We start from the raw sequence: 57,671 nt of genomic DNA, 5'->3' as shown, positions 1-57,671 counted from the left end.
TCCGCCCTGGCGGTGAAGGTTGGCTCCCCGGACGCGTAGTTTTAGCGACAACACGCGTCGGTAGGAGCAGCCTTGGCACGGAAGATCGGCAGCCGGTACACCGCCCACCAGATCCTGGGGCGGGGCAGCGCCGGCACGGTGTGGCTGGGTGAGGGACCCGAAGGCCCCGTCGCCATCAAGCTGCTGCGCGAGGACCTCGCGTCCGACCAGGAACTGGTCGGGCGCTTCGTGCAGGAGCGCACGGCGCTGCTCGGCCTGGAGCACCCGCACGTGGTGTCGGTGCGCGACCTGGTCGTCGACGGCAACGACCTGGCCCTCGTCATGGACCTGGTGCGCGGCACGGACCTGCGCACCCGGCTGGAGCGGGACCGGCGCCTGGCCCCCGAGGCGGCCGTCGCGATCGCCGCGGACATCGCCGACGGGCTCGCGGCCGCGCACGCCGCCGGAGTCGTGCACCGGGACGTCAAGCCCGAGAACGTCCTGCTGGACATGCAGGGCCCGCTCGGCCCCGGCGGCTCCCACCGCGCGCTGCTCACCGACTTCGGCGTCGCGAAGCTCATCGACACCCCGCGCCGCACCAAGGCCACGAAGATCATCGGCACGCCCGACTATCTCGCCCCGGAGATCGTCGAGGGCCTGCCCCCGCGGGCCTCCGTCGACATCTACGCGCTCGCCACCGTCCTGTACGAGCTGCTCGCGGGCTTCACCCCGTTCGGCGGCGGCCACCCGGGCGCGGTCCTGCGCCGGCACGTCACCGAGACGGTCGTCCCGCTGCCCGGCATCCCCGACGAGCTGTGGCAGCTGCTCGTGCAGTGCCTGGCCAAGGCCCCGGCCTCCCGGCTGCGCGCCTCCGAGCTCGGGGCCCGGCTGCGCGAGCTGCTGCCCATGCTGGCGGGCATGCCGCCGCTGGAGGTGGACGAGCCGGACACCGAGTCCACGCAGGAGTCCGACCGCGAGGAGCAGCCCGCCGGACCGGCGCCGGCCGGGGAGCGGGTGCGGCGCCGGGGCGCGGTCCCGCTGGTGCCGGGCGCGAAGCCGGCCGACTCCAACCGGGACACCCACACCTCGATGCGGGTCCCGGCCCCCGACGAGCTGGCCGGCGGCGCCCACGGCACGGCCCGGGCCCCCCGCGCCCCCGGCGCCCCCCGCCCGGGCTCGGCCCGCAACCGCGCCGTCGCCCGCCGCCGCCGGGTGGCCCTCGGCGCGGGCGCGGTCGCCCTGGCGGCGGCGGTCGGCGTGGGCGCCTGGCTGTCCTCCTCGGGCGACGACACGGCCCCCCCGCCCCAGGACACGAAGAACTCGGCCCCTCAGAGGCCCTGACCACAGGAGCCCGCCCTGACCACGGGAGCCGCCCTGACCAAGGGAGCCGCCCTGACCAAGGGCCCTGGCGCGCCCGGGCCCCCTGCGGCAGCCCGGGCGGACCTCGCCCGCCCCGACGGGTGCGGTGCAGCGGCCCTGCGGCGGCAGTCCGGCGGACCCCGCCCGCCCCTGCCGACGAGTGCCGGGCAGCGGCCCTGCGGCCGGACCGGCTGAGCGGCGCGCACCACGGCGGCGCTCGGACCCGCACGGGGCGCCGCACCCCCGGGTCCCGACCGGGCCGTGTGTCCCCGCCGGTCCTCCGGCAGGCTCCTGCCCCGCCCGCGCCGCCCGCGCCGCCCGCGCCGCGCTCCCCAACCGCCCGGCCACGGCTGCCCCGCCGTACCGGTCGGTCCGGCGCCCCGCCCGCGCCCTGCTTCCGGACCGCCTGGCCACGGCTGCTCCGCCGTACCGGTCGATCCGGCGCCCTGCCCGCGCCGCGCTCCCCAACCGCCCGGCCACGGCGGCCCCGCCGTACCAGTCGATCCGGCGCCCCGCCCGCGCCGCGCTCCCGGACCGCCCCGGCCCCGGCGGCCCTGCCGTGCCGGTCGATTCGGCGGCCCGGTCCGTGCGGTCGCCGCAGCGAGCCGCAGCGGTTCGCCCCGGGGTGCGCCCTCCGGCCCCGTCGGAGGGCGCACCCCGGGGGCGTCACGCCGACCCAGAGGCCGGCTCAGCCGCTCGGCGTCCGCCGGTCAGGCCGGTCAGGTCGGTGAGACCGCGCGCTCGGACGCGGACCGTGAGGGGCCACGCCCGCGGGCGTGGCCCGGGCCCCCGCGGTGGCCGCCCGGACATGGTCGCCGGGCGGAGCCGTTACGCTGGAGGGCGTGGCAGTCGTCGACGTATCCGAAGAGCTCAAGTCCCTCTCCTCGACCATGGAGTCGATCGAGGCCGTTCTGGACCTCGGGAAGATGAGGGCAGACATCGCCGTGCTCGAGGAGCAGGCGGCCGCGCCGTCCCTGTGGGACAACCCCGATGAGGCGCAGAAGATCACCAGCAAGCTGTCCCACCTCCAGGCGGAGGTGCGCAAGGCCGAGGCCCTGCGCGGTCGCATCGACGACCTCAGCGTCCTCTTCGAGATGGCCGAGGAGGAGGACGACCCGGACACCCGCGCCGAGGCCGAGTCCGAGCTGGCCGCCGTCAGGAAGGCGCTGGACGAGATGGAGGTCCGCACCCTCCTGTCCGGCGAGTACGACTCCCGTGAGGCCCTGGTCAACATCCGCGCCGAGGCCGGTGGCGTCGACGCCGCCGACTTCGCCGAGAAGCTCCAGCGCATGTACCTGCGGTGGGCCGAGCAGCGCGGCTACAAGACGGAGCTCATCGAGACGTCGTACGCCGAAGAGGCCGGCATCAAGTCGACCACCTTCGCCGTCCAGGCGCCCTACGCCTACGGCACGCTCTCCGTCGAGCAGGGCACACACCGGCTCGTGCGCATCTCCCCCTTCGACAACCAGGGCCGTCGGCAGACGTCCTTCGCGGGCGTCGAGGTGCTGCCCGTGGTCGAGCAGTCCGACCACGTCGACATCGACGAGAGCGAGCTGCGCATCGACGTGTACCGCTCCTCGGGCCCCGGCGGCCAGGGCGTGAACACCACGGACTCCGCGGTGCGCATCACCCACCTGCCCACCGGCATCGTCGTCTCCTGCCAGAACGAGCGCTCGCAGATCCAGAACAAGGCCACGGCGATGAACGTCCTCCAGGCCAAGCTGCTGGAGCGGCGCCGCCAGGAGGAACAGGCCAAGATGGACGCCCTCAAGGGCGACGGCGGCAACTCCTGGGGCAACCAGATGCGTTCGTACGTCCTGCACCCCTACCAGATGGTCAAGGACCTGCGCACCGAGTTCGAGGTCGGCAACCCCGAGGCCGTGTTCAACGGCGAGATCGACGGGTTCCTCGAGGCCGGAATTCGCTGGCGCAAGCAGCAGGAGAAGTAAGTTTGTCGACAAGGCAACTGCCGCCCGCGGGGCGGTAGTTGCCTTTTCTGTGCCCGCATGTCTGGGTTTTACATCACACTCACAGGCTCAGACTTGCGGCATAGCCCCCGTAGTTGGACATGGCACCCGCAAACGGCCTTGACGTGTCTTTGAAAAGTGGGAAGGGTGAAGCGCGGCATGCGTGTCTCTGGGGCGCATGTGAACCGGGGGCCCTTCACCGCAGCTGCCCCCGTCGAGCACAGCCCCGAACGCTGCCTAATGACGATGAGCTACTGGGGGTAGCAACCACATGACCAAGAAGACGCGGATCCGTGTCGCGCGGATCGCCGCCGGTGCCGTGATCGCCGCCGGTGCCTCGCTGACCGCCGCCGGTGCCGCATCCGCCGCCGAGGGCGAGGACTGCCTGCTCGGCGTCCTGTGCGCCGAGGAGTCGCCGGCCCCGTCGCCGACGCCCACGCCGACGGAGGAGCCGACCGGCATTCCCACCGCCCTCCCGACGGACCCGCCGTCCACCGAGGAGCCCCCGGCCGAGCCCACGGACGAGCCCACCGAGCCGACCGAGGACCCGACGGACGAGCCGAGCAGCCCGGGCAACGGGAACGGCAACGGCGGCGGCAACGGTGGCGGGAACGGCAACGGCAACGGCGGGGGCAACGGCGGCGGCAACAACGCCGACCCCGACGGTGGCGCCTCCACCCAGGAGCAGGGCTCCTCGGCCCTCACCGACACCGGCTCGGACAACACCCCGGCCCCGCAGGCCCAGGCCGGCGGCCCCGAGCTCGCCGAGACCGGTGCCGCGCAGACCACCTTCCTGGTGATCGGCGCCGCCACGATGATCGCCGGCGGTGTCGGCTTCCGCGTCCTGCCGCGCCTGATGGGCGGCCGGGGCGGCGCTGCCGCCTGACGGTAGCCACGTCCGCACGGACCGTGCGCCCGGTACGAAGCCGAGGGCCCGGAGCAGTACGCTCCGGGCCCTCGGTCATGTCCTGGTCGCCGTGGCATCCACGCCTGGGAAGGGCGCGCGACTACGCCCTCACGCCGTCTGGTGCGCCAGCAGCGCCACGGCCGCGATCAGCACCGTCAGCAGGGCGATCAGCGCCATCGGGCTCATACCCGCGAGAAAGTTGTCCTGCTGCAGGCGCTCGCGGTTCGCGCGGCACACAGGGCAGCGGCCCTCGCTCACGGGGGCCGCACAGTTCGCGCACACCAGCCGGTCGTACGTCATGCGCTTGCCCTCCTTGCGACGGTTCCACGGTTCCAACGTCCGCGGGGGTGGGAATGTTCCCCCTCCACTGTGCCAGGTTCCTCCGGAGGGTGCGCGCCGCTCGTCCAGTTCCCCGCCGCGCGCGGGGGGCGTACAAAACGGCACATCCGATGCGCAACCGCGACCGGTGCCTGCGGTGCCGTGCCCGGGTCGCGTAAGGTCACGCTCATCTACCCCCGGCGACCCGTGGTGCATCCGTGATCCGATTCGACAATGTCTCCAAGGTCTACCCCAAGCAGACCCGCCCCGCCCTCAGGGATGTCTCCCTGGAGGTCGAGAAGGGCGAGTTCGTGTTCCTCGTGGGGTCCTCCGGCTCCGGAAAGTCCACCTTCCTGCGGCTGATCCTCCGCGAGGAGCGGTGCAGCCACGGGCAGGTGCACGTCCTGGGCAAGGACCTCGCGCGCCTCTCCAACTGGAAGGTCCCGCAGATGCGGCGCCAGCTGGGGACGGTCTTCCAGGACTTCCGGCTGCTGCCGAACAAGACGGTCGGCGAGAACGTCGCCTTCGCGCAGGAGGTCATCGGCAAGTCGCGCGGCGAGATCCGCAAGTCCGTGCCGCAGGTGCTCGACCTCGTCGGGCTCGGCGGCAAGGAGGACCGGATGCCCGGCGAGCTGTCCGGTGGTGAGCAGCAGCGCGTCGCCATCGCGCGGGCGTTCGTCAACCGGCCCAAGCTGCTCATCGCCGACGAGCCCACCGGCAACCTCGACCCGCAGACCTCCGTCGGCATCATGAAGCTGCTCGACCGCATCAACCGGACGGGCACGACCGTGGTGATGGCCACGCACGACCAGAACATCGTGGACCAGATGCGCAAGCGCGTCATCGAGCTGGAGAAGGGCCGCCTCGTCCGCGACCAGGCCCGCGGCGTCTACGGCTACCAGCACTGAGACCGCTTCCCGAGATCCACGGAAAGGCATAACCAGCCGCCATGCGCGCCCAGTTCGTCCTGTCGGAGATCGGCGTCGGTCTCCGCCGCAACCTGACGATGACCTTCGCCGTCATCGTCTCCGTCGCCCTGTCGCTGGCCCTGTTCGGCGGGTCGCTCCTGATGAGCGACCAGGTCAACACCATGAAGGGCTACTGGTACGACAAGGTCAACGTCTCGATCTTCCTCTGCAACAAGTCCGACGCCGAGTCCGACCCCAACTGCGCCAAGGGCGCGGTGACCGAGGACCAGAAGAAGCAGATCAAGACCGACCTCGACAAGATGGACGTCGTCCAGAAGGTCACGTACGAGTCGCAGGACCAGGCGTACAAGCACTACAAGGAGCAGTTCGGCGACTCCCCGCTGGCCGCCTCCCTCACGCCGGACCAGATGCAGGAGTCGTACCGCATCAAGCTGAAGGACCCGGAGAAGTACCAGGTGGTCGCCACCGCCTTCAACGGCCGGGACGGCGTGCAGTCCGTGCAGGACCAGAAGGAGACCCTGGACAACCTGTTCAAGCTGCTGGAGGGCATGAACTGGGCCGCCCGCGCGGTGATGGCGCTGATGCTGGTCGTCGCGCTGATGCTGATCGTCAACACGGTGCGCGTCTCGGCGTTCAGCCGGCGGCGCGAGACGGGCATCATGCGCCTGGTCGGCGCCTCGGGCTTCTACATCCAGGCGCCGTTCATCATGGAGGCCGCGGTCGCCGGCCTCATCGGCGGCACCCTCGCGTGCGCCTTCCTGCTGGTGGCGCGGTACTTCATCATCGACCACGGACTGGCCCTGGCCGATCAGCTCACTCTGATCAACTTCATCGGCTGGGACGCCGTGCTCACCAAGCTGCCGCTCATCCTCGCCACGAGCCTGCTGATGCCCGCGTTGGCCGCGTTCTTCGCGCTGCGCAAGTACTTGAAGGTGTGACGCATGCCAAGAGGGGCCGTGCGGTCAACAGGCCGTGCGGCCCTTCCCCTTGTCCTAGACTCACCGGCATGTCAGGTCGTGACCCGTTCTGTCAGCCCCGCCGAGTTCGCCGCGGGGCCGCCCTGACCTTGGTCTTCGCGAGTGTGCTCGCCGCCGGCGCGGCCACCGGCGCACTGCCGCAGGCGGACCGGAAGTCGCCCCCGTACGAGGCCCGTTCGGCGAGTCCGGCCGCGCGCCACACCGAGGTCAGCAGGGCGGCCGAGGAGGCCATGGCCGACGGCAAGTCCCCCGTCGAGGCCGCGCAGCGCGCCGTCAGCCGCAGCGGCGACCGCTGGGGCGCCGTCTACTCCGAGGGCGAGTACGAGGAGTTCGAGGACGCCCTCGACGGCCAGTACACCGGCGTCGGCCTGTGGGCGCGCAGCGAGCGCGACGGCCGTATCGAGGTGACGAAGGTGCGCGCCGGCTCGCCCGCCGCCACCGCCGGGATCCGCCCGGGCGACCTGCTGCGCAGCGTCGACGGCCGCAGGACCGACGGACGGCCGGTCACCGAGGTCGTCTCCTTACTGCGCGGGGACGCCACCGACGCCCCCGCCGGCACCACCGTCCGCCTCGGCCTGGAGCGCGGCACCCGCGCGTGGACCGAGACGCTGCGCCGGGCCCAGCTGTCCACGGACTCGGTCACCGTCCGGGAAGCCGCGGGACCCGTCACCGTCATCAAGGTCGCCACGTTCACCAAGGAGTCCGGGCGGCAGGTCCGCGCGGCCGTCCGGCAGGCCCCGCCCGGCGGCATCGTCCTCGACCTGCGCGGCAACTCCGGCGGGCTGGTCGGCGAGGCCGTCATCGCCGCCTCCGCCTTCCTCGACGGCGGCCTGGTCGCCACCTACGACGTCGACGGCGCCCAGCGCGCCCTGCACGCCGAGCCCGGCGGTGACACCACCCGCCCCCTGGTCACCCTCGTCGACGGCGGGACGATGAGCGCCGCCGAGCTCCTCACCGGCGCCCTGCAGGACCGCGGGCGCGCGCTGGTCGTGGGCTCCCGCACCTTCGGCAAGGGCTCGGTCCAGATGCCGACCCGGCTGCCCGACGGCTCCGTCGCGGAGCTGACCGTGGGCCACTACCGCACGCCGTCCGGCCGCGGCGTCGACGGCCGGGGCATCACGCCCGACCTGGAGGCCGACGAAGGAGCCCTCCAGCGGGCCGAGAGCGTACTGCGCGGCCTGGCGCCCCCCTCGTAATCCGCTTCCCGCCGACCCCCACCTTGGTGCGAAAATGGGCGGCACTATGGCTAAGGAAAAAGGGCGCAAGCTGATCGCGCAGAACAAGAAGGCGCGGCACGACTACCTCATCATCGACACCTACGAGGCCGGTCTGGTCCTCACCGGGACCGAGGTGAAGTCCCTGCGCCAAGGTCGGGCGTCGCTGGTCGACGGCTTCGTGCAGCTCGACGGGAACGAGGCGTGGCTGTACAACGTGCACGTGCCGGAGTACGCCCAGGGCACCTGGACCAACCACAGCGCCCGCCGCAAGCGGAAGCTGCTGCTGCACCGTGCCGAGATCGACAAGCTGGAGTCGAAGTCGGGCGAGACGGGCCACACCATCGTGCCGCTCGCCCTGTACTTCAAGGACGGCCGGGCCAAGGTCGAGATCGCGCTGGCGAAGGGCAAGAAGGAGTACGACAAGCGGCAGGCGCTGCGGGAGAAGCAGGACCGCCGGGAGACCGACCGCGTGATCGCGGCGGTGAAGCGGAGGCAGCGCGGGGCGTAGGGAATACGCTGGCACCGACCTGCGTTGGTCACGTACGATGGGGCTCGCACCCCACAGCGGGTACGCACCCCTCTCCGGAGGGGATTGTCAACACAACATGGGGATGATCGGTTTCGACAGCGGTTGTCGAAGCAGGGGAAGCGTGTCGAGGAAGCGGCAATGATCTCGTAAACCATATGTCGCAAAAAATAATCGCCAACACCAAGCGCGATTCCCAGTCCTTCGCCCTCGCTGCCTGATAAGCAGTGACTGAAGGACCCTAATGGGTGTCAGCCCGGGAGTGTTCCCGACCCGGATCCTGGCATAAGCTAGGGAACTAAACCATCGAGCCCGGTCACGGGGTTCGATGGGAAATCAAACAGTGACTGGGCCCGTCGGCGACTTGTTCGCGTGATCGCCGGGGCCGAGAAAATCGCAGCGAACTGCACACGGAGAAGCCCTGGTTCTGCACCGTTGGACGCGGGTTCGATTCCCGCCATCTCCACTCATCCCATGTGGGCGAAGGCCCCGTCGCTTCCGAGCGGCGGGGCCTTCGTCATGCCCGGGCCGTGCTGCCCCGTTCCGTCAGCCGCGGCGGCAGCAGGGTCGTCCCCGGTGGGCGCGGGCCGGTCCGCTCCCGCATCAGCAACTGCACGCCGAGGGTGCCCAGCTCCGCCGACGGCACGGTGACGGCCGAGACGGTCTCGGGCACGTCGGTGCCGACGGCCAGGACCGACAGGTCCTGCGGGATGCGCCGGCCGCGCTGCCTGAAGGCCGTGAGCAGGGGAACCAGCAGGGCGTCGTTCTGCACGACCACGGCCGTCGGGGCGGGGTGCGCGCCCAGCAGCCGGTCCGCGAGGGCGTGGGCCCCGGACGGCTCGGCCGGATGCACCGACGACGCCAGCCGGTACCGGTCGGCCGCGGCCGTGAAGCCCTCGACCAGGCGGCGGGCCGAGGCGGTCTCGCGCAGGTAGGCCTCCGGCGGCGGCCCCGCCAGCGCCACGGCGCGGTGGCCGAGACGGGCCAGGTGGTGCACGCACGCCTCGCCTGCCGCGCGGTAGTCCAGGTCGACGCAGGTCAGACCGCGGGGATCGGCCGGGAGCCCGATCAGGGCGGTGGGACGGCCCAGGGAGCGCAGCGGGGGCAGGCGCGGGTCGTGCAGACCGACGTCCACGACCAGCACCGCGTCCGCCCGGGCCGGTCCCCCGAGGCGGGTCAGACCCTCCTCGTGGGTGAGCAGCAGCACGTCGTGGTCGTACCCGCGCGCCGCCGTCACCACCGCCTGCGTCAGCCGCATCAGCGCCGGGAGGTGGACGCCGCCGCGCAGCGGTGCCGCCACGGCCAGGACGTCGCAGCCTCCGGGCGCGGACGGACCCGACTGCGGGCGGTAGCCCAGCTCCCGGGCGGCCTCCTGCACGCGCCGCCGGGTCTCCGCCGAGATCGGGCGCTTGCCGCTCAGCGCGTACGACACGGTGCTCGGGGAGACCCCGGCCCGGCGCGCCACGTCCGTGATCCTGACCATCAGGCCTGCTCCGGCCCGGCCGGCCGCCGTCCGCCCGCGGGGTGCGCCGGGGGCGGGCCGGCGAGGTCGCGGGCCTCGGCCGGGTGTGCCCCGGTGACCTCGGCCGGGTGTGCCCCGGCGACGCCGTCACACGGCAACCGGTGCCCGTCGGTGCACTTCATGGGGGTCCCTCGCTGTCCCGGCGGTTCGGTGTTGAAGCGCTTCGACGGACGAACGTAAGGGCGGGACGGGAGAGCGTCAATGGGGCGTGCGCGGATCAGTGAAGCGGTTCGACACACCGACCAGGGCGAGGAGGAGAGCCATCGCTGCGGCCGCCGGCGGAACCGCGTACCCCGCCGTCGCCGACGCGTGCTCCACCGTCCAGCCGCCCAGCGCGCTGCCGGTGGCGATGCCGCCCAGCAGGCCGGTCACCGCGAGGGTCATGCCCTCGTTGAGCCGGCCCTCGGGGGTGTGCTGCTGGACCAGCGTCATGGTCGTCACCATCGTCGGGGCCGTCGCCATCCCGGCCACCAGCAGGGCTGCCGCCAGCAGCGCGAGCGACCCGGTGAGGGCGGCCGCGAGCAGCGGCAGGAGCAGCAGCGCCGTCATCGCGGCCACGCACGGGGCGAGCCGCCGCGCGGCCGGCCCGGCCGGTCGCACCGCCCCGTAGAGCAGGCCCGCCGCGCAGGAACCCGCCGCCTGCAGGGCCAGCACGGCACCGGCCGCCGTCCGGTGCCCCGCGGCGTCCGCGAAGGCGAGCGTGACGACCTCCGTCGCGCCGAAGACGCCGCCCATCGCCAGGCAGACCGCGAGCAGCGGGGGCATGCCGGGGGAGCGCAGCGGGGCCTTCCCGGGTATGTGCCGCCGCACCGGCGGCTCCGTCGCGCGCCGGCTGGTGAACAGCGCCATGCCGGCCAGCAGCAGCACCGCTCCGACCAGCGTGCCCGCCTCCGGGAACAGTGCCCCGCACAGGAAGGCCGCGAGCACCGGGCCCAGCATGAAGCACAGTTCGTCCGCTGCCTGCTCGAAGGAGTTGGCGGTGTGCAGGCCCTTGGGGTCGCCGGCCAGCAGATGGGCCCAGCGGGCGCGGGACATGCCGCCGGTGTTGGGGGTGGTGGCGGTCGCGGCGTAGGAGGCGAACAGGGTCCAGTCGGGGGCGTCGTGGCGGACGCACAGCAGCAGGGTGAGGGAGCCGAGCACGGCGATCACCGTGGCGGGCAGGGCCACCCGGGCCTGACCGTGGCGGTCCACGAGCCGGGCGATCCACGGCGCCACCACCGCGGTCGCCGCCAGCCCCGTCGCCGTGACGGCACCGGCCAGGGCGTACGAGCCCCGCGTCCCGGCGATCATGACGACCGCGCTGACGCTGAACATGCCCATCGGCAGCCGGGCGATCAGGTTCCCGGCGGTGAAGGCACGGGTGCCGGGCAGGCGGAACAGGCGGCGGTACGGGGCGAGATGCGGCATGCGCACACCGTCGCCCGGCGGTGATCACGCCGTCCAACACCTGTTCCACGCGGACTCACGCACCCGGGTTGTGAATCCGCCGGACGGGCCCGCCGGGCAGGCCGAAAAGGCCGTGGCGCAAAATGTTCGCTCCCTGTTCTCCCTGCTCTTCGCGTTCTTCATGTTCTTCATACAGCGATATGGAGATTCCTGATGCTCCTCATCGCGCATGTAAAAGATGCTCATTCGCGAAAATCCTTCACTCGTTTGCCGCGCATCCGCCGATGTGGGCCGACGGTTAGTCGGTACATGACCGAGGCGACCAGGAAAGACGGCTGGGCGGTAACGCTCGGCCCGTACACCTACATTCCGGCACCGGCGCACTCGTCCGCCACCGTCAACGGCACGCTCACCAGAGGTGGTTGCCCGGTCACGCTCCAGGTGACCGAACCGGTGCTGCGCGATTTCATCGACGCCATGAGCGACCTGGAAAAGGATCTCGCCCGACGGTGGATCAGTGCCACGGAATGGCCCGCTTTCGCGCTCGCGGAATAGCGGGCCGCGTCATGTACGAGAACGGAAGCGAGGGCACCGGGCGACACCGGGCGCCGACCAGGGACTTCGTCACACCGCTGACTCCGCCGGACCCCACCTGGGATCCGGCCGAGGAACTGGCCTTCATCCTCGAAGAAGCCCTCCAGGAACAGGAAGCCCGCCAGGAACCGGCGACGCGCATCCCCGGCCCCCGCGACGAACCACCCCACGCGACCGCCGAACCGGTCCCCGCACCCGGCGGCGAGCGGATGCGACGGCTCCAGGACATCACCGAGGAACTGCCGCCCGTCCGGGACGTCCCCCGGCGCCACCGCAAGGTCCGCACCCGCAAGACCCCGCGCCTGCTGCGCACCACCAGCTTCCTGGTCGCCGCCCTGGCGGCCGTCATCGCCACCGCCGTGAGCCTCCTGAGCGGCATGGTCGCCTACGACCCCCTGCGCCTGGTCGCCGCGTCCCCGGCCGAGCGCGGCCTGCGCACCTGGTGGCCCCTGCTGGTCTACGGGCCCTGGCTGGTGGCCTCGCTGTCCGTCCTGCGGGCCGCGCTGCACCAGCGCCGGGCCGCGCACTCCTGGTGCGTCGTGATCGTCTTCTCCTGCGTCGCCGTGCTGCTCTGCGTCGCCCAGGCGCCCAGGACCGTGCTCGGCACCGCGGCGGCGGCCCTGCCCGGGGTCGCGGCACTGGCCTGCTTCCAGCAGGCCATCCGGCAGATCACCCTGACCCGCCCGCCCGTACGGTCGGCGCCCCGGCACCGGGTGGGCCGGACGGCGGCCGCCGGCGCGGACGCACCCAAGGGCGAGACCGGAGCCCGGGGGCAGCTCACCGACCCCTGAGCCCCAGGGCCGCCGCCCGCTGTAGGTTCACGGCATGCCCGCCCACCTCGACCCGCGTCTGCTGCGCGCCTTCGTCACCGTCGCCGAGGAGCTGCACTTCACCCGAGCCGCGCTCCGTCTCCACCTGGCGCAGCAGGCGCTCAGCCGGGACGTGCGGCGGCTGGAGCGGGAACTGGGCGCCGACCTGTTCGTGCGCACCACCCGGCAGGTGACGCTCACACCCGACGGGGAGCGGCTGCTGCCGTACGCCCGGCGCGTGCTGCGGGCGCAGGACGACCTGCTCGCCGCCTTCGGCCAGGCCCGGCCGCTGCTGGTCGACCTCAACTCCCCGGGCCTGGTCACACCGCGCCGCGTGCTGCACCGGGCCCGTGAACTCGACCCCGGCCACGAGCTGATGGCCCGTTACGAGAGCGGCCTGACCTGGGCCGCCGGTGAGCTGCTCGCGGGCCGGCTCGACGCGTCGTTCGGACGGTTCGCCGGGCTGGACCCGGCGCTGCGCTCCGGACTCGACCACCAGCCGGTGCGGTACGAGCCGATGGCGGTCGTGCTGCCCGAGGACCACCGGCTCGCCGGGGCGGCGGAGGTGCCGCTCGCCGAACTGGCCGGCGAGACCGTCTACGCGGGCGCCGGCAACCCGCGCACCCCGGAGTGGACGGGCCTCGCCCGGCTGCTCTTCGAGGGGCGGGGCATCGCACTCGCTCCCCCCGCGCCGCTGGCCGTCGGGGAGGAGGAGTTCCAGCGGCTCATGGCCAGGACGCGCCACCCGGTCCTGGCCGTGGTGGGGTTCCCGGCCCTGCCGTCGACCGTGCTGCGGCCGCTGGTCGATCCCGTGCCGCTGTCGCCCGTGTCGCTGGTGTGGCGCAGGGGCCTGACCCACCCGGCGCTCGACGCGCTGCGGGGGGCGGCGGCCCGGCTCGCGGCGGAGGAGGGGTGGCTGCGGCGGCCCGCAGAGGGATGGATTCCGGCCGCCGATCATGTCCTCATGGCGTCTCACGACTGACACGATTCGACACGGCGCACACACAGAACCTGCGCGTGCGCTACATTCGACGCCTGAGCACGGTGTGGTAATAGGGGGCGCTCGGACGGGTGGGGGCCCGGTCCGACGGCGGGTGCTCAGGTCGAAAGCGCACCTGAACCATCCCGTGGGGGGAAGTGCGTGCGCGTGACAAAGTGGCGAGAAGACGCCCAACCCGAATGGCCCGAAGCCGCTACGGCGACCGGTGAACTCACCGCGGACGGCCGAGGCCCGGACCGCAGAGCCACGCAGGTCTTCGCCGAGGGCGACGTCCGGGTGACCGGCACGCGCCTGCCCGCCGGGACCGAGATACTGCGCGGCATTCCCCGGCAGAGCGAGGGCGAGGCCGACTCGCTCTCCTCGTCGCCGGGGTCCCGGACGACCCGGCCCGCCGTGCGCGACCCCTGGCAGGAACCGGAAGAGGCCGGTCCGGGCACCTCCGGACCCGCATCCGCTCCCGACTCCGGTGCCGGGGCCGCTCCCGACTCCGGTGCCGGATCCGTTGCCGGGGAGCACACCCACGACCCGCACGAGGTCACGGTCCAGCTCGACGCCGTACAGCTCGGCGACGGTTTCGTCCGGCAGGTGAAGGAGGGCCCCGGCGTCGCCCCCGCCGCCGACCGGCCCGTCTTCGTCGACGAGTCCGGCCGCCGCAGCCGCCGCTTCCGCCGCATCGGCATGGCCGTCGCACTGGCCTGCGGCATCTACGCCGTCGTCATCGTGGCCACGCTGATGTCGGGCAACTCCAACGCGCCCTGGCTGCCCGTGCCGGGTCAGAAGGAGAACCCGCCGGCCGGACAGGTCGACAGTCCGCCGCTGCCGGCGGAGTCGGCCCCGGCCACGGGCACCGGGGCCACCGTCCCGAGCGGCACGCCGACCGCGGGCGAGACCGCGCCGCCCACCTCCGGCCCCAGCGCCCTGCAGCCGGTGGCCACCGCAGGCACCGGCCGTTCCGACACGTCCGCCAAGCCCACGCCGACCCCGACCCGGACCAGTGCGGCCCCGGGCAGCGGCGCGACCGACCCGGCCCCGACCAAACCGGCGGACCCGCCGACCACACCGGCCACCGACCCGACACCCACGGGCGGTACCACGCCGGAGCCGACCACGACCACGGGCACCGGTGACGACGGCGACACCGGCACGGTGGCCGAGGGCCCCGTGGAGCCCCAGCCCGTCACCGGGACCCCGGCGCTCTAGCCCGTCCGCCGACGGCGTTGCCGCCCGCGCGGCCCCCGGCACACCGGGGTGCGGGCGGGCGGCGACACCGATGAGGGCTCCGGCGCGGCCGCGCACCCCACGCGCGGGCGCCGCGGCCGCAGGACGAGGGCCGTGCCACCGCCGCGGCCCCCGGAACCGGTGAAGGGCACCGCCGCACACGGCCGGTGCAGACCCGGGACCCGGGCTTCGTGCCGTTCCACCCGGGACCCGGGACCGAGGCCCCGTCCCGTTCCACCCGAGACCCGAGACCCGGGACCCAGGCCCCGCACCACGGCCCACCCTCCCCGCCGCACCACTCGTCCCCGCACCACCCGTCCCCGCACCACCGTCCCCGCAGCACCCGTTCCGCACCACCCGAGGTACCACCACCCATGGCATCCCCAGTCCGCCGTTCCGGGCCCGCGTCAGGAGCCCGTGGGGGCTCCAGGCGCCGTCGCCTCCCCATGCGCCTGCTGTTGCCCCTGCTCGTGCTCGTCGCGCTGATGGCGATGCTCATGCTGCGCGGCTACGTGCACAGCGAGATCCTGGCCGACCACCGCGTCGGCGCGCCCGCCGCCAACGACCGTGTCCCGAAGGACATCCTCAAGGGCGGTCCCGTCATCGACACCCGGGACGGGAAGCCCACCAGCCTGCAACTCCCCGACCGCGAGCTGGTCCTGACCTTCGACGACGGTCCCGACCCCGAGTGGACGCCCAAGGTGCTCGACGTGCTGAAGAAGCACGACGCCCGGGCCGTCTTCTTCATCACCGGCACCATGGCCTCCCGTTACCCGGACCTCGTCCAGCGCATGGTCGACGAGGGCCACGAGATCGGCCTGCACACCTTCAACCACCCGGACCTGTCGCTGCAGAGCAAGAGCCGCGTCGACTGGGAGCTGTCCCAGAACCAGCTCGCGCTGGCCGGGGCGGCCGGCATCCGCACCTCGCTGTTCCGCCCGCCCTACTCGTCGTACGCCCGGAACATGGACAACAACTCCTGGCCGGTCACCGAGTACATCGGCAGCAAGGGCTACATCACCATCGTCAACGACACCGACAGCGAGGACTGGCGCAAGCCCGGGGTCGAGAAGATCATCAGCAACGCCACGCCGAAGGGCGGCAAAGGCGCCATCGTGCTGATGCACGACTCCGGTGGCGACCGCTCCCAGACCGTGGCCGCGCTCGACCGGTACATCTCCGGACTGCAGGCCGAGGGCTACCGCTTCCACACCCTCACCGGCGCCCTGGACGCGCCCAGCGCGCACAGCCCGGTCGCCGGTCTCGAGGCGCTGAAGGGCGACGCCTGGGTGTTCCTGGTGCAGGCATCGGAGAAGACGACCGAGGTGCTCGTCGCCGGTCTCGCGGTCGTCGGCGTGCTGGTCTTCGGGCGGCTGGGGCTGATGCTGATCCTCTCCATCGCGCACGCCCGCCGGGTCAGGCGCCGCACCTTCCGCTGGGGAGAGCCGATCACCGAACCGGTGTCCGTGCTCGTGCCCGCCTACAACGAGGCCAAGTGCATCGAGCAGACGGTCCGCTCCCTGGTCGCCAGCGACCACCCCATCGAGGTGCTGGTCATCGACGACGGCTCCAGCGACGGCACCGCGCGCATCGTGGAGAACCTCGATCTGCCCGGCGTGCGCGTGGTGCGCCAGCTCAACGCGGGCAAGCCGGCCGCCCTCAACCGGGGCATCGCCAACGCCCGCCACGACATCATCGTCATGATGGACGGCGACACCGTCTTCGAGCCGACCACCGTCCGTGAACTCGTGCAGCCCTTCGGCGACCCGCGCGTGGGCGCCGTCGCCGGCAACGCCAAGGTCGGCAACCGCGACTCGCTCATCGGCGCCTGGCAGCACATCGAGTACGTGATGGGCTTCAACCTCGACCGCCGCATGTACGACGTGCTGCGCTGCATGCCCACCATCCCCGGCGCGGTCGGCGCGTTCCGGCGCAGCGCCCTGGAACGGGTCGGCGGCATGAGCGACGACACGCTCGCCGAGGACACCGACATCACGATGGCCCTGCACCGCGACGGCTGGCACGTCGTCTATGCGGAGAAGGCCATCGCCTGGACCGAGGCGCCCGAGTCCGTGCAGCAGCTGTGGTCCCAGCGCTACCGCTGGTCGTACGGCACGATGCAGGCCATCTGGAAGCACCGCCGGGCCCTGGTCGACCGCGGGCCCTCGGGCCGCTTCGGCCGGGTCGGCCTGCCGCTGGTGTCGATGTTCATGGTCGTGGCGCCGCTGCTCGCCCCGCTGATCGACGTGTTCCTGCTGTACGGCCTGGTGTTCGGCCCGACCGAGAAGACCATCGGTGCCTGGCTGGGCGTCCTCGCCGTGCAAGGGGTGTGCGCGGCCTACGCGTTCCACCTGGACAAGGAACGCATGACCCACCTCATCTCGCTGCCGCTCCAGCAACTGCTCTACCGGCAGCTCATGTACGTCGTCCTGCTGCAGTCCTGGATCACCGCCCTCACCGGCGGCCGGCTGCGCTGGCAGAAACTGCGGCGCACGGGGGCCGTGGGGTTGCCCGGGGGCGGAACCGCCGCACCGCAGCAGCAGATGGACGGGAGGCCGGTCGCGTGACCACGGCACCCGTCACCGCCGCCCCGCCGCAGGAGCAGACCCCTGCGCGCAAGCCCGGCCGCGACCGCTACTTCGACCTGCTGCGCGCCCTCGCGCTGTTCCGCGTCGTGCTCTACCACCTGACCGGCTGGGCCTGGCTGCCGCTGGTGTTCCCCTCCATGGGCGTGATGTTCGCGCTCGCCGGCAACCTCATGGCCCGCTCGCTCAAGCGCCCGCCCGTCCAGGTGATCCGCGGCCGGCTGCGCCGGCTGCTGCCCCCGCTGTGGCTGCTGGGCGTCGTCGGCGTGACCGGCATGGTCCTGCAGGGCTGGGGACCCGGCGCGGACGGGCACCCCGGCTGGTGGTGGCTCCACCTCACCTTCTGGATCGTGCCGTTCAGCGATCCGCCGTACGGCGAGGGACTGCCCGGCGTGCCCGGCGTCATCGGCGAGAACTGGGCGGCGGACTTCGCCGGCCCGCTGTGGTACATCCGGGCCTACCTCTGGTACGTCCTGCTGTCGCCGCTGCTGCTGAAGGCCCTGCGCGCCCTGCCGGCCGTCACGCTGTCCGTGCCGATCGTCCTGGCCGTCGCCTTCGAGCAGGGCTGGCTGACGCTGCCCGGCGAGCGGATCCCCTCCGCCCTCACGGACTTCTCCACCTTCGGCGCCTGCTGGATCCTCGGCATGGCCCACCAGGAGGGCATCCTGCGGCGGCTGCCGCGCTACATCGTCCCGTCCGTGGCACCCGTCGTCGCCCTGACCGGCCTCTGGTACGCCGTGCACCACGACTTCGGCACCGGCAACGACCTGGACAGCATGCCGCTGGCCCAGGCCCTGTGGTCCGTCGGCACGGTGGCGCTGCTGCTGCACGTCAGCCCGTCCTGGTCCGACTGGCCGCGCCGGCTGCGCCCGTTCGCCGGCACGATCACCCTGCTCAACTCCCGGGCCGTCACGATCTACCTCTGGCACAACGTCTGCATCCTGATCGCGGCGACCCTCTGGGACCACCTGTGGGCCTTCCCCCTCCTGGAACAGAACGTCCCAGGCCTCCTGGAAAGCCCCTGGCCGGTTCTGGCCCTGACCTGGTTCCTCATCGGCACCTGCATCCTGGCCTTCGGCTGGGCGGAGGACCTGGCGGCGAAGCAACGGCCTCGGGTGTGGCCGACGGGTGAGCCTCGGGGAAGGGGACGGCGAATGGAGCGGCGGCGACCGGTGGCCGCCGGCTGAGCCGGGCCGGGGCATCGCCGCCCTCCGGCCCGCCGGATTCCACCCTGTGGTCATCTGCCCCGGTCGCGCCGGTGAACCGAGGTCACCGGTTCGATGGCGTCCGTGAAGAAGCTGCCCCCCCGCAACCGACGCCCGGTTCGCGGTCCGGCCGCAGGTGGCCGGTGCATGCTCGTGGGGCTGACCGGCAGGGCACCCGTCGGACCTCTCATCCCGCCCCGGCGCGGGGTGAGAGCAAAGTTCCCTCGCGGTCACCCGCTGGCACAGGCAGGAAACGCGTCCTCCCTACCTTCGGGACCAGTCACTCGAATCACCACCGAGTCCCGGAGCACAGTGGAGGCGTCATGACAGGCCCCGGCACGGCACCCGCACCCCCGAGCAGGGGCGGCCGCTGGATCCAGCACTGGGATCCCGAGAACGAGACGTTCTGGAAGGAGACCGGCGAGAAGGTGGCCCGCCGGAACCTCTACTTCTCCGTGCTGTCCGAGCACATCGGCTTCTCCGTCTGGACGATGTGGTCCGTGCTGGTGCTGTTCATGGGCCCGGAGTACGGGCTGACCCCCGCCGACAAGTTCCTGCTGACCTCGATGGTCACGCTGGTCGGCGCCGTCGTCCGCGTCCCCTACACCTTCGCCGTCGCCGTCTTCGGCGGGCGGAACTGGACGATCATCTCGGCCGGCATGCTGCTGATCCCGACCGTCGCCGCGTTCACCGTGATGGAACCGGGCACCTCCTTCTCCACCTTCCTGCTGGTCGGCCTGCTCGCCGGGGTCGGCGGCGGCAACTTCGCCTCCTCCATGACCAACATCAACGCCTTCTTCCCGCTGCGGAAGAAGGGCTGGGCCCTCGGCCTGAACGCGGGCGGCGGCAACATCGGCGTACCGGTGATCCAGCTGGCCGCGCTGGCGATCATCGGCGCCGGCGGCGGGCCGCGCGTGCTGCTCGGCGTCTACATCCCGCTGATCGTCGTGGCCGCCGTCATGGCCGCGCTGTTCATGGACAACCTGGAGAACGTCAAGAACGACACCGGTGCCGCCAAGGACGCCTGCCGGGACGCCCACACCTGGATCATGGCCGTCCTCTACATCGGCACCTTCGGCTCCTTCATCGGCTACAGCTTCGCCTTCGGCCAGGTGCTGCAGAACCAGTTCGGCCGTACGCCGCTGGAGGCCGCGTACGTCACCTTCATCGGCCCGCTGCTCGGCTCGCTGATCCGCCCGCTCGGCGGCTGGCTCGCCGACCGCTACGGCGGCGCGAAGATCAGCCTGTGGAACTACGTGGCGATGGGCGTCGCGACCGCGGTCCTGATCGGCGCCTCCATGGAGAAGTCGCTGGCGCTGTTCACCGGGGCGTTCGTGGTGCTGTTCGTGCTCAGCGGCCTCGGCAACGGCTCGACGTTCAAGATGATCCCGGGCATCTTCCAGAACAAGGCCCTCGCCAAGGGGCTGAAGGGCGAGGCGGCCGCGGCCTACGGGCGCCGGCTCTCCGGGGCCTCCATGGGGCTCATCGGCGCCGTCGGGGCGCTCGGCGGCGTCGGCATCAACCTCGCCTTCCGCCAGTCCTTCCTCTCCTACGGCTCCGGCACGGGCGCCTTCGTCGCCTTCCTCGCCTTCTACGCGGTGTGCTTCGTGGTCACGTGGGCCGTATACCTTCGGCGTACGGCGCCCCGGGCACCTGCCGCCTCGGCGACCTCGGAGTCGAAGCCGCAGCTCAGCTACGCCGAGGTGTGACGTAACACCAGCGACATCAAGTCGATCCGGGCCTGTCACGAGCCGTTGACAGGCTCGATCGGCATGTAGGTACGCCGTACCCACGCAGTACGACGACTCGAGTGCGGGACGAGAGCCATGTACGAGGAAGAACGACGACCGGACCACGGACCGCTGGCGGGCTTCACCGTCGGTGTGACGGCCGCGCGCCGGGCCGATGAGCTCGGGGCGCTGCTGCAGCGGCGCGGTGCCGCCGTCCTGCACGCCCCCGCCCTGCGGATCGTGCCGCTCGCCGACGACAGCGAACTGCTGGCCGCGACGAAGGACATCATCCAGCAGGCACCGGACATCGCGGTGGCCACGACCGCGATCGGCTTCCGGGGCTGGGTCGAGGCCGCCGACGGCTGGGGCCTGGGCGAGGACCTGCTCTCCCGGCTGGGCGGCGTGCGGATCCTGGCGCGCGGGCCCAAGGTGAAGGGCGCGGTCCGGGCCGCCGGGCTGACCGAGGAGTGGTCGCCGTCCTCGGAGTCCATGGCCGAGGTCCTCGACCGGTTGCTGGAGGAGGGCGTCGAGGGGCAGCGCATCGCGATCCAGCTGCACGGCGAGCCGCTGCCGGGGTTCGTGGAGGCGCTGCGGGCGGGCGGGGCCGAGGTGGTCGGGGTGCCGGTGTACCGGTGGATGCCGCCGGAGGACCTCGGCCCGGTCGACCGGCTCCTCGACGCGACGGTCTCCCGGGGTCTGGACGCGATCACCTTCACCAGCGCACCGGCGGCGGCCTCCCTGCTGTCCCGGGCGGAGGAGCGCGGGCTGCTGCCCGAGGTGCTGGCCGCCCTGAGCCACGACGTCGTACCGGCCTGCGTGGGTCCGGTCACGGCCCTGCCGCTGCAGTCGCGCGGCATCGACACGATCCAGCCCGAGCGGTTCCGGCTCGGGCCGCTGGTCCAGCTGCTCTGCCAGGAACTGCCCGCGCGGGCCCGCGCGCTGCCGGTCGCCGGGCACCGCGTGGAGATCCGCGGCCACGCCGTGCTGGTCGACGGCGACCTCAAGCCCGTGCCGCCGGCCGGCATGTCCCTGCTGCGCGCCCTGTCCCGCCGCCCCGGCTGGGTCGTCGCCCGCGCCGAACTGCTCCGCGCCCTGCCCGGCTCCGGCCGCGACGAGCACGCCGTCGAGACGGCCATGGCCCGCCTCCGCACGGCCCTGGGCACGCCCAGGCTGATCCAGACGGTCGTCAAGCGCGGCTACCGCCTGGCCCTGGACCCCGCGGCGGAGACGAAGTACGCGGACGCCTGAGGGGCGGCGGGGGTTGAGCGACAACTCGCCAGGATGCGGGGGCGTGCGGCAGGGCCGTTCGGTCCCTCGCGAGTCCTCCCGGCCCGGGCGTGCGGCAGGGTCGTTCGGCCCACCCCGCGAGTCCTCCCTGCCCGGGAGTCGCGCGAGGTCTTTCCGGCGCGCCCCGGGGCAGGCACTGTAAGAGGGGAACGGTTGCGGAGCCCTCTCACTGGCGTCTCACCGACCTAGGCGGTGACAGGCACATGGCACTGGGTACAGCCACGGCCCCCTACGAGCTGCGGTTCGACGCCGGGCGGATCTGCCTGGACCTGCTCTCCACCGCACAACCGCAGGAACGGCTCGACTCCGTGCCCGTGCTGCGCGCCTGGATCACCGGGTCCGGGCTGGTCCCGGCGGACACCTCGCTGGCCCAGGCCGACGCCGGCTGGACGGCCGCCTTCCGTGAACTGCGCGCCCAGCTCGACCGGTTGGTGCGCGGCAGGCCGGGCGCCGGGGTGACGACGTACGACTTCGCGCTCGCGCGCGTCAACGACCTGGCCCGTACCGCGCCCCCGGCGCCCCGCGCGGTCCGCGGCGCGGACGGCCGGCTCGTACGGCAGCTGGACGGCCCGCCCGACTGCGCCGCCCTGCTGGCCTGCGTGGCCCGTGACGCCGTCGACCTGCTCACCGACCCCGTCGCGCGTGCGGCCCTGCGCCAGTGCGAGGGGGACAACTGCCGCATCGTGTACCTCGACACCTCCCGGGGGCGCCGTCGGCGCTGGTGCTCCAGCGAGGTCTGCGGGAACCGCGAACGCGTCGCCCGGCACCGTCGCCGTGCCGCACTCGCCCGTGCCTGAAACGGAATTGAGTGGTCCGTGCACTCAATTCCCGTGTCCTGAATGCGACTTCTGTACTCGCGGCACCGAAGTGATTTCGGTTACACGCCGTTTACCTACGCACCCGTAGGGAAAGCCCGGCTCGATCTTGCCGATGTGGCGGAAATGTAAAGAACGCGGGGTGGGAATGTGACCCCATGTCCCGCTCGTGACGTCACTTCGAAGAAATCTGTCGTCTCTCTTTGAACGCCCAACGGCTCGCGTGCGTACGGCTTGTCGAGCGACCGACTGGGGGAACCCCCGGACATCGGAGGTGGGCGTGCGCAAGGATTCCGTCGTGGCCAATGAACGAGCACCGAGGGCCCGACATCGCATGTCCCAGCCCTCGGAACCCGACGAGGAGCTGATGCGTGCGCTCTATCGCGAACACGCCGGACCCCTGCTCGCATACGTCCTGCGCCTGGTCGCCGGAGACCGGCAGCGCGCCGAGGACGTCGTGCAGGAGACGCTCATCCGTGCCTGGAAGAACGCCGGTCAGCTCAATCGGGCGACCGGATCGGTACGCCCCTGGCTGGTGACGGTCGCCCGGCGCATCGTCATCGACGGCCACCGCAGCCGGCAGGCCCGGCCGCAGGAGGTCGACCCGTCGCCGCTGGAGGTCATCCCCGCGGAGGACGAGATCGACAAGGCGCTGTGGCTGATGACTCTCTCGGACGCACTCGACGACCTGACCCCCGCTCACCGGGAGGTGCTCGTCGAGACGTACTTCAAGGGGCGTACCGTCAATGAGGCGGCCGAGACCCTGGGCATACCCAGCGGAACGGTCCGCTCCAGGGTGTTCTACGCCCTGCGCTCGATGAAGCTGGCACTGGAGGAGCGGGGGGTGACGGCGTGATGAGTGTTTACGGGGGTAACCAAGGGTTCGGTACGGGAGGCATGGGTATGTCTGGCCCCATGCAGGAATCTCCGGTGCCGAACGAGCACGAGACCGTGGGCGCCTACGCCCTCGGCATCCTCGACGACGCCGAAGCGACCGCCTTCGAAGCACATCTGGCCACCTGCGAATGGTGCGCCCAGCAGCTCGACGAGCTGGCCGGCATGGAGCCCATGCTCGCCGCCCTCGCCGACCTCCCCGGCTCCGGCAGCACGCCCGCGATCGGCGAGTCGCTGTCCGCCAAGCCCCGGCCGCGCCTGGTGGAGAAGCTGGTCGACGAGGTCGCCGACCGCCGCGCCCAGAAGCGCCGCCGCAGTTTCTACATGGTGGCCGCGGCCGGCGCGCTGATCGTCGGCGGTCCCTTCGTCGCGGTCGCGACGAACGGCGGCGGCGGTGACAGTGGTGGCGCGGAGCAGCGCCCGCTCGCGGCGAGCCCCGCCAAGGAGGCCTTCGACGGCATCTCCGACAAGATCTCCGCCACCGACCCGGGCACCAAGGTCACCGCGACGGTCGCCGTCCAGAAGAAGGACTGGGGCACGGGCGTGGTCACCGAGCTCAAGAACGTCCGGGGCCCGCTCAAGTGCGCCCTCGTCGCGGTCGGCAAGAACGGCGAGCGGGAGACCCTGTCCTCCTGGTCCGTCCCGGAGTGGGGCTACGGCCTGCCCGACGCCAAGACCGAGAAGGCCAAGCAGCCCCTGTACGTCCAGGGCGGCGCCGCCTTCGAGCCGAACGAGATCGACCACTTCGAGGTCGTGACCTTCGACGGCAAGCGGCTGGTCGAGGTCGACGCGTAGCCTTACCGGGTCCCCTTCGCGTACGGTGGACGGCTGCCCAGCACGTCAGAAGGGGGCCCGGTGGCCGCTCAGGCTCCACAGGAAACCGCGCTCGACCACTCCTCGAGAGACCGCGAGATCGGTGTCGAACAGGAACACCTCAACCGGGTGTACCGGCGCCTCGAGGAGAAGATCCACGAGGCGGAGTTCCTGATGAACGACGCGGCCCAGCGCGGCCAGGTCGGCACGCCCGGCGCACTCGCCGAGCGGGACGCCCAGGTCTTCCGCGCGGGCATCCACCTCAACCGGCTCAACAACGAGTTCGAGGACTTCCTCTTCGGCCGTATCGACCTGCTGCTCGGCAGGGACGGCAAGAAGGGGCCGGACGGCGCCTACACCGCGGTCGAGCCGGCCGAGGGCGCGGTACGCCCGGACAACACCGCCGACATCGCCGAGACCCTGCACATCGGCCGCATCGGCGTGCTCGACCAGGACTACGCCCCGCTGGTCATCGACTGGCGGGCCCCGGCCGCCGCGCCCTTCTACCGGTCGACGCCCGTGGACCCCGGCCGGGTCGTGCGCCGCCGGGTCATCCGCTCCAAGGGCCGCAAGGTCCTCGGCGTCGAGGACGACCTGATGCGCCCCGAGCTGACGGCCTTCCTCGACGGCCACGAGCTGCCCGTCATCGGTGACGGCGCCCTGATGGCCGCGCTCGGCCAGGCCCGCAGCCACACCATGCGCGACATCGTCGCCTCCATCCAGGCCGAGCAGGACCTGGTCATCCGGGCCCCCGCCGCCTCCGTGACGTACGTCGAGGGCGGCCCGGGCACCGGCAAGACCGCCGTCGCCCTGCACCGCGCGGCCTACCTCCTCTACCAGGACCGGCGGCGCTACGCGGGCGGCATCCTGATCGTCTCGCCCACCCCGCTGCTCGTCGCCTACACCGAGGGCGTGCTGCCCTCCCTCGGCGAGGAGGGCCAGGTCGCCATCCGCGCCATCGGCTCCCTGGTCGACGGCGCCGAGGCCACCCTCTACGACTCCCCGTCCGTGGCCCGCGCCAAGGGCTCCTCGCGCATGCTCAAGGTGCTGCGCAAGGCCGCCCGGGGCGCCCTGGAGCTGAACGACGCCCCGACCCGGCTGCGCGTGGTCGCCTTCGGCCGCCGCCTGGAGCTGGAGGCCGAGGAACTCGAGGGCATCCGCCGCGCCGCCCTCGGCGGCACCGCCCCGGTCAACCTGCTGCGCCCCCGCGCCCGCAAGCTCCTGCTGGACGCCCTGTGGGAGCGCTCCGGCGCCGCCGGCCGGCACAGCGACCCCGAACTCGCCGCCGAACTGCGCTCCTCCTTCGACGAGGACATCACCTCCGAGGACGCCTTCCTCGCCTTCCTCGACGCCTGGTGGCCGGAGCTCACCCCGGCCGCCGTCCTGGACGCCATGGCCGACGAGCGGCGCCTGGGCCGCTGGGCCCGGCGGATCCTCAACCCCGGCGAGGTCCGCAAGGTCGCCCGCTCCCTCAAGCGCGACGGGTACTCCGTGCACGACATCGCGCTCCTCGACGAGCTGCAGGCCGTCCTCGGCGCCCCGGCCCGCCCCCGCAGGAAGCGCGAACTCGACCCGCTGGACCAGCTCACCGGCCTGGAGGAGCTGATGCCGGTGCGCGAGGAGTCCCAGCGCGAGCGCGCCGAGCGGCTGGCGGCCGAGCGCACCGAGTACGCCCACGTCATCGTCGACGAGGCGCAGGACCTCACCCCGATGCAGTGGCGCATGGTCGGCCGCCGCGGCCGGCACGCCACCTGGACGGTCGTCGGCGACCCGGCGCAGTCCTCCTGGTCCGACCCGGACGAGGCCGCCGAGGCCCGCGACGAGGCCCTGGGCACCCGCCCGCGCCGCCGCTTCGAGCTCACCGTGAACTACCGCAACCCGGCCGAGATCGCCGAGCTCGCCGCGAAGGTCCTCGCCCTCGCGATGCCCGGCTCCGTCTCCCCGAAGGCGGTCCGCTCCACCGGCGTCGCACCGCGTTTCACGGTCGTCGAGGACACCCTGGGCGCCACCGTCCGCGAGGAGGCCGCCCGGCTGCTGGAGCGCGTCGACGGCACGGTCGGCGTGGTCGTCGCCATGCAGCGCCGCGAGGAGGCCCGCCGCTGGCTCGCCGGACTCGGCGACCGGGTCGTGGCCCTGGGCAGCCTGGAGGCCAAGGGCCTGGAGTACGACGCGACGGTCGTGGTCTCCCCGGCGGAGATCGCCGACGAGTCCCCGGCCGGACTGCGCGTGCTCTACGTCGCACTGACCCGGGCCACCCAGCAGCTCACGGTCGTCTCCGCGGACCGGGACGAGCCCGACGCGGCGGGCGTACCCGACCTGCTCAGGGACTGACGCGCCGGCGGATCCCCGTCCGGGCGGCCCGTTACCCACTCGACGGCGAAATGAACTCCCGGTACGGGAATGGCCTTACGGGATCCGTTTGTTAGCCTGGATGTGGCACCGGCCCGATCCAAGCCCCCGGGCCCAACCTTCGTCGCTACGAGCGACCACTTGCCGCGAGGCGAGCATGGCGGGTCGGTGCCACCTGAACACCGCAAAGAGGCCCACGTCAGCGTGACGTGGGTCTCTTTTCGCTGGTCGGGCCGCGAACAAAACGTTCGCAATCGAGGGCGGCTACCCGCTACCGAGCGGTAGGTGCGACGATCGGACGGCACAACTCAGCGTCAGGTGAAAGCAGAGGAAGTCGGCCATGGCAACGGCGCCCAGCGTCTCCTACTCGATGACGGTCCGGCTGGAGGTGCCCGCGAGCGGAACCGCCGTCTCGCAGCTCACCACCGCCGTGGAGTCCTCCGGAGGCTCGGTGACCGGCCTCGACGTCACCGCATCCGGTCACGAGAAGCTCCGCATCGACGTCACGATCGCGGCCTCGTCCACCGCGCACGCGGACGAGATCGTCGAGGAGCTCCGCGGCATCGAGGGCGTCACCCTGGGCAAGGTCTCGGACCGGACCTTCCTCATGCACCTCGGCGGCAAGATCGAGATGGCGTCGAAGCACCCCATCCGCAACCGTGACGACCTCTCCATGGTCTACACGCCCGGTGTCGCCCGCGTCTGCATGGCGATCGCCGAGAACCCCGAGGACGCCCGCCGCCTCACCATCAAGCGCAACTCCGTTGCGGTCGTGACGGACGGCTCGGCCGTGCTGGGCCTGGGCAACATCGGCCCCAAGGCCGCGCTGCCCGTCATGGAGGGCAAGGCCGCGCTCTTCAAGCGGTTCGCGGGCATCGACGCCTGGCCGATCTGCCTCGACACCCAGGACACCGACGCGATCGTCGAGATCGTCAAGGCGATCGCCCCCGGCTTCGCGGGCATCAACCTGGAGGACATCTCCGCCCCGCGCTGCTTCGAGATCGAGGCCCGGCTGCGCGAGGCGCTCGACATCCCCGTCTTCCACGACGACCAGCACGGCACCGCGATCGTCGTGCTGGCCGCGCTCACCAACGCGCTGCGCGTCGCGGGCAAGGCGATCGAGAGCATCCGCGTGGTGATGTCCGGCGCCGGCGCCGCCGGTACGGCCATCCTCAAGCTGCTGCTCGCCGCGGGCGTCAAGAACGCCGTCGTCGCCGACATCCACGGCGTGGTGCACGCCGGCCGCGAGGACCTGGTGGACGCCGCACCCGACTCGGCGCTGCGCTGGATCGCCGACAACACCAACCCCGAGGGCCTCACCGGCACGCTCAAGGAGGCCGTGCGCGGCGCCGACGTCTTCATCGGCGTCTCCGCCCCGAACGTCCTCGACGGCGACGACGTGGCCGCGATGGCCGAGGACGCCATCGTGTTCGCGCTCGCGAACCCGGACCCGGAGGTCGACCCGGCAATCGCCCGTCAGACCGCGGCCGTTGTGGCCACGGGCCGTTCCGACTTCCCGAACCAGATCAACAACGTGCTGGTCTTCCCGGGTGTCTTCCGCGGCCTGCTGGACGCGCAGTCCCGGACCGTCAACACGGAGATGATGCTGGCCGCCGCGACCGCCCTGGCGAACGTGGTGACCGAGGACGAGCTGAACCCGAACTACATCATCCCGAGCGTCTTCAACGACAAGGTCGCGGGCGCGGTGGCCGGTGCGGTCCGGGAGGCGGCCAAGGCGGCCGGCGCGACGGCGAGCAGCCCGTCCGCGGTGTGAGGACGAGGCCCGTCCAGGGCGCGCGCCGCGGTCCGGGGCGGGTCGTCCCGGACTGTGAGCAACCCCACGGCCGCCGGGAGACCGGCGCGTCGCACGACCCCCGTCAGCAGCGAAGCTATCGTGGCGGCCAGGCTCAGGCCCTCTTTTCGTGTGACTCCCCAAGGGTGTTCTCACGACTCCTGCGGGTGCCGGATTGGCTTTCCCGCCGCAGGTAGGGGCAGGATGCGTCCCTGGGCGCGAGGGTCTGACGACGGACCCGGGTCCGGGGACTCATCGAGGACCCTGGCAGCATCGGCTTCGATCTGACGCCTCAACGGCAAGATGAACACGGGAGTAACAACATGAACCGCAGTGAGCTGGTGGCCGCGCTGGCCGACCGCGCCGAGGTGACCCGCAAGGACGCCGACGCCGTGCTGGCCGCGTTCGCCGACGTCGTCGGCGACATCGTCTCCAAGGGGGACGAGAAGGTCACCATCCCCGGCTTCCTGACCTTCGAGCGCACCCACCGTGCCGCTCGCACCGCCCGCAACCCGCAGACCGGCGAGCCCATCCAGATCCCGGCCGGCTACAGCGTGAAGGTCTCCGCGGGCTCGAAGCTCAAGGAAGCCGCCAAGGGCAAGTAAGGCGCGTGAGCGCCGCTCCGGGTCAGCGCCGTCGGCGGCTGCGGACCCGTTGTGGCTTGTCGCGCAGTTCCCCGCGCCCCTTGGGCGCGGCACCGAACGCCGATGGGGCGGTCACCCGAGTCAGGGTGACCGCCCCATCGGCGTACCGGGCTGCTAGCCGAGCGCCTTGCCCGGCAGTTCGACCTTCGCCCCGAGCTCGACGAGCTTCTCCATGAAGTTCTCGTAGCCGCGGTTGATCAGGCCGATGCCGTGCACCCGGGACGTGCCCTGGGCCGCCAGGGCCGCGATGAGGTACGAGAAGCCGCCGCGCAGGTCGGGGATGACCAGGTCGGCACCCTGCAGCTTCGTGGGCCCGGAGACGACCGCGGAGTGCAGGAAGTTGCGCTGCCCGAAACGGCAGTCGGAGCCGCCCAGGCACTCGCGGTAGAGCTGGATGTGCGCGCCCATCTGATTCAGCGCGGACGTGAAGCCGAGGCGGGACTCGTAGACCGTCTCGTGGATGATCGACAGGCCCGTGGCCTGCGTCAGGGCGACCACCAGCGGCTGCTGCCAGTCCGTCTGGAAGCCCGGGTGGACGTCCGTCTCCAGCGCGATGGACTTCAGCTGCCCGCCGGGGTGCCAGAAGCGGATGCCCTCGTCGTCGATCTCGAAGGCACCGCCCACCTTCCGGTAGGTGTTCAGGAACGTCATCATCGAGCGCTGCTGGGCGCCGCGGACGTAGATGTCGCCCTCGGTCGCCAGCGCGGCCGACGCCCAGGACGCGGCCTCCAGGCGGTCCGGCAGGGCGCGGTGGTTGTAGCCGCCGAGCTGGTCCACACCCGTGATGCGGATCGTCCGGTCGGTGTCCATCGCGATGATCGCGCCCATCTTCTGCAGCACGCAGATGAGGTCCTCGATCTCCGGCTCGACGGCCGCGTTGGACAACTCCGTGACGCCCTCGGCGAGGACGGCCGTCAGCAGCACCTGCTCGGTCGCGCCGACGGACGGGTACGGCAGCCGGATCTTGGTGCCGCGCAGCCGCCGCGGGGCCTCCAGGTACTGGCCGTCCGCCCGCTTCTCGATCTTCGCGCCGAACTGCCGCAGCACCTCGAAGTGGAAGTCGATGGGCCGGCCGCCGATGTCGCAGCCGCCGAGGCCGGGGATGAAGGCGTGGCCCAGGCGGTGCAGCAGCGGGCCGCAGAACAGGATCGGGATACGGCTGGAACCGGCGTGGGCATCGATGTCAGCGACGTTCGCGCTCTCCACGCGGGTCGGGTCCATCACGAGTTCGCCGGGCTCGTCACCCGGGCGGACCGTCACACCGTGCAGCTGCAGCAGACCCCGTACGACGCGCACGTCGCGGATGTCCGGAACATTGCGCAGCCGGCTCGGAGCGCTGCCGAGCAGCGCCGCCACCATGGCCTTCGGTACGAGGTTCTTCGCACCGCGGACACGGATCTCGCCCTCCAGCGGGGTTCCGCCGTGGACAAGCAGGACATCGTCGTTGACGGTCATGAATCTCGCGTTCCGTGGAGTCGGGCAGGGGCCAGGAGGGAAAGGGTAATCGCCCACCACCCCCCTTCCGTAAGCCCGAGGCGGACCCAGCCACGTCATGGCTCTGTCACAACACGAACCGTTCCGTGCCGGGCACATGGGGTCACGATCACATTCGTGCGCGGCGGACGCACCGGTGCGCCCTGAGCTGCGCTCACCCCGGACGCCCGCATCGCTCCCCATGGGAAGGGAAGATGCGGGATCATGTCTGGCATGACCGAGGTGTCCTCGCTCACAGGGCGGTTGCTCGTGGCCACACCTGCCCTGGCGGACCCGAACTTCGACCGCGCGGTGGTGCTGCTCCTCGACCACGACGAGGAGGGTTCCCTCGGTGTCGTCCTCAACCGCCCCACCCCGGTGGACGTGGGGGACATCCTGGAGGGCTGGGGGGATCTCGCCGTCGAGCCCGGCGTGGTCTTCCAGGGCGGCCCGGTGTCGCTGGACTCGGCCCTCGGCGTCGCCGTCGTCCCGGGCGGCGCGGCCGGTGAGGCCGCCCCGCTGGGCTGGCGCCGGGTGCACGGCGCGATCGGGCTGGTCGACCTGGAGGCCCCGCCGGAGCTGCTGGCCTCCGCCCTCGGCTCGCTGCGGATCTTCGCCGGGTACGCCGGCTGGGGCCCGGGCCAGCTGGAGGACGAGCTGGTCGACGGCGCCTGGTACGTCGTCGAGTCCGAGCCCGGCGACGTCTCCTGCCCGTCCCCGGAGCGGCTCTGGCGCGAGGTGCTGCGCCGTCAGCGCAACGAGCTGGCGATGGTGGCGACGTACCCCGACGACCCTTCGCTCAACTGATGCGTGTGAGCTTCAGTACCCTTGGGCCTATGAGCACTCTCGAGCCCGAGCGCGGGACTGGTACGGGGACCCTCGTAGAGCCGACGCCGCAGACCTCCCACGGTGACGGTGACCACGAGCGCTTCGCCCATTACGTCCAGAAGGACAAGATCATGGCGAGCGCCCTCGACGGGACCCCCGTCGTGGCGCTGTGCGGCAAGGTCTGGGTTCCGGGCCGCGACCCGAAGAAGTACCCCGTGTGCCCCATGTGCAAGGAGATCTACGAGTCCATGGGCTCCGGTGGCGACGACAAGGGCGGCAAGGGCGACAAGTAGGTCCGCTCCGTCAGGTCCGGTCCGCGCGGTGTAAAGCCTCCAGGGTGCGTTTTGCGTGCCCTGGGGGCTTTTGTGCTGTCCGGGCGTTGCACGGGGTGCGTCCGCCGGTCACAGAGTGGTTGAGACCTCTTGTGGGCGTGTTCATGCAGTACCTAGCCTCCGATGTGTTGTGCACAGCGAAACCTTCATTGCGCATGTTGCAACACTCCCTCGGAGGAGCACTCCATGAAGCTGTCCCCCCGTCTCGTCGGCCTCGGCGCGCTCGCCGCCCTCCTGGCCACCGCCTGCGCCCCCCAGACCTCCGGCAACACCTCCTCCGACAAGGACGAGAAGACCGGCACGCTGCGCGTGTGGCTCTTCCAGGAGGTCGGCAACGCCCCCAAGGAGAAGGTCGTCGACGCGGTCGTCGCCGACTTCGAGAAGGCCCACAAGGGCACCCGGGTCTCCGTCGAGTACATCCCCATCGACACCCGCGCCCAGCGCGTCAAGGCCGCCTTCAACGACCCCGCCTCCGCTCCGGACGTCATGGAGTACGGCAACACCGACACGGCCGGCTACGTGAAGGACGGCGGACTCCTCGACGTCACCGAGGAGTTCGGCGACTGGAGCGAGGCGAAGGACACCGACCCCACCGCGAAGCAGTCGGTCACCGTGGACGGCAAGGTCTACGGCGCACCCTTCTACGTGGGCGTGCGCGCCCTGTACTACCGCACGGACGTGTTCAAGGAGCTCGGCCTGTCCGTCCCGAGGTCGATGGCCGAACTCGCCTCCACCGCCCGGGCGATCCGCGAGGCGAAGCCCGAGCTGTACGGGCTGGTCGTCGGCGGTGCCTACACCTACGGCGCGATGCCGTTCGTGTGGGCCAACGGCGGTGAACTCGCCGGCGGCAAGGACGGCTCGTACACCTCCGGCATCGACAGTCCGCAGGCGCAGAAGGGCATCAAGGCCTACACGTCCCTCTTCGGCGACGACAACTGCCCGGCCGCCAAGTGCGCCGGCATGGGCGGCAACGACACGATCTCCGCGTTCGCCGCGGGCAAGGCCGGCATGGCGATCGGCGGCGACTTCAGCCACACCGCCGTCGAGGCCGGGAAGGTCAAGGGCAAGTACGCCGTCGTGCCGCTGCCCGGGGTCGAGCCCGGCTCGATCGCGCCCGCCTTCGCCGGCGGCAACAACATCGGCGTCCTGAAGAGCACCTCGCACCGCACGCTCGCCGTGCGGCTGATGGAGCAGCTCGCCTCGAAGAAGACCCAGAGCGAACTCTTCGACGCGATGGGCTTCCTGCCCACCTTCACGGACGTCCGCCGGCAGGTCGCCCGGGAGGAGCCCTTCGTGAAGCCCTTCGTGCAGACCCTCTCCGCCGGCACCAAGTTCGTCCCCGCGTCCCCGGCCTGGGCCCAGATCGACTCCCAGCTGGTCCTGCCGACCATGTTCCAGGAGGTCATCAGCGGCAAGAAGGACGTCGCCCGGGCCTCCGAGGACGCCGCGAAGAAGATGGACACCGCGTTCGGCTCCGCGGGGTGAGCGGCATGAACGACGGTACGGAACCGGCCGCGACGGACTCGTCCGGCCTCGTCCCGGCGGGCACCGACACGACGGTCCCCGGGGCGGTCGAGCCGGGCGGAAGCACGGCTGGGGCGGGAGCCGGTCGGGTCAGGCCCGAGGCAGGTGCGCGCGGGGCCGGAGGCGGTCCGGGGGGAGCGCGTGGGGCCGTTTCCGGGCGGGACGCGGCGCCCGGGGTGGCCGTCGCCGCGCCGCCCGGCGGGACGTCGCCGGGGCACGCTCCGGACGCCGCCGCCGGGCGGCGCGGTGGTGCGGCGGACCGAGGGGCCCGCGGGGCGCACCGGAGCCCGGCCCGCACCTCCCCGCTCGTGTCCGGCGGCTGGACGCCCTGGCTGTATCTCGCCCCCGCGCTCGTCGTACTCGGCGGGCTGCTCGTCTACCCGATCTACCAGCTCGGGCTGATCTCCTTCTTCGCGTACACGCAGGCGCAGGTGAGCGGCGGGGAGCCGGCCACCTTCGAGGGGTTCGGGAACTACGCCGGGCTGTTCGGGGACCCGCAGTTCTGGCAGGTGCTGCTCGCCACCGTGCTGTTCGCGGCGGCCTGCGTCGTCTCCACGCTCGCGGTCGGATGCGCCCTGGCCGTGCTGCTCACCCGCGTGCGGGCCCTGCCCCGGCTCGCGCTGATGCTCGCCGCGCTCGGCGCGTGGGCGACCCCGGCCGTGACCGGATCGACGGTGTGGCTGTTCCTCTTCGACCCGGACTTCGGCCCGGTCAACCGGATGCTGGGCCTCGGCGACCACTCGTGGACGTACGGCCGGCTCAGCGCCTTCTTCCTCGTCCTGCTCGAAGTGGTGTGGTGCTCCTTCCCGTTCGTCATGGTCACCGTGTACGCCGGCATCCGCGCCGTTCCGGCCGAAGTGCTGGAGGCCGCCTCCCTCGACGGCGCCTCGCAGTGGCGGATCTGGCGCTCCGTCCTCGCCCCGATGCTCCGGCCGATCCTGGTCGTCGTCACCATCCAGTCGGTCATCTGGGACTTCAAGGTCTTCACCCAGATCTACGTCATGACGAACGGCGGCGGCATCGCCGGCCAGAACCTGGTCCTGAACGTCTACGCCTACCAGCAGGCCTTCGCGTCCTCGCAGTACGGCCTCGGCTCCGCGATCGGCGTCGTGATGCTGCTGATCCTGCTCGCCGTCACCCTGGTGTACCTGCGGCTGCTGCGCCGGCAGGGGGAGGAACTGTGAATCTTCTTCGCGCCCGTGTGCGCCGCCCGGGCCGGCTGGCCGCCGAGGCCTCCGCCCTGCTGATCGCGGTCGTCGTCGCCTTCCCCCTCTACTGGATGGTGCTCAGCGCCTTCAAACCGGCCGGGGAGATCGAGTCGAGCGAGCCCAGGCCGTGGACGCTCGCGCCCTCCCTGGATTCCTTCCGGCGCGTCTTCGGGCAACAGGAATTCGGCCGCTACTTCCTCAACAGCCTCGTCGTCGCGGGCAGTGTCGTGATCGCCTCCGCGCTGATCGCGTTTCTCGCCGCGACCGCCGTGACGCGATTCCGCTTCCGCCTGCGCACCACCTTGCTGATCATGTTTCTGGTGGCCCAGATGGTGCCCGTGGAAGCCCTCACGATCCCCCTGTTCTTCCTCATGCGGGACGCCGGCCAGCTGAACACGCTGGGCTCGCTGATCCTGCCCCACATCGCCTTCTCGCTGCCCTTCGCGATCTGGATGCTGAGGGGTTTCGTGAAAGGCGTTCCGGAGGCGCTGGAGGAGGCCGCGTACATCGACGGGGCGAGCCGGGCACGATTCCTCTGGCAGATCCTTTTCCCCCTCGTCCTGCCGGGTCTCGTGGCCACCAGCGTGTTTTCGTTCATCTCCGCCTGGAACGACTTCCTGTTCGCCAAGTCGTTCATCATCAGCGACACCTCGCAGTCGACGCTGCCGATGGCCCTGCTGGTCTTCTACAAGCCCGACGACCCGGACTGGGGCGGCGTCATGGCCGCCTCCACGGTGATGACGATCCCGGTCCTGGTCTTCTTCGTACTCGTACAGCGGCGCCTGGTCTCCGGACTGGGCGGAGCGGTGAAGGACTGATGTGACCTCTCCTGAGACGGACCTGATTCCGGCGCCCTCGCGCATCGAGACCGGGAGCGGACCGGGATGCGTCCTCGACGCGGACTCCGGCATCGAGGCCGGCCCCGGCACCGAGCAGGTCGCGCGGTGGCTGCGGGCGACCGTGGGAGCGGCGACCGGCCTGCCGCTGGACGCGCGCCCCGACGGCACCGGCCGCGCGGGCGACGTCCGGCTGCGCATCCGTCCGGGCCTCGGCGGGCCCGAGGCGTACCGCCTCACGGCGGGCGACGGACGGGTCCTCGTCGAGGGGGCGAGCGGGACCGGCCTGTTCTGGGGCGTCCAGACCCTCCGTCAGCTCCTCGGCCCCGAGGCCTTCCGCCGGGCGCCGGTGTCCGGGCGGCGGACCTGGGAGGTGCCGGCCGTCACCCTCGACGACGCGCCCCGGTTCCGCTGGCGCGGCCTGATGCTCGACGTCGCCCGGCACTTCATGCCGAAGGAAGGCGTCCTGCGTTACCTCGATCTGATGGCGGCGCACAAACTCAACGTCTTCCACTTCCATCTGACGGACGACCAGGGCTGGCGCGTCGAGATCGAGCGGTACCCGCGGCTGACGGAGATCGGCTCCTGGCGCGCCCGCACCAAAACCGGCCACCGCGCCTCGCCCTTGTGGGAGGACAAGCCGCACGGCGGCCACTACACCCAGGACGACATCCGGGAGATCGTCGCCTACGCCGCCGAGCGGCACATCACCGTCGTCCCCGAGATCGACGTGCCCGGACACTCGCAGGCCGCCATCGCCGCCTACCCGGAACTCGGCAACACCGACGTCATCGACACCTCCGCGCTCTCCGTCTGGGACACCTGGGGAATCAACCCGAACGTACTCGCCCCCACCGACGGCACCCTGCGCTTCTACGAGGGCGTCCTCGAGGAGGTACTGGCGCTGTTCCCCTCGGAGTTCGTCCACATCGGCGGCGACGAATGCCCCAAGGAGCAGTGGCGGCGGTCGCACACCGCCCAGGAGCGCATCCGGGAACTCGGGCTCGCGGACGAGGACGAGCTCCAGTCCTGGTTCATCCGGCACTTCGACACCTGGCTCGCCGCACGCGGGCGCCGGCTCATCGGCTGGGACGAGATCCTGGAGGGCGGCCTGGCCGACGGCGCGGCCGTGTCCTCCTGGCGCGGCTACGCCGGGGGCATCGCCGCCGCCCGGGCCGGCCACGACGTCGTCATGTGCCCCGAGCAGCAGGTGTACCTGGACCACCGTCAGGCGCCGGGCCCCGAGGAGCCGGTACCGATCGGGTGGGTGCGCACCCTGGAGGACGTCTACCGGTTTGAACCCGTTCCCCCGGAGCTGACGCCCGAGGAGGCCCGGCACGTGCTGGGCGCCCAGGCCAACCTGTGGACCGAGGTGATGGAGGACCAGGCGCGCGTGGACTACCAGGCGTTCCCCCGGCTCGCCGCCTTCGCCGAGGTCGCCTGGAGCGCCCTGCCCGACCCGGCGGAGCGGGACTTCACCGGCTTCGAGCAGCGGATGAGGGCCCACTACCGGCGCCTCGACGCCCTGGGCGTCGCCTACCGTCCCCCCGCCGGGCCCCTGCCCTGGCAGCGGCGCCCCGGCGTCCTGGGCCGCCCGATCGACGGTCCGCCGCCCCTCCGTTAGCCCGGGCCACCGCTACCGAACAGCTCGAACAGGCCACGGAAAAAGCGCACAAGGGTCACCGAAAGTGCCAATCGGCATGCACTGGTGAACCTGTGCGAAAACGGACCATCTCCCCGGTGAGGTGGGCGAATGCCTCCTAGCGGACCCGTGTCTTCGGCTCTCGCCAAGATGTGCCAGAGTTGCCACGTCCGCCCTGTCAGCACGTACCGTACGGCAGCACAGGTGGGACCAGGTGGGGCAGCGGGAAGGGGCAGCCGGTTTGACCACGCACGCACCGCAGGCGGCGCAGGCCGTCACGCTGCCCACGACGCTGGACGAGGCCGTCGCGGCACTCACCGCCGTGCCCGCCGCCGTGCCCGTCGCGGGTGGTACCGATCTGATGGCCGCCGTCAACTCCGGGCAGCTCAGGCCCGCCGCGCTGGTGGGGCTCGGCCGGATCAGCGAGATCCGCGGCTGGCAGTACCAGGACGGCCACGCGCTGCTCGGCGCCGGCCTCACGCACGCGCGCATGGGCCGCCCCGACTTCGCGGCCCTCATCCCGGCGCTCGCCGCCGCCGCGCGCGCCGCCGGCCCGCCGCACATCCGCAACGCGGGCACCCTGGGCGGCAACATCGCCTCGGCCGCGCCCACCGGCGACGCGCTGCCGGTGCTGGCCGCCCTGGAGGCGACCCTGATCATCGCGGGCCCGGGCGGAGCCCGCCGCGAGCTCCCGGTGTCGCACCTGCTCGCCGGGATGGACATGCTGCGCGCCGGTGAACTCATCGGCTACGTGCGCGTACCGCTGCTGCACGCCCCGCAGGTCTTCCTGAAGGCGACCGGCCGCACCGGCCCGGGCCGCGCGGTCGCCTCCGTGGCGCTGGTCCTGGACCCCGCGCGCCGGGGCGTGCGCTGCGCGGTGGGCGCCATAGCGCCGATGCCGCTGCGGCCCCTGGAGGCCGAGCAGTGGGTCGGCCGGCTCATCGACTGGGACAACAGCCGCACGCTCGTCCCGGAGGCTCTGAACGCCTTCGGGGAGTACGTCGCCGCGGCCTGCATCCCCGACGCGGCCCCGGGAGAGGACGGCTCCGTACCGCAGCTCCCGCCCGCCGTACTGCACCTGCGGCGCACCGTCGCCGCGCTGGCCCGACGAGCACTGGGGAGGGCGCTGTCGTGACCGACGACCAGCACGGAGAGGGCACGCCCCGGGCCGGGAGCCGCTGGGACCCGTTGCCCCAGGGCGAGTACGACGACGGCGCCACCGCCTTCGTCGAGCTGCCCGAGGGGGGCGTCGACGCCCTGCTGGCCGCCGACAGCCCGCTCGCCGCGCCGGGCCACGGCTACGTACCGCCGCAGATAACGGTCACCCCCGCCACGACCGCGGGCACCGACCCGGCGGCCACGGGCGCGTGGCCGGTGCCCGGCGCGCCCGTCGACGGCGCCCAGTGGCACGACCCGCACGACCCGCACGACCCGCACGCGGCGCACCAGCAGCAGGGCCACGAGACCGGGGAGTTCGGAGAACACGGGGAGTACGGGGAGCAGCCGTACGGCAGCCCCGACGCGCCCTACGGCACGCCGTACGGCTCCGGCGCCGGGGCCGGACAGCACGGTGGTGACGACCGCTTCACCCCGTACGACCCGGGCGTCACCGGGCAGTGGAACTTCGAGGAGCCCGCGGCGGCACAGACCGCGCCCGGCCACGACGTGACCGGACAGTGGTCGATCCCCGTCGCCGGGGGAGACCTCCCGGACGAATCGGGCGAGTTCACCACGTCGTCGCTGGTCGAGCAGTGGGGCGGCACCCCGCCGGCCACGCTCCCGGGCGGCGCGCCCGCCCCGTGGGCCACCGAGGCGGCCGGCCGGCCGTGGGGGCAGCAGGACCCGCAGGACCCGGCCGGGCAGGACCAGGCCGGGGCGTACCCGCAGAGCGGCGACCCGGGGCAGGGCTACGAGCCCGCCCAGGGCCACGCCACCGAGCAGGGGCAGGGCCACGCCACCGAGCAGGGGCAGGGCCACGGTGCCGGGCCGGGGCACGGGTTTCCGCCCGAGCAGGGCCGCGGGCACGGGCACGACGAGGAGGACGGGCACGGCCGGCCGCAGGACACCGGGCCCGCCTCCGGATACGCGCCGGACCCGGGCACGCCGGGCGCCCACGCCCCGGAGCGAGCCCCCGCCGGGCCCCTGCCGCACGAGACCGACCCGGGCCACGCGGCCCATCTGCCGCACGAGACCGACCCGGGCCACGCGGCCCATCTGCCGCACCGCGCGGGTCCGGTGGAGCACGAAGCGCCCGGGCAGGCCGCCGAACCGCCGACGACCGGCCACGCGCCGGAGCAGTCCGGCTTCGCGGCACCCGGGGCGCAGTCCCCGGGCTTCACGGACGCGGCCCCGGATCCCTCGGGCTACCCCGGTCACACGCAGGCCCCCTCGGCTTACACCGGCCACGAGGCGTCGGCCTTCCAGGGGCACGCCCCGGAGCGGGCCCGCGAAGGCGGCCACGAGCCGGGCCGGTCGGGCATGCCCGGGCACGGACCGGAGCAGGGCGTACCGGGCCACGGGGCCGAGCAGCCCGGCCTGCCCGGCCACGGAGCCGGGCAGGCCGGCGTACCCGGTCACGCTTCCGACGCGTCCGGCCCCGGACAGCCCGCCGCCCCGGAGCCCGCCCACGGCTACGCCGAGTACGGCACGGAGGCCCCCGAAGGGCCCGCGTCCGCGCCCGAGGGCGAGGCCGAGCCCGTGGAGGCTCCGCAGGCCGCCCAGGAGGCCTCACAGGCCCCCGCGGGCGGCGGTGAGCCCGGTGCGCCGTCCCAGGACGGCGAGGACGCCCCGGAGACCGCTGAAGGCGTGGAGGGGGCCGGCGCTCCCGCCGCCGGTCCGCTCCCGGCCCACGCGGACACGGAGGCCGGACCCCAGGCCGCCGACGCCTCACCCGCCGACGCTCCGCCCGCCGACCCTTCGTCCGCCGAGGCCGAGCCCGCCGACGGCGAGACGCCCGGCGACGCGGCCTCCGCCGGCCCGGCGTCCGGCGACGCCGCACCCGGGGCCGCAGCGCCCGAGGACGCAGCGCCCGAGGACGCGGCATCCGGCGCTCCGGACGACGACCCCTCCGCCCCGCACGCCGCCGGCACCCCCGAGGACCGGGCGGCCACCCCCGCCGCACCGCAGGAGGAACACCCCCTCGCCTCCTACGTCCTGCGCGTGAACGGCACCGAACGGCCCGTCGGCGACGCGTGGATCGGCGAGTCGCTGCTGTACGTGCTGCGCGAGCGGCTCGGACTCGCCGGCGCCAAGGACGGCTGCTCGCAGGGCGAGTGCGGGGCGTGCAACGTCCAGGTCGACGGCCGGCTCGTCGCCTCGTGCCTGGTCCCGGCCGTGACCGCCGCCGGCAGCGAGGTCCGTACCGTCGAGGGCCTGGCCGAGGACGGCCGCCCCTCGGACGTGCAGCGGGCGCTGGCGCGCTGCGGCGCCGTGCAGTGCGGCTTCTGCATCCCCGGCATGGCGATGACCGTCCACGACCTGCTGGAGGGCAACCCGGCCCCCACCGAGCTGGAGACCCGCCAGGCGCTGTGCGGCAACCTGTGCCGCTGCTCCGGCTACCGGGGCGTGGTGGACGCCGTCAAGGAGGTCGTCGCCGAGCGCGAGGCGTACGCCGCCCCGGGTGACGGCGACGGCGACGAGCCCCGGATCCCGCACCAGGCGGGCCCGGGCGCCGGTGGCGTGAACACGTCGGCCTTCGGAGCGCCCCCGGAACCGCGCGCGCCCGAACCGCACTCTCCGGAACCGCACTCTCCGGAACCGCACTCTCCGGAACCGCACGACCAGCCCTACGGCCAGGACGGAGGCCAGGCGTGAGCAACGAAGCAGCCACCGCGCAGGCCGCGGAGGCCGCCGCCCCCGCACCCGACCCCCTGCCGCACGGCCTCGGCGCCTCCCTCCCGGCCGCCGACGCCCGCGCCAAGACGGAGGGCACCTTCCCCTACGCCGCCGACCTGTGGGCCGAGGGCCTGCTGTGGGCCGCCGTGCTGCGCTCCCCGCACCCGCACGCGCGCATCGTCTCCATCGACACCACGCACGCGCGCGAGATGCCCGGCGTGCGTGCCGTCGTCACCCACGAGGACGTTCCCGGTGTCCCGCTGCACGGGCGGGGCAAGGCCGACCGCCCGGTCTTCGCCTCCGAGGTCGTGCGCCACCACGGCGAGCCCATCGCCGCCGTGGCCGCCGACCACCCGGACACCGCGCGCATGGCGGCCGCCGCCGTCATCGTCGAGTACGAGGTGCTCGACCCGGTGACCGACCCGGAGCAGGCCTTCGAGGCCGAGCCGCTGCACCCCGACGGCAACCTGATCCGGCACATCCCGCTGCACCACGGCGACCCGGAAGCCGCCGGTGAGATCGTCGTCGAGGGCCTGTACCGCATCGGCCGCCAGGACCCGGCGCCCATCGGCGCCGAGGCCGGTCTGGCCGTCCCGCGCCCGGACGGCGGCGTGGAGCTGTACCTCGCCTCCACCGACCCGCACGCCGACCGGGACGCGGCCGCCGCCGCGTTCGGCCTGGAACCCGAGCGCGTCAAGATCGTCGTCACCGGTGTCCCCGGTGCCACCGCCGACCGCGAGGACCAGGGCTTCCAGCTGCCGCTCGGCCTGCTGGCGCTGCGCACCGGCTGCCCGGTGAAGCTCACCGCCACGCGCGAGGAGTCCTTCCTCGGCCACGCCCACCGGCACCCCACCCTGCTGCGCTACCGGCACCACGCCGACGGCGAGGGCAGACTCGTCAAGGTCGAGGCGCAGATCCTGCTCGACGCGGGCGCCTACGCCGACACCTCCGGTGACGCGCTGGCCGCCGCCGTCGCCTTCGCCTGCGGCCCGTACGTCGTCCCCAACGCCTTCATCGAGGGCTGGGCCGTGCGCACCAACAACCCCCCGTCCGGCCATGTGCGCGGCGAGGGCGCCATGCAGGTCTGCGCCGCCTACGAGGCGCAGATGGACAAGATCGCCAAGAAGCTCGGTCTCGACCCGGCGGAAGTGCGCCTGCGCAACGCCATGGCGACCGGCGACGTGCTGCCGACCGGCCAGACGGTCACCTGCCCGGCCCCGGTCGCCGAACTCCTCCAGGCCGTACGCGACTTCCCGCTGCCGCCCCTGCCGAAGGACACCCCCGAGGACGAGTGGCTGCTGCCCGGCGGCCCCGAGGGCGCGGGCGAACCGGGCGCGGTGCGCCGGGGCGTGGGCTACGGCGTGGGCATGGTGCACATGCTCGGCGCGGAGGGCGCGGACGAGGTGTCCACGGCCACCGTGAAGGTCCACGACGGTGTCGCGACGGTGCTGTGCGCGGCCGTCGAGACCGGTCAGGGCTTCACCACCCTGGCCCGGCAGATCGTCCAGGAGACCCTCGGCGTCGACGAGGTGCACGTGGCGCCCGTCGACACCGACCAGCCCCCCGCGGGCGCGGGCTGCCGCGGCCGGCACACGTGGGTGTCGGGCGGCGCCGTCGAGCGCGCGGCCAAGATGGTCCGCACCCAGCTCCTCCAGCCGCTCGCGCACAAGTTCGGCATGTCGACGGAGCTGCTCCAGATCACCGACGGCAAGATCACCTCGTACGACGGGGTGCTCTCCACGACCGTCACCGAGGCGCTGGACGGCAAGGAACTGTGGGCCACCGCCCAGTGCCGCCCGCACCCCACCGAACCGCTGAACGAGGCGGGCCAGGGCGACGCCTTCGTCGGCATGGCCTTCTGCGCGATCCGCGCGGTGGTGGACGTCGACATCGAGATCGGTTCCGTGCGGGTCGTGGAGCTGGCCGTCGCCCAGGATGTGGGCCGGGTCCTCAACCCCGCCCAGCTGGCCGCCCGGATCGAGGCGGGAGTGACCCAGGGCGTGGGCATCGCGCTCACGGAGAACCTGCGCACCCCGCGCGGCCTGATCCGCCACCCCGACCTGACCGGTTACGCCCTCCCGACCGCTCTCGACGCGCCCGACATCCGCATCGTCCGCCTGGTCGAGGAGCGGGACGTGGTCGCGCCCTTCGGGGCCAAGGCGGTCAGCGCGGTGCCGGTGGTGGCCTCCCCGGCGGCCGTCGCCTCCGCCGTCCGCGCCGCGACGGGCCGCCCCGTGAACCGGCTGCCGATCCGGCCGCAGGCCGCGGTGGTCACCGAACGCTCCTGATGATCCCGGCGGGCGGCGTCGTCCTCATCACCGGCGTGATGGCGGCCGGCAAGTCCACGGTCGCGCAGGCCCTGGCCCAGGCGCTGCCGAGGGCCGCGCACGTCCGCGGCGACGTGTTCCGGCGCATGATCGTCTCGGGCCGGGCGGAGTTCGTCCCCGGCGCGGGCGACGAGTCGGAGGCCCAACTGCTGCTGCGCTACCGCCAGGCCGCCGCGACGGCGGACGCGTACGCCGAGGCCGGGTTCACCGCTGTCGTCCAGGACGTGGTGCTGGGCGAGCACCTGAGGACGTACACCGGCCTGGTGCGCACCCGCCCGCTGTACGTGGTCGTCCTCGCGCCGCGCCCCGAGGTGGTGGCCGCGCGGGAGGCGGAGCGGACGAAGACGGGGTACGGCGCCGGCTGGACGGTCGGGGCGCTGGACGAGGCGCTGCGCACGCGGACCCCGCGGCTCGGGTTGTGGCTGGACACCTCGGAGCTGACGGTGGGGCAGACGGTCGAGGCGATTCTGGCGGGAAGGGAACGCGCGAGGGTCCTCTGAGCGTCATCGGATGAGGGTCCTCTGAGCGTCGTCGAAAACGGACGCGTCGTGGTCGCTCGGCACGCGTCGCTGCTCCGGGGCGTTGTCAGTGGTGGGGCGTAGTGTTCCGGTCAGTGGGGGACGGCTGCCGGGCCCGGCCGGGCGATCTGCCGTGCTCCGCCAGGGGACGGGAGCGAGCGCATGCGGGGGAGCCCATGAGTACGACCGATGCCGGTGCCGCGGTGATCACCCTGACCGAGTCCGAGCTGGACCCGTGGGTGACGCACGCGTCGACGCGGCACTGGCTGACGGGACCGGGCCTGCCGGCCGACAGCGGCGTGCTGAGCTTCGCCGAGCTGCGCCGGGAGGGCCTGCGCACGGTCGCGGACTCCACGGGCGACCCGGACGACCGGCTCGCGGCGGAACTGCGCGAACAACTGGTCATAGGCGGACTCCTGGGCCCCGCGGGCCTGGAGACGGAGTCGGTCCTGCTGGACGGCGCGACGGGCGAGATCTCGACGACGTACTTCCTGCACGACCGCCCCGACCTGATGGACCGCCGCCCGCTGGCCCCCTCGCTGCGGACGCTGGTCCGCTTCGCGGAGGCGACGGACGAACTGGCGGGGCTGCGCGGCCAGTTCGCCTCCTACGCGGGCCGCTTCGGACTCAAGGCGGTGGCGGAGGCCTCCCAGCACCTGCTGTCCGTCTTCCGGGACGGCGCGGACGGCGAACCGGCCCCGTTCTGGAAGATGGCGGCCCTGATCCGCCCCCTGTCCCTGGTCGCGGGCCGCGCCGGCGTCTGCGGTCTCTCCCTGGACCTCCCGCACCGCCTGCTGGACCAGGAGTTCGGCCCCGGCAAGGTGGCGCGTTTCGAGGACTTCGACTTCCCCGCGGCCCTCACGCACGAGCCGACCCGCCGCTTCCTGCGCGAGGTGGGCCTCCCGGAGGACGCCCACGTCTTCTCCCTGGACACCGACGTCCCGCTGGCGACGCTCGCCGAGTACCACGCCGACGCGGACACCCCGGTGGACGTCCCGGCGGGCGCCCACCACCTGCTGCGCCTCGGTCATCTGGTCGAGGGTCACAGCCTCGTCGTCGACGGCGCCACGGGCGCGGTCCTCGACTGGAGCGAGTCGCAGGCGACGCTCCACCCCCTCAACACCGACGTGTCGACCCTCGCCTTCACGCTCTGGCTCCTGCACCGCGAGCGGGCGATCGACGCCGCGTCGGACCACGAGCTGACGACCGACGCGTACGACCAGCTGGCCATGACGATGCTCCAGGTCCTGGCCACGGTCGACCCCACGGGCATCACCACGCCGGCCTCGTCCCGGCACTACTGGACGGCCACGTTCCAGGACGAGGCGGGCGGGGTGCTCTGACGGGCTCCGGTCAGGCGGTGGTGGAGGCGCCGCGGCGGCGGCGCACGGCGAACACCAGGCCGCCGCCGATCACCGCGGCGGCCGCCGCGGCACCGGCGAGCAGCGGCGTGCCGTCGGAGCCGGTGGCGGCGAGGTTGCCGCCGGTGCTCCCGCCGGCCGTGGTGCCGCCGGCGCCTGTGGTGCCGGTGCCGGTCGACGCCGTGGCCGAGGGCGAGTCCGTGGCGCCGCTGCCGCCGGCGGCCTGGCCCCCCGGCTCGTTGCCGCCGCCCCCGCTGCCGCCGCCGTCGGTGCCCTCCGACGGGGTCGGCCCGGGCTCGTAGTCGCTCGGCAGGTCGATGCGGATCGTGGCGGTGTTGTTGGCGCGGTTCCTGTCGTACGCGGGGGCGGTGCCGTAGACGGAGGACGCCGTGACCGTGCCCTCGGTGTCCTGCGCGGACTCCTTGATCGCCAGCATGAAGGTGTAGTCGAGGGACTGCCCGACGTCGAGGGTCCCGTCGCCGGGCCAGCAGACGTACTTGGGCTTGCCCGGGGTGCCCTGCGGCCCGCTCGGCCCGTCGATCCCGAACGGCGCGCAGTCCTCGGGCACCTCGACGGCGGTGGTGCCCGGCGGTATCTGCACCAGCAGACCCGGAAGGTCGTCGCTGTCCTGGTTCTGCACCCAGCCCGGGCCGTCGTTGCGCAGGGTCGCCGTGACGGACTGCCGGTCGCCGGCCAGCGCCTCGGTGTCCTCGCCGACCGCGACGAGGTCGGCGGTGTTGTCCGCCGTCAGGGTCATCCGCCGGTGACTGTCGTCGTACCCCTCACCGGGCGCCTCCCCGCTCGCGCTCGTGCCGTACTCGACGGCCTCCATCAGGGCCGTGCCGAGCGCCTTGAACCGGACGGGCGTGGTGACGGAGGCGCCCGGCTCGACGACGGCGTCGAGCTCGCACAGGGCCTGCCTGACCTGGTCCCGCACGGTCGAGTAGGTGCAGCCCGCGACCTCCTCGGGGAAGTCGAGCCCGCGCGTCAGACGCACCCGGAACGTGACGCCGTCCACGGCCGCCGTGCCCTTGTTGGTGAGCGTGACGGACTCGTCGTAGACCGCACCGGGCTTGAGGGAGGCGGCGGCCGGAAGGGCCGACACGACCAGTGCGGGCCCGCCCTCCTCGGCGTACGCCACGGGCGCGGCGACAGCGGGTCCGGTGACGGCGATCACGGCAGCGGCCAGGACGGCTGCCGGGGGGCGCAGGTGCACAGCGGTTCTCCTCGTCGGACGGTCTCGTCGCACCGAACGGCACGACGACCGGAGTGTCGGCTACCGGTCATGTTCTGGACACGTGAGGGGCTCTCGGGGTTGTGCGGCCGGCTACCGGTTCGTTCGTGTTCCGGGCGGTGGCGAGCCGGTCGTGCGCCTGCCGAGCCGCGCAGCGGGCATCAGCGCCCCGGTGGCTTGCCCCTGTTGCGCCCTGAACGCGCCCTTCCCCCCTTCTGTGCCGGGACGCACGCTCGAACGCATGGGGGACACAGGCGAGTCGAGCATCATCCCGTTACCCGGCCCCGACGGGCACCGGCAGCGGCCACCGGGCGCTCCGCGGCCGTGGGAGAGGACCGACCGCGCCCAGGCGGCACTGGAAGGCGCCACCGGCCCGGAGCCACCCGCCCCGCCGCTCTGCCCCAACTGCGGGCTCACGGGCGACCGGCGCGTCACCTACTACGGCCGGCACGTCCTGCTCGAACCGGACCCGCCGGTCCCGGCGCACCTGGTGCCCGCGTGGCACCGCTGGTACGTCGACGCCGACGGCACGGCCTGGAACGGCCGCGACGACGAGCCGCTGCCGGGAGCGGTGTGCCGCGTCCCGCACCGCATCACCTGCCCGGGCCTGCGGCTGGAGGAGGTCGGCCGGTGGCGCCGGCTGGCAACGGTGCGCCAGACGGTCATGTTCTGCCCGAACGACGGCCTCTGCTCGGCGGGCTGGGGGAGAAGCGCATCCAGACGGGAGCGCATCCGGACGAAAGAAGAGGCCGTGGCGGGATTCGAACCCACGTAACTCGCTTTGCAGGCGAGCCCCTGAACCACTCGGGCACACGGCCGTGACCGAGAGCGACTCCGCAGCCGTGGCGGGATTCGGACCCGCGTGACTCCCCGCGAGCGGAGCTCGCTGATGGATGCAGCGCAGGCGAGCCCCTGAACCACTCGGGCACACGGCCTTGTCCGGAGTCGGACTCGAACTCGGTGCAGTGACCGTACGGCGGTGGGGACGGGGGGCTCAAGGGCATCCCGAGGGGTGCAACGTGACTGCCATACGCCGTTCATGAACGGCCGGGGCCGACGGGGAGGGCGTACGACCAAGGTCTCAGGCCGGGACCGTCTCGCGACAGGGGTCAAAGGGGTGTGTGGACCTTACGCTGGCGGACATGCCTGACTCCAAGCCGCGTGACGCCGATGTCGTGGGTGCTGCCGTTCCCTCGTCCCTCGCCCGAGAGGACGAGGGTGTGCTGGGGCCGGGACACCGGGCGTTGAGCGTCGGGATCGTCTCCGTCGTGCTGCTCATCGCCTTCGAGGCGACCGCCGTCGGTACGGCCATGCCCGTCGCGGCGCGGGAGCTGGACGGGATCGCGCTGTACGCGTTCGCGTTCTCCGGGTACTTCACGACGAGCCTGTTCGGGATGGTGCTCGCCGGGCAGTGGTCGGACCGGCACGGGCCCCTCGGACCGTTGACGACGGGCATCGCCTCCTTCGGCGCCGGGCTGCTGCTGTCGGGGACCGCGGGGGCGATGTGGGTGTTCATCCTGGGGCGGGCCGTGCAGGGGCTCGGCGGCGGAATGGTGATCGTCGCGCTGTACGTGGTGGTCGGGCGGGCCTATCCGGAACGGCTGCGGCCGGCGATCATGGCGGCCTTCGCCGCGGCCTGGATCGTGCCGTCGATCGTCGGCCCGCTCGCCGCCGGCACGGTGACCGAGCGGCTCGGCTGGCGATGGGTGTTCGTGGGGATCCCCGTCCTCGTCCTGCTGCCCCTCGCCTTCGCCCTGCCGCAGATCCGGCGGCGCGCCTCCGGACCGGTGGGTGAGCCGGGCGAACCCGGTGGGCCGGGTGAGACCGGGCCGCGCGCTTCGTTCGACCGCCGGCGGATCCGGCTCGCCCTCGCCATCTCCCTCGGCGCGGGCCTCCTCCAGTACGCCGCCCAGGACCTGCGCCCCCTGTCGCTCCTGCCCGGCGCGCTCGGCGTGGCGCTGCTCGTGCCCGCCGTGCTCGGGCTGCTGCCGCGCGGCACCTACCGGGCCGCCCGCGGGCTGCCGTCCGTCGTGCTGCTGCGCGGCGTCGCCGCCGGGTCGTTCATCGCCGCGGAGTCGTTCGTGCCGCTGATGCTGGTCACCCAGCGCGGGCTCAGCCCGACCCTGGCCGGTTTCTCGCTCGCCGCGGGCGGGGGCACGTGGGCGCTGGGGTCCTGGGTGCAGTCGCGCTCGCGGGCCGAACCGTACCGGGAGCGGCTGACGACCTTCGGCATGCTCCTGGTCGCCGCCGCCATCGCCACGGCGCCGAGCGTGCTGGTCGACTCCGTGCCCGTGTGGACCCTGGCCGCCGCCTGGGGCGTCGGCTGCTTCGGCATGGGGCTGGTCATCTCCTCCACGAGCGTGCTCCTGCTCAAGCTGTCCGCCCCCGAGGAGGCCGGCAGCAACTCCGCCGCGCTGCAGATCTCCGACGGCCTCTCCAACGTCGTCCTCCTGTCCGCCGGCGGCGCCGCCTTCGCCGCCCTGGGCGGTGGCACCGTCTCCCACACCACCACCCGCGCCTCCGGCTCGCACCCGGCCGCCTTCGCCGCGGTGTTCCTGCCGATGGCGGCGGTGGCCCTGCTGGGCGCCTGGGTGTCGACCCGCCTGCGGGAGCACCGGCCGTAGCCTCCTCCTCCGTGTCCGGCCTCCCTCTGTGCCGGACACCCCGCGCGATGACCTGCGCACGGCAGACCCGGTACCTGGTCGTCGACGTGGCCTCCGGGGTCGAGGCCGAGGTCGGGAGGATCGCGGGGCGGCTGAGGGAGCTGTGACGTCGGTCCCACCCGTGGGGGACCCGGCCCGGTCCGGGCGTTGAGCGCCGGGGCGCGCCGGTAGGGTGGCCCGGTTGTCATACGTAGCCGAGCCGTCAGGCTCCCTCGCACGAGCCGCCCGACCCCCAACGGAGACCGTGACTACCACCGCCGGCACCAGCACTGCCTCGCACCACCTCTCCCCGGCGTTCCCCGGGCGCGCCCCCTGGGGCACCGCCAGCAAGCTCCGCGCCTGGCAGCAGGGCGCGATGGAGAAGTACATCCAGGAGCAGCCGCGGGACTTCCTGGCGGTCGCCACCCCCGGCGCCGGCAAGACGACCTTCGCGCTGACGCTGGCGTCCTGGCTGCTGCACCACCACGTCGTGCAGCAGGTCACCGTCGTGGCCCCCACCGAGCACCTGAAGAAGCAGTGGGCCGAGGCCGCCGCCCGTATAGGGATCAAGCTCGACCCGGAGTACAGCGCCGGGCCGCTCGGCCGGGAGTACCACGGGGTCGCCGTGACGTACGCCGGTGTCGGCGTGCGGCCCATGCTGCACCGCAACCGCGTGGAGCAGCGCAAGACCCTCGTCATCCTCGACGAGATCCACCACGCCGGTGACAGCAAGTCGTGGGGCGAGGCCTGCCTGGAGGCGTTCGAGCCCGCGACGCGGCGGCTGGCCCTGACCGGTACGCCCTTCCGGTCCGACACCAACCCCATCCCCTTCGTCACGTACGAGGAGGGCGACGACGGCATCCGGCGCTCCGCGGCCGACTACACCTACGGCTACGGCAACGCCCTCGCCGACAACGTCGTCCGGCCGGTCATCTTCCTCTCCTACAGCGGCAACATGCGCTGGCGCACCAAGGCCGGCGACGAGATCGAAGCCCGGCTGGGCGAGCCCATGACCAAGGACGCCATCAGCCAGGCCTGGCGGACCGCGCTCGACCCGCGCGGGGAGTGGATGCCGGCCGTGCTGCGCGCCGCCGACCAGCGGCTGACCGAGGTCAGGAAGGCCATTCCGGACGCCGGCGCGCTCGTCATCGCCTCGGACCAGGAGTCGGCGCGCGCCTACGCCAAGCTCATCCGGGACATCACCGGCAGCAAGGCGACCCTGGTGCTGTCCGACGACTCCGGCGCCTCCGAGCGGATCGACGAGTTCAGCGCGAACACCGACCGGTGGATGGTCGCGGTGCGGATGGTGTCCGAGGGCGTCGACGTGCCCCGGCTCGCGGTCGGGGTGTACGCCACCACCATCTCCACGCCCCTGTTCTTCGCACAGGCCGTCGGGCGTTTCGTGCGGTCGCGGCGCCGCGGCGAGACGGCGTCCGTGTTCCTGCCGACCGTGCCGGACCTGCTCACCTTCGCCAACGAGATGGAGCGCGAGCGCGACCACGTCCTCGACAAGCCCAAGAAGGAGGGCGAGGAGGACCCCTACGCCGAGTCCGAGAAGGAGATGGACGAGGCGAACAGGGAGCAGGACGAGGACACCGGCGAGCAGGACATGCTGCCCTTCGAGGCGCTGGAGTCCGACGCCGTCTTCGACCGGGTCATGTACAACGGCGCCGAGTTCGGCATGCAGGCCCACCCCGGCAGCGAGGAGGAGCAGGACTACCTCGGCATCCCCGGACTGCTGGAGCCCGACCAGGTCCAGCTGCTGCTGCAGAAGCGGCAGGCCCGGCAGATCGCGCACAGCCGCAAGAAGCCGGACGAGGAGGCCGACCTGCTGGAGCTGCCCGCCGAGCGGCGTCCGGTCGTCTCCCACAAGGAGATGATGGAGCTGCGCCGGCAGCTCAACACCATGGTCGGCGCCTACGTCCACCAGAGCGGCAAGCCGCACGGCGTGATCCACACCGAGCTGCGGCGCGTGTGCGGGGGCCCGCCGGCGGCCGAGGCGACGGCGGGGCAGCTGCGGCAGCGCATCGCCAAGGTCCAGGAGTGGGCCACGCGCATGAAGTGACGCGGCGGGAGGGCTCCACAACCTGGCGGGAGGGCTCCACAACCTGGGGGGCGTGCATACCGGCCCAAACAGAGCACTCCGCCCCGGGCCGTGCCCGGATTCTGGACGGAGCCTTCCGCTCAGCGAACCCCCTTCGCTACTGTCCCGCTACGCATACGCCCCGTGGCAGCGCCGCCGCGGAGCGCAGCCGTGAAGCGACGCGGCCCGGACAGACCGGGCCGCCGGCCGATCGGCGGCCTCTGATGCGCGTCGCCGACGGGACTCGGTGACGCATCCGCCGACCAGGGGGCCGCCGACCTCACCACTAAGGAGTGGGCGTCGTGACCGCGGAGACCTCCCAGACGCTCGACCGTGGACTGCGGGTCCTCAAGCTGCTCGCCGACACCGACCACGGACTGACCGTGACCGAGCTGTCCCTCCGGCTGGGCGTGAACCGGACCGTGGTGTACCGGTTGCTCGCCACCCTGGAACAGCACGCGCTCATACGCCGTGACCTGGGCGGGCGTGCCCGGGTCGGGCTCGGTGTGCTGCGTCTGGGGCGGCAGGTCCACCCGCTCGTACGGGAGGCCGCGATGCCGGCGCTGCGGTCGCTGGCCGAGGACATCGGCGCGACGGCGCACCTGACCCTGGTCGACGGGGCGGACGCCCTCGCCGTGGCCGTGGTGGAGCCCACCTGGACGGACTACCACGTCGCCTACCGGGCCGGGTTCCGGCACCCCCTGGACCGGGGCGCCGCCGGCAAGGCCATCCTCGCGGCCCGGCAGCACCCGCGGGCGGAGCCGGGCTACACCCTCACCCACGGGGAGCTGGAGGCGGGCGCCTGCGGCGCGGCGGCCCCGCTGCTGGGCGTGACGGGCGTCGAGGGCAGCGTCGGCGTGGTGATGCTGGCCGACGTCGTACCGGAACGGGTCGGAGCGCGCGTGGTCGACGCGGCCCGCGAGGTGGCGGAGGCGCTGAGCTGACCCGCGGCCCGGCTGTCCCGGGCCGACCGCTCGGGCCGGGCCCGCACGGGGCCGCGACGACCTGACCCCGGGCCCGTCCCGCCCCCGCGTTAGATTGATCCCGTGTTCTCTCGCCTCACGCGCCCCCAGGCCCTCGCCGTCTGCGCCCTGCCCGTCGTGGCCCTGCTCGCCACGGCCGTGTTCGCGCCGCTGCCGTTCTCGGTGGCGCAGCCGGGCGAGACGGCGAACGTGCTCGGCGAGCACAAGGGCGCGCCGGTGATCACCATCTCGGGGGCGCCGTCCCGGGAGACCCGTGGGCAGCTGCGGATGACGACCATCGCGGCGACGTCACCGGACACCCGCGTCTCCCTCCCGGACGTCGTCGACAGCTGGTTCGGCACCGACGAGGCCGTCATGCCGCGCGACGCCCTCTACCCGCGCGGGAACACGGTCAGGGAGATCGAGCGGCACAACGAGAAGCAGATGAAGGAGTCCCAGGACGCGGCGACCGAGGCCGCGCTCGGGTACCTCGGTCTCGACGCCGAGGACGTCAGGGTCAGCCTGAAGCTCGCCGACGTGGGCGGGCCCAGCGCGGGGCTGCTCTTCTCCCTCGGGATCGTCGACAAGCTCGACGGCGACGGCACGGGCGGTGACCTCACGGGCGGCCGTGTCATCGCCGGCACGGGCACGATCGACGCGGACGGCACCGTCGGCGCGGTGGGGGGCGTCGCCCTCAAGACACAGGCCGCGAGGCGGGACGGTGCGACCGTGTTCCTGGTGCCGGAGGCCGAGTGCGCGGACGCGCGCTCCGAGCTGCCGAAGGGCCTGCGGCTGATCCCGGTCACGACGCTGAAGGGCACGGTGAGCGCCCTGCAGGCCCTTCAGACGGGCAAGGGGTCCGTCCCGAGCTGTTAGTGCGCGGCGGCCGGGCGCGGCTGGGTGGCCAGCTTCAGCCCGACCTCCACGAGGGTCCAGCCGAGACGCGTCCGCAGGTCACGGCGGTGTGCCGGGCGTGGGCCGGTCTCGGCGCGGAGCTCGGCCGCGCGGGCGTGGTGCAGGGCGAGGTGGATGTCGGGGTGCATCTCAGTCCGTCCTGATCGGGAAGGCGTGGGTGTGGAAGCGGACCCGCTCGGCGCCGGGGGTGCCCTCGTCGGCCTCGCGGTCGCGGTAGGTGTCGAGCAGCGCGTGCAGCTCCCCGACGAGTTCCTCTGTGAGTTCGGGCGTCAGGCGCAGCGTCCAGCTGCTCAGGTCCCAGACGCGGGTCCACTCCTCGGGCCATGCGTCGCGGTTGCCCAGCCAGGTCGACACGGCCCGGGTCTGGGCGGTGGCGACCTCGTGCACATACAGGTCCGCCGCGCCGCGCACGGCCGGGTCCGCGTCGGTGAGCAGGGCGTCGTCGAAGCGGAGGCCGAGCTGGGCGGCCTTCCACCACCGCTCGCGCCCCTTGCCCCGCTCGGGGGCGTCCTCGACGAAGCCGTACTCCGCGAGCTGGCGCAGGTGGTAGCTGGTGGCGCCGCTCGACTCGCCCAGTTTCGCCGCCAGTTGGGAGGCGGTGGCCGGGCCGCCGAAGCGCAGGGCGTCCAGCAGCTGGATCCGCAAGGGGTGCGCGAGTCCGCGCAGGGACCGGGCGTCGAGCTGCCGTACCTCAGGTTTCCGGGATTCCGTCACCATGCAAAGGTATCCTTGCAAAGAAACCCTTGCAAGGCTTTCTTTGCAACTCGTGGTCCCGCGGTCCTCAGTCCTCCTCGACGAACCCCTCCCGGACCATCCAGTCCAGCGCCACCTGGTGCGGATCCTCCCCGTCCACGTCCACCTTCGCGTTCAGGTCCCGCGCGACCGTGTTGTTCAGCCGGGCCGTCACCGGGTCCAGGACGTCCGCGATCGCCGGCCACTCCTTCAGCGTCTTCGCGTTGATCATCGGCGCGGCGTTGTAGTTGGGGAAGAACTTCTTGTCGTCGTCCATCACGACCAGGTTCATCGACTTGATGCGCCCGTCCGTCGTGAACACCTCGCCGTAGGGGCAACTGCCCTTCTGCGTCTGCGTGTAGATGATCCCCGTGTCCATCTGCGTGACGTTCCGCGCCGGCAGGTTCATCCCGTACCGCTTCTGCATGCCCGGCAGCCCGTCCGCCCGGTTCGCGAACTCGACCTCCACGCACAGCCTCACGGCGCCGGGGTCGGATTTCGCCAGCTTCGCCACGTCCGACATGGTCTTCGTGCCGTACTTCCTCGCGTTCTCCTGGTTCATCGCCAGCGCGTAGGTGTTGTCGAGGGACGACGGCCGCAGCCAGGCCAGCCCGTTCGCCGCGTCCTCCTTCTTCACCGCCTCCCACTGCCGCCGTGGATCCGCGATCGGCTCGCTGTGCCCGAGGTAGGTGATCCAGGCCGTGCCCGTGTACTCGTACCCGGCGTCCGCGTCGCCCTTGCGCACCGCCTCCCGGCTGCCGATGGAGCCCTGGATGCCCGTGCGGTCGAGCACCTGCGCCCCGGCCGCCTCCAGGGCGATGCCCATGATCGCGCCCAGGATCAGCCCCTCGGTGAACGACTTCGACGTCACCGTCAGGTTCGCGCCCCGCAGCGGCTCACCCCGCCCGATCGACCCGGGCCGCACGGCGTCGGCCATGGGGGAGCCGCTGGTCAGACCGCACCCGGAGGCCGCCAGCAGCAGGACGGCCAGTCCCGCCCGGCCCCTCATGCCCGCAACCCCCGCGGCCGCAGCAGCAGCTCGGCGAGCGAGGCCAGCCAGTCCACCAGCAGCGCCAGCACGACCGTGAGGACCGACCCCAGCACCAGCACCGGCATCCGCTGGTTGGTGATCCCGGTCGTGATCAGCACGCCCAGTCCGCCGCCCCCGCCGAAGACCGCCAGGGTCGCCGTACCGACGTTGAGAACGAGGGCCGTGCGCACGCCCGCCAGGATCAGCGGGACGGCCAGGGGGAGTTCGACCCGGGTCAGCACGCCCGTCGGGGACATGCCGATGCCGCGGCCCGCCTCCAGCAGGGTCGGGTCGTTCGCCTTCAGGCCCGCGATCGTGTTGGACAGCACCGGCAGGACCGCGTACAGGATCATGCCGATCAGGGCGGCCCTGCGGCCGATGCCCAGCCAGATCACCAGCAGGGCGAGCAGGCCGATCGCCGGGGTCGCCTGGCCCGTGTTGGCGAGGGCCATCACCACCGGCGTGGCCCTGCGGAACGCCCCGCGGGTCAGCAGGACGCCCAGTGGGATCGCGATGACCAGCACGAAGAACGTGGAGATCGCGGTCAGCTGGATGTGCTGCCACAGCGCCTTGGAGACCTGGCCGCCCGACAGGGCGTTGCGGGTCAGCGCGTCCAGGTCGGCCTGCTCGAACCAGAGCCAGGTGGCGAGGAGCACGACGATCAGGCCGACGGGCAGGAAGGTCAGCTTCTGCCAGCTGACGCGGGCGGGCGGGCGCTCCGGGCGGCGCGTCTGCCCGACCGGCCCGCTCTCCCCGGCGGCCCCGGAGTCCCCGCCGGGGCGCTCGGCGGTCTCCTCGGCCGCCGCGGTGCTCACCGTTCCCCTCCGAGGCCCGCGCCCTCCTGCTCCGACCGGGTCTGCGCGGCCCGCAGCGACTCCAGCTCGTGCCGGTGCTCCATCGCGTCGAGCCGGTCGGCCTCCAGCATCTCGTGCACCGAGTTCATGAGCGTCTCCATGTCGACGACGCCCGTGTACTCGCCGCGCCGCCCGGTCACCGCCACCCGCCCCGCGTTGTCGGTGAGCACCGCCTCCAGCGCGTCGCGCAGGGTCGCGTCCCGGGTGACCGTGTCGTGCACCAGCGTCCCGGCCCGGGCCAGGGAGCCCCTGGCCCGCATCAGGTCGCCGCGCCGCAGCCACTTGTAGGGGCGGCCCCGCCGGTCGAGCAGCAGGACCTCGTTGGTGCCGCCGGCCCGCAGCCGGTTGAAGATCTGCTGCAGCGGATCGTCGACCGTGACGGTCGGGTAGTCGGTGATCTCCACGTCCCGCACCCGGGTCAGGTTCAGCCGCTTCAGCGCCGCCCCGGCACCCACGAACCCGGAGACGAAGTCGTCCGCCGGATTGGTCAGGATCGCCTCGGGGGTGTCGAACTGCGCGATGTGCGAGCGCTCGCGCAGCACGGCGATACGGTCACCGAGCTTGATCGCCTCGTCGAAGTCGTGGGTGACGAACACGATCGTCTTGCGCAGCTCGTGCTGGAGCCGGATCAGTTCGTCCTGGAGGTGGTCCCGGGTGATCGGGTCCACCGCCCCGAACGGCTCGTCCATCAGCAGCACCGGGGGATCGGCCGCCAGCGCCCGGGCCACGCCCACCCGCTGCTGCTGACCGCCGGAGAGCTGGCGCGGATAGCGGCCGTGGAACTCGCCGGGATCCAGCCCGACGAGGTCGAGCAGCTCCTCGGTGCGCTCCTTGATCCGGGCCTTCGGCCAGCCGATCATCTTCGGGACCAGGCCGATGTTCTGCGCGACCGTCATGTGCGGGAACAGCCCGGCGGACTGGATCGCGTAGCCGACCTTGCGGCGCAGCCCGACCGGGTCGATGTCGGTGACGTCCTCGCCGCCCATGCGGATCCGCCCGCCGGACGGCTCGATCAGCCGGTTGATCATCCTGAGCGTGGTCGACTTCCCGCAGCCCGACGGGCCGACCAGGATGACGACCTCGCCCGCCTTGATCTCCATGCTCACGTTGTCCACGGCCGGCTGCGCGCTGCCGTGGAACCGCTTGGTCAGGTTCTCCAGCTCGATGGAGGCACCGTGGTCGCCGGTCTCAGGCACGGATCCCCCTGGGAATGGTCAGCCGCCCGATCAGGACGTACGCGGCGTCGAACAGCAGCGCGAGGACGATGATGCCGAGCGTGCCCGCGAGGACCTGGTTGAGCGCGTTCGCGCTGCCCAGCGAGGCGAGCCCGCGGAAGATGACGTTGCCCAGGCCCGGCCCCGAGGCGTACGCGGCGATGGCGGCGATGCCCATCAGCATCTGCGTCGCGACCCGGATGCCGGTCAGGATGGGCGGCCAGGCCAGCGGCAGCTCGACCCGCAGCAGCCGGGCCGGACGGGACATGCCGATGCCGGTGGCCGCGTCCACCAGCGCCGGGTCGACCCCGCGCAGTCCGACGATCGCGTTGCGGACGACCGGCAGCAGCCCGTACAGCGTCAGCGCGATCACCGTGGGCGCCACGCCCAGGCCCACCACCGGGACGAGCAGACCGATCAGGGCGAGCGCGGGCACGGTCAGGACGGTGGAGGTGGTCGTGGTCGCGAGGTTCCCGGCCCACTCGCTGCGGTAGGTGGCGACACCGAGCAGCACCCCGAGCAGGGTCGCCACGACCATGCACTGGAAGACGGCACTGGCGTGCTGGTAGGCGTCCGTGAGCAGTTGCTGGTGCCGGCCTGCCAGGTACTCCCAGAAGTTCACACGCGCTCACCCCATGACGTCAGGTCTCCTCCGCGGCTTGCTCCACGAGCGGGATGATCCGCAGCGGAACGGGGTTCTCCATGACGATCGCCGTGGAGGCCCGGACAATGCCATCAAAACCGACGACCCGGTCGATCACACGTTGGAGATCGGCGTTGGAACGGGCCACCAGCCGGCACAGCATGTCCCCGCTGCCGGTCGTCGTGTGCAGCTCCAGCACCTCCGGCACGGTCGCCAAGTGGGCCCGTACGTCGGCCCCTTGCCCCTGCCGGATCTGGAGCGTGGCGAACGCCGTGACCGGATAGCCGAGCGCCGCCGGGTCCACCTCGGGGCCGAATCCGCGGATGACTCCGTTCGACTGAAGCCGGTCCAGCCGGGCCTGCACGGTGCCCCGCGCCACACCCAGCCGCCGGGACATCTCCAGCACCCCGATCCGCGGCTCCCGGGCGAGCAGCAGGATGATCCGGCCGTCCAGCTGATCGATCGCCACAGCAGCCTCCCGAGGTGGTCATCCTGTACAGAAAGACCGATGCTTCGGCCGTATTGCTGAACAGATTGCCCAGCCGAATCGCAAACTATTGCGCACCTTGCCGAGCGGGGAGACCCTGCGGCTATGACGCAGACCACACACCACACTCCCGACACCGCACGGCAGGCCGACCCCTTCCCGGTCAAGGG

At 72.7% G+C, this 57,671-nt stretch carries 51 protein-coding genes, 2 tRNA genes and 1 other RNA gene (1 of these 54 running past the window's edge); 39 read left to right on the top strand and 15 right to left on the bottom strand.

Translation table 11 applies throughout. The features are described 5' to 3' along the window. The first annotated feature begins 72 nt into the window (after positions 1-72). From ACPXCS_RS11175 to ACPXCS_RS11165, 3 genes are all read left to right on the top strand, one after another. Positions 73-1,320, top strand: a complete 1,248-nt coding sequence (locus ACPXCS_RS11175; RefSeq protein WP_425951931.1) for a serine/threonine-protein kinase — start codon at positions 73-75, stop codon at positions 1,318-1,320. Positions 1,321-2,180: 860 nt separating this feature from the next. Next, complete coding sequence (prfB, locus tag ACPXCS_RS11170) at positions 2,181-3,287, top strand: peptide chain release factor 2 (protein ID WP_425947570.1); 1,107 nt, start codon at positions 2,181-2,183, stop codon at positions 3,285-3,287. Between the two features lie 289 nt (positions 3,288-3,576). Further along, on the top strand, positions 3,577-4,191 hold the full coding sequence (locus ACPXCS_RS11165; RefSeq protein ID WP_425947569.1) for a hypothetical protein: 615 nt from the start codon (positions 3,577-3,579) through the stop codon (positions 4,189-4,191). 129 nt (positions 4,192-4,320) lie between these two features. Here ACPXCS_RS11165 and ACPXCS_RS11160 read toward each other — a convergent pair whose 3' ends face one another. Next, positions 4,321-4,512 (bottom strand): hypothetical protein, encoded by a 192-nt coding sequence (locus ACPXCS_RS11160; RefSeq protein ID WP_425947567.1) that lies wholly within the window; start codon positions 4,510-4,512, stop codon positions 4,321-4,323. Positions 4,513-4,748: 236 nt separating this feature from the next. Here ACPXCS_RS11160 and ftsE point away from each other — a divergent pair, with 236 nt between their 5' ends. The 5 genes from ftsE to ssrA all read left to right on the top strand — a co-directional run bounded on the left by ftsE (position 4,749) and on the right by ssrA (position 8,648). After that, a complete protein-coding gene (ftsE, locus tag ACPXCS_RS11155) occupies positions 4,749-5,438 on the top strand; it encodes a cell division ATP-binding protein FtsE (protein WP_003990615.1) in 690 nt (229 codons plus the stop codon). A gap of 41 nt (positions 5,439-5,479) precedes the next feature. Continuing rightward, complete coding sequence (gene ftsX, locus ACPXCS_RS11150) at positions 5,480-6,397, top strand: permease-like cell division protein FtsX (protein ID WP_425947565.1); 918 nt, start codon at positions 5,480-5,482, stop codon at positions 6,395-6,397. A 68-nt stretch (positions 6,398-6,465) separates the two neighbouring features. Further along, entirely contained in the window at positions 6,466-7,632 is a 1,167-nt protein-coding gene (locus ACPXCS_RS11145) for a S41 family peptidase (RefSeq protein WP_425947563.1), read from the top strand. Positions 7,633-7,678: 46 nt separating this feature from the next. Beyond that, a complete protein-coding gene (gene smpB, locus ACPXCS_RS11140; protein WP_425947561.1) occupies positions 7,679-8,161 on the top strand; it encodes an SsrA-binding protein SmpB in 483 nt (160 codons plus the stop codon). Positions 8,162-8,260: 99 nt separating this feature from the next. After that, positions 8,261-8,648, top strand: a transfer-messenger RNA (tmRNA) gene (gene ssrA / locus ACPXCS_RS11135). 48 nt (positions 8,649-8,696) lie between these two features. On the opposite strand, the gene ACPXCS_RS11130 is transcribed toward ssrA, so the two are convergent. The 3 genes from ACPXCS_RS11130 to ACPXCS_RS11120 form a co-directional block, all read right to left on the bottom strand. Further along, a complete protein-coding gene (locus ACPXCS_RS11130) occupies positions 8,697-9,662 on the bottom strand; it encodes a LacI family DNA-binding transcriptional regulator (RefSeq protein ID WP_425947559.1) in 966 nt (321 codons plus the stop codon). Next, a complete protein-coding gene (locus ACPXCS_RS11125) occupies positions 9,662-9,823 on the bottom strand; it encodes a hypothetical protein (protein ID WP_425947557.1) in 162 nt (53 codons plus the stop codon). Before ACPXCS_RS11125 ends, ACPXCS_RS11130 begins: the two co-directional genes overlap by 1 nt. A gap of 76 nt (positions 9,824-9,899) precedes the next feature. After that, positions 9,900-11,108, bottom strand: coding sequence for an MFS transporter (locus tag ACPXCS_RS11120; protein ID WP_425947555.1), 1,209 nt, complete (start codon positions 11,106-11,108; stop codon positions 9,900-9,902). A gap of 288 nt (positions 11,109-11,396) precedes the next feature. Between ACPXCS_RS11120 and ACPXCS_RS11115 the strand changes: the two genes are divergently transcribed. From ACPXCS_RS11115 to ACPXCS_RS11050, 14 genes are all read left to right on the top strand, one after another. Further along, the gene (locus tag ACPXCS_RS11115) at positions 11,397-11,642 is read left to right on the top strand and encodes a hypothetical protein (RefSeq protein WP_309094133.1); all 246 of its coding nucleotides are present in this window, start codon (positions 11,397-11,399) and stop codon (positions 11,640-11,642) included. A gap of 11 nt (positions 11,643-11,653) precedes the next feature. Next, positions 11,654-12,472, top strand: coding sequence for a hypothetical protein (locus tag ACPXCS_RS11110; protein WP_425947553.1), 819 nt, complete (start codon positions 11,654-11,656; stop codon positions 12,470-12,472). 34 nt (positions 12,473-12,506) lie between these two features. Then, on the top strand, positions 12,507-13,472 hold the full coding sequence (locus ACPXCS_RS11105) for a LysR family transcriptional regulator (RefSeq protein ID WP_425947551.1): 966 nt from the start codon (positions 12,507-12,509) through the stop codon (positions 13,470-13,472). Positions 13,473-13,637: 165 nt separating this feature from the next. Continuing rightward, positions 13,638-14,690, top strand: coding sequence for a hypothetical protein (locus ACPXCS_RS11100; RefSeq protein ID WP_425947549.1), 1,053 nt, complete (start codon positions 13,638-13,640; stop codon positions 14,688-14,690). A gap of 392 nt (positions 14,691-15,082) precedes the next feature. Continuing rightward, positions 15,083-17,275: a bifunctional polysaccharide deacetylase/glycosyltransferase family 2 protein gene (locus tag ACPXCS_RS11095; protein WP_425947547.1), complete on the top strand. Its 2,193-nt coding sequence runs from the start codon at positions 15,083-15,085 to the stop codon at positions 17,273-17,275. Continuing rightward, positions 17,272-18,480 carry an acyltransferase family protein gene (locus ACPXCS_RS11090; RefSeq protein ID WP_425947545.1) on the top strand — a complete coding sequence of 403 codons (1,209 nt, stop codon included), beginning with the start codon at positions 17,272-17,274 and terminating at the stop codon, positions 18,478-18,480. Before ACPXCS_RS11095 ends, ACPXCS_RS11090 begins: the two co-directional genes overlap by 4 nt. A gap of 341 nt (positions 18,481-18,821) precedes the next feature. Beyond that, a complete protein-coding gene (locus tag ACPXCS_RS11085; protein WP_425947543.1) occupies positions 18,822-20,207 on the top strand; it encodes a nitrate/nitrite transporter in 1,386 nt (461 codons plus the stop codon). Between the two features lie 117 nt (positions 20,208-20,324). Beyond that, complete coding sequence (locus ACPXCS_RS11080; protein ID WP_425947541.1) at positions 20,325-21,476, top strand: uroporphyrinogen-III synthase; 1,152 nt, start codon at positions 20,325-20,327, stop codon at positions 21,474-21,476. Between the two features lie 242 nt (positions 21,477-21,718). Further along, positions 21,719-22,312: a CGNR zinc finger domain-containing protein gene (locus ACPXCS_RS11075; protein ID WP_425947539.1), complete on the top strand. Its 594-nt coding sequence runs from the start codon at positions 21,719-21,721 to the stop codon at positions 22,310-22,312. Positions 22,313-22,664: 352 nt separating this feature from the next. Further along, the gene (locus ACPXCS_RS11070; protein WP_010039908.1) at positions 22,665-23,186 is read left to right on the top strand and encodes a sigma-70 family RNA polymerase sigma factor; all 522 of its coding nucleotides are present in this window, start codon (positions 22,665-22,667) and stop codon (positions 23,184-23,186) included. Beyond that, the gene (locus ACPXCS_RS11065) at positions 23,186-24,019 is read left to right on the top strand and encodes an anti-sigma factor family protein (RefSeq protein WP_425947537.1); all 834 of its coding nucleotides are present in this window, start codon (positions 23,186-23,188) and stop codon (positions 24,017-24,019) included. Before ACPXCS_RS11070 ends, ACPXCS_RS11065 begins: the two co-directional genes overlap by 1 nt. 60 nt (positions 24,020-24,079) lie before the next feature. Further along, on the top strand, positions 24,080-26,368 hold the full coding sequence (locus tag ACPXCS_RS11060) for a HelD family protein (protein WP_425947535.1): 2,289 nt from the start codon (positions 24,080-24,082) through the stop codon (positions 26,366-26,368). A 358-nt stretch (positions 26,369-26,726) separates the two neighbouring features. Next, entirely contained in the window at positions 26,727-28,160 is a 1,434-nt protein-coding gene (locus tag ACPXCS_RS11055; protein WP_425947533.1) for an NAD-dependent malic enzyme, read from the top strand. A gap of 341 nt (positions 28,161-28,501) precedes the next feature. Then, a complete protein-coding gene (locus ACPXCS_RS11050; RefSeq protein ID WP_003990598.1) occupies positions 28,502-28,783 on the top strand; it encodes an HU family DNA-binding protein in 282 nt (93 codons plus the stop codon). 153 nt (positions 28,784-28,936) lie between these two features. Here ACPXCS_RS11050 and murA read toward each other — a convergent pair whose 3' ends face one another. Further along, positions 28,937-30,277, bottom strand: coding sequence for a UDP-N-acetylglucosamine 1-carboxyvinyltransferase (gene murA, locus ACPXCS_RS11045; protein WP_425947531.1), 1,341 nt, complete (start codon positions 30,275-30,277; stop codon positions 28,937-28,939). A gap of 252 nt (positions 30,278-30,529) precedes the next feature. Between murA and ACPXCS_RS11040 the strand changes: the two genes are divergently transcribed. From ACPXCS_RS11040 to ACPXCS_RS10990, 11 genes are all read left to right on the top strand, one after another. Beyond that, positions 30,530-31,102 carry a YqgE/AlgH family protein gene (locus ACPXCS_RS11040; RefSeq protein WP_311688211.1) on the top strand — a complete coding sequence of 191 codons (573 nt, stop codon included), beginning with the start codon at positions 30,530-30,532 and terminating at the stop codon, positions 31,100-31,102. A 29-nt stretch (positions 31,103-31,131) separates the two neighbouring features. Then, on the top strand, positions 31,132-31,416 hold the full coding sequence (locus ACPXCS_RS11035; protein ID WP_311688212.1) for a DUF3039 domain-containing protein: 285 nt from the start codon (positions 31,132-31,134) through the stop codon (positions 31,414-31,416). 225 nt (positions 31,417-31,641) lie between these two features. Continuing rightward, positions 31,642-32,940 carry an extracellular solute-binding protein gene (locus ACPXCS_RS11030; RefSeq protein WP_425947528.1) on the top strand — a complete coding sequence of 433 codons (1,299 nt, stop codon included), beginning with the start codon at positions 31,642-31,644 and terminating at the stop codon, positions 32,938-32,940. 347 nt (positions 32,941-33,287) lie between these two features. After that, positions 33,288-34,163 carry a carbohydrate ABC transporter permease gene (locus ACPXCS_RS11025; RefSeq protein WP_425947526.1) on the top strand — a complete coding sequence of 292 codons (876 nt, stop codon included), beginning with the start codon at positions 33,288-33,290 and terminating at the stop codon, positions 34,161-34,163. Further along, positions 34,160-35,005, top strand: coding sequence for a carbohydrate ABC transporter permease (locus ACPXCS_RS11020; protein WP_425947524.1), 846 nt, complete (start codon positions 34,160-34,162; stop codon positions 35,003-35,005). The genes ACPXCS_RS11025 and ACPXCS_RS11020 overlap by 4 nt, the downstream gene beginning before the upstream one ends. Position 35,006: 1 nt before the next feature. Continuing rightward, complete coding sequence (locus ACPXCS_RS11015) at positions 35,007-36,647, top strand: beta-N-acetylhexosaminidase (RefSeq protein WP_425947522.1); 1,641 nt, start codon at positions 35,007-35,009, stop codon at positions 36,645-36,647. 259 nt (positions 36,648-36,906) lie between these two features. Further along, a complete protein-coding gene (locus ACPXCS_RS11010) occupies positions 36,907-37,800 on the top strand; it encodes an FAD binding domain-containing protein (protein ID WP_425947520.1) in 894 nt (297 codons plus the stop codon). Then, positions 37,797-40,478, top strand: coding sequence for a 2Fe-2S iron-sulfur cluster-binding protein (locus ACPXCS_RS11005; protein WP_425947518.1), 2,682 nt, complete (start codon positions 37,797-37,799; stop codon positions 40,476-40,478). Before ACPXCS_RS11010 ends, ACPXCS_RS11005 begins: the two co-directional genes overlap by 4 nt. Further along, the gene (locus ACPXCS_RS11000; RefSeq protein WP_425947516.1) at positions 40,475-42,787 is read left to right on the top strand and encodes a xanthine dehydrogenase family protein molybdopterin-binding subunit; all 2,313 of its coding nucleotides are present in this window, start codon (positions 40,475-40,477) and stop codon (positions 42,785-42,787) included. The genes ACPXCS_RS11005 and ACPXCS_RS11000 overlap by 4 nt, the downstream gene beginning before the upstream one ends. Further along, positions 42,787-43,326, top strand: a complete 540-nt coding sequence (locus ACPXCS_RS10995; RefSeq protein ID WP_425947514.1) for an AAA family ATPase — start codon at positions 42,787-42,789, stop codon at positions 43,324-43,326. Before ACPXCS_RS11000 ends, ACPXCS_RS10995 begins: the two co-directional genes overlap by 1 nt. Positions 43,327-43,520: 194 nt before the next feature. Beyond that, positions 43,521-44,687 (top strand): SUKH-4 family immunity protein, encoded by a 1,167-nt coding sequence (locus ACPXCS_RS10990; RefSeq protein WP_425947512.1) that lies wholly within the window; start codon positions 43,521-43,523, stop codon positions 44,685-44,687. Positions 44,688-44,697: 10 nt separating this feature from the next. On the opposite strand, the gene ACPXCS_RS10985 is transcribed toward ACPXCS_RS10990, so the two are convergent. Beyond that, positions 44,698-45,921 (bottom strand): LAETG motif-containing sortase-dependent surface protein, encoded by a 1,224-nt coding sequence (locus tag ACPXCS_RS10985; RefSeq protein WP_425947510.1) that lies wholly within the window; start codon positions 45,919-45,921, stop codon positions 44,698-44,700. A 259-nt stretch (positions 45,922-46,180) separates the two neighbouring features. Between ACPXCS_RS10985 and ACPXCS_RS10980 the strand changes: the two genes are divergently transcribed. Next, complete coding sequence (locus ACPXCS_RS10980) at positions 46,181-46,714, top strand: DUF6083 domain-containing protein (protein ID WP_425947508.1); 534 nt, start codon at positions 46,181-46,183, stop codon at positions 46,712-46,714. On the opposite strand, the gene ACPXCS_RS10975 is transcribed toward ACPXCS_RS10980, so the two are convergent. Further along, positions 46,686-46,757 (bottom strand) — tRNA-Cys (locus ACPXCS_RS10975). The genes ACPXCS_RS10980 and ACPXCS_RS10975 overlap by 29 nt on opposite strands. Positions 46,758-46,776: 19 nt before the next feature. After that, positions 46,777-46,874, bottom strand: a tRNA-OTHER gene (locus ACPXCS_RS10970). Between the two features lie 207 nt (positions 46,875-47,081). Between ACPXCS_RS10970 and ACPXCS_RS10965 the strand changes: the two genes are divergently transcribed. The 4 genes from ACPXCS_RS10965 (at position 47,082) to ACPXCS_RS10950 (ending at position 52,502) form a co-directional block, all read left to right on the top strand. Further along, the gene (locus ACPXCS_RS10965; RefSeq protein WP_425947506.1) at positions 47,082-48,563 is read left to right on the top strand and encodes an MFS transporter; all 1,482 of its coding nucleotides are present in this window, start codon (positions 47,082-47,084) and stop codon (positions 48,561-48,563) included. 283 nt (positions 48,564-48,846) lie between these two features. After that, the gene (locus ACPXCS_RS10960; RefSeq protein WP_425947504.1) at positions 48,847-50,646 is read left to right on the top strand and encodes a DEAD/DEAH box helicase; all 1,800 of its coding nucleotides are present in this window, start codon (positions 48,847-48,849) and stop codon (positions 50,644-50,646) included. Positions 50,647-50,966: 320 nt separating this feature from the next. Continuing rightward, the gene (locus tag ACPXCS_RS10955) at positions 50,967-51,608 is read left to right on the top strand and encodes an IclR family transcriptional regulator (RefSeq protein ID WP_425947502.1); all 642 of its coding nucleotides are present in this window, start codon (positions 50,967-50,969) and stop codon (positions 51,606-51,608) included. Positions 51,609-51,710: 102 nt separating this feature from the next. Next, on the top strand, positions 51,711-52,502 hold the full coding sequence (locus ACPXCS_RS10950; RefSeq protein WP_425947500.1) for a S16 family serine protease: 792 nt from the start codon (positions 51,711-51,713) through the stop codon (positions 52,500-52,502). Here the strand turns inward: ACPXCS_RS10950 and ACPXCS_RS10945 are convergent. The 7 genes from ACPXCS_RS10945 to ACPXCS_RS10915 form a co-directional block, all read right to left on the bottom strand. Beyond that, complete coding sequence (locus ACPXCS_RS10945) at positions 52,499-52,669, bottom strand: hypothetical protein (protein ID WP_425947499.1); 171 nt, start codon at positions 52,667-52,669, stop codon at positions 52,499-52,501. The genes ACPXCS_RS10950 and ACPXCS_RS10945 overlap by 4 nt on opposite strands. Before the next feature lies 1 nt (position 52,670). After that, the gene (locus ACPXCS_RS10940) at positions 52,671-53,258 is read right to left on the bottom strand and encodes an ArsR/SmtB family transcription factor (protein WP_425947498.1); all 588 of its coding nucleotides are present in this window, start codon (positions 53,256-53,258) and stop codon (positions 52,671-52,673) included. A 64-nt stretch (positions 53,259-53,322) separates the two neighbouring features. Then, positions 53,323-54,282, bottom strand: coding sequence for a glycine betaine ABC transporter substrate-binding protein (locus tag ACPXCS_RS10935; RefSeq protein ID WP_425947496.1), 960 nt, complete (start codon positions 54,280-54,282; stop codon positions 53,323-53,325). Beyond that, the gene (locus ACPXCS_RS10930) at positions 54,279-55,118 is read right to left on the bottom strand and encodes an ABC transporter permease (RefSeq protein WP_425947494.1); all 840 of its coding nucleotides are present in this window, start codon (positions 55,116-55,118) and stop codon (positions 54,279-54,281) included. The genes ACPXCS_RS10935 and ACPXCS_RS10930 overlap by 4 nt, the downstream gene beginning before the upstream one ends. Beyond that, positions 55,115-56,353 (bottom strand): betaine/proline/choline family ABC transporter ATP-binding protein, encoded by a 1,239-nt coding sequence (locus ACPXCS_RS10925; protein WP_425947492.1) that lies wholly within the window; start codon positions 56,351-56,353, stop codon positions 55,115-55,117. Before ACPXCS_RS10925 ends, ACPXCS_RS10930 begins: the two co-directional genes overlap by 4 nt. Next, positions 56,346-56,993 carry an ABC transporter permease gene (locus tag ACPXCS_RS10920; protein ID WP_425947490.1) on the bottom strand — a complete coding sequence of 216 codons (648 nt, stop codon included), beginning with the start codon at positions 56,991-56,993 and terminating at the stop codon, positions 56,346-56,348. Before ACPXCS_RS10920 ends, ACPXCS_RS10925 begins: the two co-directional genes overlap by 8 nt. Before the next feature lie 19 nt (positions 56,994-57,012). After that, on the bottom strand, positions 57,013-57,483 hold the full coding sequence (locus ACPXCS_RS10915; RefSeq protein WP_392112184.1) for an Lrp/AsnC family transcriptional regulator: 471 nt from the start codon (positions 57,481-57,483) through the stop codon (positions 57,013-57,015). A gap of 123 nt (positions 57,484-57,606) precedes the next feature. Between ACPXCS_RS10915 and hppD the strand changes: the two genes are divergently transcribed. Further along, positions 57,607-57,671 carry the 5' portion of a 4-hydroxyphenylpyruvate dioxygenase gene (gene hppD, locus ACPXCS_RS10910; protein WP_425947487.1) on the top strand. The gene runs 1,081 nt beyond the window's last position, so only the first 65 of its 1,146 coding nucleotides appear in the window; the start codon lies at positions 57,607-57,609; the stop codon falls past the right edge of the window.

The sequence above is a fragment of the Streptomyces sp. DT190 genome, from assembly GCF_049846985.1.
Lineage (GTDB): Bacteria > Actinomycetota > Actinomycetes > Streptomycetales > Streptomycetaceae > Streptomyces.
The sequence above is the reverse complement of the archived record's forward strand: the minus strand, read 5'-3'. Positions and strand labels throughout refer to the sequence as shown.

Coding starts and splice junctions, on each gene's coding strand:
- ACPXCS_RS11165 (WP_425947569.1), top strand. CDS start 3,577: ATGACCAAGAAGACGCGGATCCGTGTCGCGCGGATCGCCGCCGGTGCC.
- ACPXCS_RS11160 (WP_425947567.1), bottom strand. CDS start 4,512: ATGACGTACGACCGGCTGGTGTGCGCGAACTGTGCGGCCCCCGTGAGC.
- ftsX (WP_425947565.1), top strand. CDS start 5,480: ATGCGCGCCCAGTTCGTCCTGTCGGAGATCGGCGTCGGTCTCCGCCGC.
- ACPXCS_RS11145 (WP_425947563.1), top strand. CDS start 6,466: ATGTCAGGTCGTGACCCGTTCTGTCAGCCCCGCCGAGTTCGCCGCGGG.
- smpB (WP_425947561.1), top strand. CDS start 7,679: ATGGCTAAGGAAAAAGGGCGCAAGCTGATCGCGCAGAACAAGAAGGCG.
- ACPXCS_RS11130 (WP_425947559.1), bottom strand. CDS start 9,662: ATGGTCAGGATCACGGACGTGGCGCGCCGGGCCGGGGTCTCCCCGAGC.
- ACPXCS_RS11125 (WP_425947557.1), bottom strand. CDS start 9,823: ATGAAGTGCACCGACGGGCACCGGTTGCCGTGTGACGGCGTCGCCGGG.
- ACPXCS_RS11120 (WP_425947555.1), bottom strand. CDS start 11,108: ATGCCGCATCTCGCCCCGTACCGCCGCCTGTTCCGCCTGCCCGGCACC.
- ACPXCS_RS11115 (WP_309094133.1), top strand. CDS start 11,397: ATGACCGAGGCGACCAGGAAAGACGGCTGGGCGGTAACGCTCGGCCCG.
- ACPXCS_RS11110 (WP_425947553.1), top strand. CDS start 11,654: ATGTACGAGAACGGAAGCGAGGGCACCGGGCGACACCGGGCGCCGACC.
- ACPXCS_RS11105 (WP_425947551.1), top strand. CDS start 12,507: ATGCCCGCCCACCTCGACCCGCGTCTGCTGCGCGCCTTCGTCACCGTC.
- ACPXCS_RS11095 (WP_425947547.1), top strand. CDS start 15,083: ATGGCATCCCCAGTCCGCCGTTCCGGGCCCGCGTCAGGAGCCCGTGGG.
- ACPXCS_RS11085 (WP_425947543.1), top strand. CDS start 18,822: ATGACAGGCCCCGGCACGGCACCCGCACCCCCGAGCAGGGGCGGCCGC.
- ACPXCS_RS11080 (WP_425947541.1), top strand. CDS start 20,325: ATGTACGAGGAAGAACGACGACCGGACCACGGACCGCTGGCGGGCTTC.
- ACPXCS_RS11075 (WP_425947539.1), top strand. CDS start 21,719: ATGGCACTGGGTACAGCCACGGCCCCCTACGAGCTGCGGTTCGACGCC.
- ACPXCS_RS11070 (WP_010039908.1), top strand. CDS start 22,665: ATGTCCCAGCCCTCGGAACCCGACGAGGAGCTGATGCGTGCGCTCTAT.
- ACPXCS_RS11065 (WP_425947537.1), top strand. CDS start 23,186: ATGAGTGTTTACGGGGGTAACCAAGGGTTCGGTACGGGAGGCATGGGT.
- ACPXCS_RS11055 (WP_425947533.1), top strand. CDS start 26,727: ATGGCAACGGCGCCCAGCGTCTCCTACTCGATGACGGTCCGGCTGGAG.
- ACPXCS_RS11050 (WP_003990598.1), top strand. CDS start 28,502: ATGAACCGCAGTGAGCTGGTGGCCGCGCTGGCCGACCGCGCCGAGGTG.
- murA (WP_425947531.1), bottom strand. CDS start 30,277: ATGACCGTCAACGACGATGTCCTGCTTGTCCACGGCGGAACCCCGCTG.
- ACPXCS_RS11040 (WP_311688211.1), top strand. CDS start 30,530: ATGACCGAGGTGTCCTCGCTCACAGGGCGGTTGCTCGTGGCCACACCT.
- ACPXCS_RS11035 (WP_311688212.1), top strand. CDS start 31,132: ATGAGCACTCTCGAGCCCGAGCGCGGGACTGGTACGGGGACCCTCGTA.
- ACPXCS_RS11030 (WP_425947528.1), top strand. CDS start 31,642: ATGAAGCTGTCCCCCCGTCTCGTCGGCCTCGGCGCGCTCGCCGCCCTC.
- ACPXCS_RS10995 (WP_425947514.1), top strand. CDS start 42,787: ATGATCCCGGCGGGCGGCGTCGTCCTCATCACCGGCGTGATGGCGGCC.
- ACPXCS_RS10990 (WP_425947512.1), top strand. CDS start 43,521: ATGAGTACGACCGATGCCGGTGCCGCGGTGATCACCCTGACCGAGTCC.
- ACPXCS_RS10980 (WP_425947508.1), top strand. CDS start 46,181: ATGGGGGACACAGGCGAGTCGAGCATCATCCCGTTACCCGGCCCCGAC.
- ACPXCS_RS10965 (WP_425947506.1), top strand. CDS start 47,082: ATGCCTGACTCCAAGCCGCGTGACGCCGATGTCGTGGGTGCTGCCGTT.
- ACPXCS_RS10945 (WP_425947499.1), bottom strand. CDS start 52,669: ATGCACCCCGACATCCACCTCGCCCTGCACCACGCCCGCGCGGCCGAG.
- ACPXCS_RS10940 (WP_425947498.1), bottom strand. CDS start 53,258: ATGGTGACGGAATCCCGGAAACCTGAGGTACGGCAGCTCGACGCCCGG.
- ACPXCS_RS10935 (WP_425947496.1), bottom strand. CDS start 54,282: ATGAGGGGCCGGGCGGGACTGGCCGTCCTGCTGCTGGCGGCCTCCGGG.